This window comes from Cedecea sp. P7760 (assembly GCF_013386425.1).
GTDB classification, from domain to species: Bacteria; Pseudomonadota; Gammaproteobacteria; order Enterobacterales; family Enterobacteriaceae; genus Cedecea; species Cedecea selenatireducens.
In genome coordinates, this window is sequence record NZ_JACARU010000022.1 from 1 (window position 1) to 55,902 (window position 55,902).

Consider the following 55,902-nt stretch of genomic DNA (forward strand, 5'->3'; position numbering starts at 1 on the left):
ATATGAACAATTCATCTATCGCTAAAATATTAAGTATCTCGTTGTTTTTTTCTTGTAATATTGGCTATTCCTCTTCGAATAATATAAATTTGCAAGAGACTGTAAGTGCAGTGTCAACTCAGCAAGATGGAGTTACAAATAACGATGTATTAAAATACTTATCTGACAAATACAGTAATGAAATCTCAAACTTGGGACTTACAGATAAGCGACTCAACTCTAATGTTTATGTTCGCGCAAGCTTGAATGATAACTTTTTATTTTTCTCGAATCTAAAACAGTTTATCTCTGTTTTTTACGACCTTCCAAATCTCCAGTCAGTTAAAGTTGTTAAGTATAATAATTATATAGGTTTCAAAGTAAAACTTGCTGGGCGTCCTGCAACAGGATTTGCACTTTATCAAGAGGATAATGAGTTTTTCTTGAAGGGGGTTATAAATGAAAAAGGACTTATTGCTGCTGAGAATATAGAAGAGGAGGGACTGGTATTTAACTCGTATTATTCAGTCGCTTTTGTTGTATTTAATAAGAATGGTGTGAGATATTAATCTTATATATAGATGCAGATATGAAACTTTTGACGGTTCTACCATTGATGATTTTGTGTTTTTCAGCCAAAGCCAGTGATTTTAAAAAAATAAATGGAATAATCTCTTTGTATCAGAGCAAAAACCAAACCACCTTTAGTATTAATTCTTCACTTGGCACTACATCGGGAGTATGTGAAATAGGAGGTGAATTAACACTCATTGATGCACGTAAAGGGCAACGTAACCGTTGGGTTTATAGTGACCAGTCAAGCATGTGTGTTGTGTTGATAAGTGAATTAGATAATGGTGCCATGCAGGTTATCTCGAAGGATTGTGATAAATACTGCGGTGTAACATCTATAGGTTCTATAAACGGCACATATAATAAATGAAAGATTACTTTAGCCTGAAACTAATCAGGCTAAAGTAAATATTAATAGATTACAATATTACACTATTTCTTTTCTTATTGGTTCTACGTTGTAATTATTACCCTTTTCCAATGTTGTAAGTAGCTCAGCCCATACAGTCAATGCTTGCTTACGTTCTTCAAAGTATTGATAGCGATTATATATACCTTCAACACCTTTGATTTTATGATTTAAGCAGCGTTCTGCTATCACCGGATCGACCCCCAGCGCAGCTAAATGGGAGCGGGCAGTTCGCCGAAAATCATGAATCGTAAAATTTGGCACATCTGACATATTTGATCTTATTTTAGCCAACGCTACGGGCAATGTACTTTCCTGAATATGAGGAATCATGCGGTGTTGCATTTTTCTTGCTGGGAGAACCCATTCACTATTGCCGGACATGATTTTTAATTCTTTAATCCAGCCAACAACGGGTGACGCCAGCGGGATATCAATACCATCGCCGTTTTTAACGCGCTCAGCAGGCAAATGCCAGACGCCTTCATCCAGATCAAATTCTGACCATCTGGCACCACACAATTCCATCTTACGGCAGCATAGGGCTAAAATGAGCTTCATAGTTAGTTCATTTTGACGGGAAAACCCTTTGGTCAAAGGCATTACCTGAAAAAGCTGTACCAGCTCTTCTCGACTTAACCAGCGTTCACGACTTTGTTCTTGTCCTCCGGCATCAGAGATGTCAAATGCACTTGCTGGATTAGCAGCCAGCATGTGCCGCTTGATTCCATAATCAAAGATCCGTCGAGTCCATCTGAGGACGTCATTGGCAACGGTAGGCGCTCCTCGTAGAAGGATCTTTTGCAACATATCATCAATATGATAAGGGCGAACGTCCTCTATTCGCAGGTTGCCTATGTTTGGATTTATATCTTTTTCGATTCGGCGGCGCAGTATGTCGGGGTGCTTCCAGCGTTTAAGTATCTGGCGTTCAAAATATTCGCTGGCTAATTGGGATACCCGAAGTGCATGTTTTTCAGACTCTATTTTTTTGAGGGCGTCAGCTTTCCGTTCTTGCTTCTCTCCCGCAACGTCATAACCCAATGCTACACGTGCTGAGAGTTCTTTGGCTGTCTCCCGCGCTTTTGCTAGTGAGAGTTCAGCATAAGAACCGATACCCATTACCCGCTGTTTTCCAGAGAAACGATAGCGAAAACGCCAGAATGGAGCAGCATATTTCTTTGGAAAACAGAGAGATAAACCATTGCCATCTGACCTTGCTTCGAAGCGTTCGTCAGCTCTGATCCATGCCTTGATTTGTATGTCTGTCATTTTTGCCATATATGACCCTGCTTATGTGCCTTGTGTACATAAGCATGATGCCATAAAAGTCATTATGTACATAGTTAAGTACACGATAAACATGCGCTGTAGTGATACATGATGAGACAAGGTGATAAAGATATAGCCCGTATTAACGGGCTATTAGAGGTAGTTTCAACTTGGGTGAGACAAGGTGAGATCGTCTGAGATATTACTCAATGTTCTGAATCTGCTCGCGCATCTGTTCGATCAGGACTTTCAGCTCGATAGCCGAACTTGTGACATCTGCATTGATTGACTTAGAAGCCAGCGTGTTCGACTCGCGGTTAAACTCCTGCATCATAAAGTCGAGGCGGCGGCCAACGGCTTCTTTCTTTTTCAGGATGTTATAGGTCTCTTTGACGTGTGCTTCGAGGCGGTCCAGTTCTTCAGCGACGTCAATGCGCTGTGCCATCAGCACCAGCTCTTGCTCAAGGCGGTTGTTCTCAAGCTGAACTTCGGCTTCTTCCAGCTTGTTAACCAGGCGCTCGCGCTGCCATTTCACGACTTCTGGCATTTGGGCGCGAACCTTAACCACTTCGCCGCTGACGCCTTCAAGGCGCTGTTCAATCAACGCTTTCAGCGCCTGACCTTCGGTCTCACGGGCAATAACAAAGTCGTCCAGCGCGCCGTCAAGAGCGGAAAGTATTTCGGCGGTGATTGCGTCAAGATCCTGCTCCTGAGCGGCCATTACGCCCGGCCAGCGAAGAATATCTACCGGGTTAATTTCACCTTCATCGCTTTGCATTTTGACCCAGTTAGCGGCCTCAACCAGCTGCTTAGCCAGTTTTTCGTTAAGGATCAGTGACCCCTGCGCACGAGCATCGGGCTCGAACCGCAGGTTGCATTCGACTTTACCGCGCGTAAGGCGGTTGCGGATGCGCTCGCGGGCAACGGGCTCAAGACTGCGGAACTGCTCCGGCATGCGGATATACGTTTCGAGATAGCGCTGGTTTACCGAGCGTAATTCCCAGGAGGCAGAGCCCCATTCACCTTTTACTTCACGCCGGGCGTAGGCGGTCATACTGCGGATCATAGTACGTACCCGTTTTCAGCTAATGTATGGGGGGATTATAGCCATCAGGGGTCTTGCAGGATAGGAATAAGCGCCTGAAGTCCGTATAATGCGCAGCCACATTCGTTTTAGCCGGAGATAAGCCCATGCGTCCATCAGGTCGTAGCGCCGAACAAGTGCGCCCAGTTACCCTGACCCGTCATTACACTAAACACGCTGAAGGTTCCGTGCTTGTCGAGTTCGGTGATACCAAAGTACTGTGCACCGCGACGCTTGAAGAAGGCGTGCCTCGCTTCCTGAAAGGTCAGGGCCAGGGATGGATCACCGCTGAATACGGTATGTTGCCGCGTGCAACCCACAGCCGTAATGCCCGTGAAGCGGCAAAAGGCAAACAGGGTGGCCGTACTCTTGAGATTCAACGTCTTATCGCTCGTTCACTGCGTGCAGCTGTGGATTTAAAAGCGCTGGGTGAATTTACCATTACGCTTGACTGTGACGTTCTGCAGGCCGACGGCGGCACCCGCACTGCTTCTATCACCGGTGCCTGCGTGGCTCTGGCCGATGCACTTAATGGCCTGGTTGCCTCCGGCAAGCTGAAAACTAACCCAATGAAAGGCATGGTTGCGGCGGTTTCCGTTGGCATCGTCAACGGCGAAGCACTCTGCGATCTGGAGTATGTCGAGGACTCAGCGGCCGAAACCGACATGAACGTTGTCATGATGGAAGACGGACGCATGATTGAGGTGCAGGGCACCGCAGAAGGCGAGCCGTTCTCCCATGAAGAGCTACTGGCGCTACTGGCGCTGGCTCGAGGGGGCATTGATTCCATCATCACGTCGCAGAAGGCGGCGTTAGAAAATTAATTTTTTAAAAGCGACTGAGAAGTCGCTTTTTTTATGTCCGTGTAACTTTTATGTCCGTGTAACAATGCTAAGGAGCGAATCCATGAAACCGTATCAGCGCCAGTTTATTGAGTTTGCGCTTAACAAACAGGTACTCAAGTTTGGCGAATTCACGCTGAAATCCGGGCGTACGAGCCCCTATTTCTTCAACGCCGGGCTGTTTAATACCGGGCGCGATCTGGCGTTATTAGGGCGTTTCTATGCAGCCGCACTGATGGATTCCGGTATCGACTTCGATCTGCTCTTCGGCCCGGCCTATAAAGGCATTCCTATTGCTACCACGACGGCGGTTGCGCTGGCGGAGCATCACGAGCGCGATGTGCCTTACTGCTTTAACCGTAAAGAAGCGAAAGACCACGGTGAAGGCGGTAACCTGGTCGGCAGCCCGCTTCAGGGGCGCGTTATGCTGGTGGACGATGTGATCACGGCTGGGACCGCTATTCGTGAGTCGATGGAGATTATTGCCGCGAATGGCGCGAGCCTGGCCGGCGTTCTCATTTCTCTCGACCGACAGGAACGCGGCCGCGCCGATATCTCTGCCATCCAGGAAGTTGAGCGTGATTATCAGTGTAAAGTCATCTCTATCATCACTCTTAAAGATCTGATTACCTATCTGGAAGAGAAGCCTGAGATGGCGGACAAGCTGGCTGCGGTGCGCAAATACCGTGAAGAGTTTGGGGTTTAAGCTTTTTTTGAGAATCAGTAAAAAGGGCCTTAAGGCCCTTTTTTATTAGTAAAGCTGAGCGGCAATCAGCGGCCAACGGGTATCAAAATCATCCGTGGGCAGATAGCGGAAATCACTTCGTACAAAACGCGACAGCATCCCTTCGCAGAAGGCCAGAAGCTGGCTAGCCAGCAGAGCTTCATCGGTGGTAAACCCTTCGCCTTCACGCATCTTTTTTTCACGCATGACCTGGCGCAGCTGAACCTCAATGCGTTCAAAAAGCTGATTAATGCGATCCTGCAGGCGATCCTGTTCAAACATAAGCGCGTGACCGGTGAGAATACGCGTCAGGCCCGGATTCCGTTCACCAAAACCTAAGACCAGCAGCACGATTAACCGCAGGCGGGCTAAGGTGTCTTTTTCATCTTTCAGAATCAGGTTAATGCGGGTAATCAGGCTGTCTTCGATAAACTCAATCAGGCTATCGAACATTTTCATTTTGCTGGGAAAATGTCGATAAAGAGCGGCTTCGGACACGCCAACGGTTGCCGCCAGTTTAGCGGTGGTAATCCGTTGGCTGCCGTCGCTGGATTCAAGCATTTGGGCCAGAGACTGAAGTATTTCCTCGCGACGATTCCTTTTCGCGGTCTGTTTTTCTGCCATGTTCTAAAATACCCCTGAAAAATACCTTGTCAGGTAAACACCGAACCGCGCCCGCAAACGCCTGGTTTGCGGTCTGTTTTAACGTTATCAGCGCGGTAGGGTTACGTTTATAAAACGGTATTACTGGCGGCCAGAATGGCCAAAGCCACCTTCGCCGCGATCGCTGGCGTCAAAATCTTCAACCAGGTTAAATTCGGCCTGGACGACAGGTACAAAGACCATCTGTGCAATGCGCTCACCTGGCTGAATGGTGAAGCTATTTTGGCCGCGGTTCCAGACAGAAACCATCAGTTGACCCTGATAATCGGAGTCAATCAGCCCCACCAGGTTGCCCAGCACTACGCCGTGTTTGTGGCCCAGGCCGGAGCGAGGCAGGATTACTGCGGCCAGAGAGGCATCAGCAATATGGATAGCCAGGCCGGTAGGCAACAGCGTTGTTGCACCAGGGGCAAGTTCTACGGCGTCATCCAGGCAAGCACGCAGGTCAAGACCGGCAGAGCCGGAGGTGGCATAGGTTGGCAATGGGAACTGCTGACCAACACGCGGGTCCAGAATTTTAACGTCGATTTTTTTCATCATAGCGGGTAACGATCTCGTCCAATAAAAGGTGGCCAAGGAGTGCTTTACGCTCAAGCGGTAAGACTTTGTCTCCCTCCTGCCAGAAAAGGTGCAATGCGTTGCTGTCGCTATTAAACCCTTGATTATTCTGAGATACGTCATTGGCGCAGATCAGATCCAGGTTTTTAGCAGTACGCTTTTTCCGGGCGTATTCTTCCACATTATTTGTTTCGGCGGCAAACCCTACAACATAAGGGCGGCCTTCGGAAAGCGCCGCGACCCCGGCAACCACATCCGGGTTTTTAACCATTTTCAGAGTAATTTCATCGCCTTGCTTTTTAATCTTCTCGTCGGCAACAACCGCAGCGCGGTAGTCGGCAACGGCGGCGCAACCAATGAAAATATGCTGCCCTGATACTCTTTGCTGGACCGTATCATTCATTTCCAGCGCCGTTGTGACATCAATTCGGTTTACCCATGCCGGGGTTGGCAGATTGACCGGCCCGGAAATCAGGGTGACGTTAGCGCCGCGAGCCGCCGCAGCTGCGGCGATAGCAAAGCCCATTTTACCTGAGCTGTCGTTGGTGATGTATCTGACGGGGTCCAGACGTTCGCGCGTTGGGCCGGCGGTAATCATGACGTTCAGATGTTGCAGATCTTTGACGACGGAAAAATGTTCCACCGCCATATCAACCAGCGTCAGCGGGTCCAGCATACGTCCTGGCCCGATATCGCCACATGCCTGGCTGCCGCTATCCGGCCCCCAAATCAGCAGGCCACGAGCGGTTAGAACGTCCAGATTATGTTGGGTTGCAGCCGCACGGTACATTTGCTGGTTCATTGCCGGAACGACGGCAACCGGAGCTGGCGTTGCCAGGCAGATTGTACTGACCAGGTCGTTTGCCATTCCCGCTGCTACACGCGCAATCAGGTCTGCCGTTGCAGGCGCCAGTATGACTAAATCTGCCCATTTGCCTAGTTCAATGTGGCCCATTGCGGCTTCGGCAGCGGGGTCAAGCAGACTGTCGGACACCGGATAGCCTGACACGGCCTGTAAGCTTAGTGGCGTGATAAAGGCCTTCGCCGCCTCGGTCATTACCACTCGTACATCCGCTCCGCGATCGCGCAGACGACGAACCAGCTCAGGTGTTTTATAGGCAGCAATGCCGCCGCTGACACCAAGAACAATTTTCTTGCCGGAAAGTCCCATCATGATTTTTATCCGTTGGAAGATACAGTCGAATGGCTATTTTATCACAATCGCTGTCATGCGCCTTTTTGCAGTTTGCGAGGCATCACGCAAGACCAAAACCCGCCCATCGCCCGAGAAGAAAAAAGGCCGCACTATAGGCTGTGTAAGAGAGGGAGGGTCGTCATGAAAAAGGATATTGATCTTGATAAAGCGCATTTACCCCGTGAAAAACTGCTTCAATTTGGCGTCAGTTCACTCACGGATACTGAGCTTCTGGCGCTATTCTTGCGCACCGGCCACCACGGCATGCATGTCCTGGCCTTTGCCAGCATGCTTTTACGCGAATTTGGTTCCCTGCACCGCTTGTTGTCGGCTGACTACTCTCATTTCAAGAAAGTGAAAGGTATCGGCGAAGCAAAATACACTCAGCTGCACGCCATTGCGGAGCTGGCCAGGCGCTACTATTCGTCTCAGGGTGTGAACGAACTCTCCATGCTTACGCCTGACCGGGTACGGGAGTACCTTCAGAGTCAGCTGATGACCGAGCAGCGTGAGATATTTATGGTTCTGTTTCTGAATAACCAGCACCAGGTCATCAAGTGTGAGCGTTTGTTCGCCGGTACGATAAGTCACGTTGAAGTTCATCCGAGAGAAATTGTCCGCGAAGCGATGAAATGCAACGCGGCAGCCATTATACTGGCGCACAACCACCCGTCAGGTAAGGCTGAACCCAGTAAAGCAGACCGGGCTATTACGGAACGTATCGTGAAAGTTTGCCTGTTTATGGAAATTCGAGTGCTTGATCATCTGGTTATTGGTCACGGAGAGTACGTTTCTTTCGCTGAACGAGGGTGGATTTAGTTCATCAGGCGCGATCCATAGGGATCTTTGTCTGTTCGGGACTTGAGCACATGCCTCACACAGCGTATACTACGCCACCTTTGAGAATCTCGGGTTTGGCATTATGCGCCTGGCACTGTGGTTCACATTGAACCGCCAGGGACCAGGCTTGCAGCCTGACGAGGCGCCTAACCCTATACGAAGCTCGAGCTAATTTGATTTTTGGAGAATAGACATGTCCCGAGTCTGCCAAGTTACTGGCAAGCGTCCGGCGACCGGTAATAACCGTTCCCACGCACTGAACGCGACTAAACGCCGTTTCCTGCCGAACCTGCACTCTCACCGTTTCTGGGTTGAGAGCGAGAAGCGTTTTGTCACCCTGCGTGTATCTGCTAAAGGTATGCGTGTAATCGATAAGAAAGGCATCGATACAGTTCTGTCCGAACTGCGTGCCCGTGGCGAAAAGTACTAAGTACTTAGAGGAAATAAATCATGGCTAAAGGTATTCGTGAGAAAATCAAGCTGGTTTCTTCTGCTGGTACTGGTCACTTCTATACCACCACGAAGAACAAACGTACTAAGCCGGAAAAACTGGAGCTGAAAAAGTTCGATCCAGTTGTCCGTCAGCACGTTTTATACAAAGAAGCCAAAATTAAATAATTCTGGTAACTTTGTTGAAGAAACCCGGCTCAGGCCGGGTTTTTTTATGCCTGCTTCCCGGAGGAGAGATGCCTGAATTACCTGAGGTAGAAACCAGCCGACGCGGTATCGAGCCGCATCTGGTGGGTGAAACAATCTTGCATGCGGTTGTACGCAATGGGCGACTGCGTTGGCCGGTTTCTGATGAAATCCATGCCCTGAGCGATAAGCCGGTGATAAGCGTGCAGCGGCGAGCCAAGTATTTGCTGTTGGAATTACCTGATGGCTGGATAATTATTCACCTGGGAATGTCCGGCAGCCTGAGGATCCTTGCGCAAGAGCTTCCGGCGGAGAAGCACGATCATGTTGATCTGATCATGAGCAACGGCAAAGTCCTGCGCTATACCGACCCGCGCCGCTTTGGCGCCTGGCTGTGGGCCAAAGAGCTGGAAGGCAGCAACGTATTGGCGCATCTCGGGCCTGAACCGCTGAGCGATGCATTCAATGCCGGGTACCTGCGTGAGAAATCCGCCAAAAAGAAAACGGCCATTAAGACCTGGCTAATGGATAACAAACTTGTTGTTGGCGTGGGGAATATCTATGCCAGCGAATCTTTGTTTGCAGCAGGCATTCATCCTGACCGCAGCGCGCAGTCGCTGTCCAAAAAAGAGTCTGAAATACTGGTTGCGGCGATCAAAACGGTATTGCAGCGCTCTATCGAACAGGGAGGAACGACGCTAAAAGACTTCCTCCAGTCCGATGGTAAACCAGGCTATTTTGCGCAGGAGCTGCAGGTGTATGGGCGGGAAGGAGAGCCGTGCAGGGTTTGCGGTGCGCCGATTGTTGCCGGTAAGCATGCGCAACGCAGCACTTACTATTGCCGCCGCTGCCAGCGATAGCTATTTAAGCCTTTCGATAAGCGCTTTACAGACGTGCTCAGGCAGGAAGTGAGCGACATCTCCATGATGGCGCGCCACTTCTTTGACCAGGGAAGAAGAGACAAACGACCACTCTTTCGACGGCATCAGGAATACGCTTTCCAGTTCCGGCATGAGATGACGGTTCATGTGAGCCAGCTGCATCTCATATTCAAAATCTGCAGCGGTACGTAAACCGCGAACCAGTACGTTTGCCTGCTGATTGCGGGCAAAGTTTGCCATTAAATCGCTAAAGCCCAGAACCTGAACATTAGGCAAATGTGCAATTGCCTGCTGCGCCAGCGCGACGCGTTCATCAAGGGTAAACAGTGCGTTCTTACTTGGGCTTGCCGCAATGGCAAGGATCACCTGGTCAAACATATTGGCTGCACGGGTAACAATATCAATATGGCCGTTGGTGATGGGATCGAAGGTCCCCGGATAGATTGCACGCTTTTGCATATCTGACCTTAGTGTGTTTTAGGGGGGAGATAAGGTTCCAGCAGCTGCAACAGGCGCTGTAATGCGCCCTGATTCTGGTAGAGCACTTCCACAGCATGGCGACCGTAGAAGTTACGATAATCCTCATCTGTGAGCAACGACGCAATCTCTTTTACTAACGACGGCTCATCGGCCACGGTGATGAGGCCATCAGCCTGCGACAGGCGCGCGCAGATGTCTTTGAAGTTAAAGGTATGCGGCCCCATTAACACCGGAATAGCGTGCGCAGCTGGCTCAAGAGGGTTATGGCCGCCACGTTCGACTAACGAGCCGCCAACAAAGGCTAAATCGGCAATGCCGTATAGCAGCATCAACTCACCCATGGTATCGCCGATGACGACCTGCGTACTGGAAGAAGGAACCTCTCCAGAAGAGCGGGTGGTATAGCTCAACCCCGCATTTCGCACCAGGTTAATGGCATCCGGGAAGCGTTCCGGGTGGCGAGGGACAAGAATCAGCAGCAGATTAGGAAACTGTTTTAAAAGCGACTGATGAGCCTGAATGACAATGCTTTCTTCGCCTTCATGCGTACTGGTGGCTATCCAGACAGGGCGGTGCGGAGCCCACTGTCGACGAAGCGTGACGGCCCGGGCTGCAAGTTGTGGCGTTACGGAGATATCAAATTTAAGGCTACCGGTTACGGTCAGCTGGCTTCGCTTTGCTCCCAACGCAATAAAACGTTCGCCGTCTTCTTCATTCTGAGCCGCGATGAGCGTGATGCGCTGTAGCAGCGTACGGACAAAGTCACCGAGTTTTGCATAGCCTTTAGCTGAGCGTGCAGAAAGCCTGGCATTAGCAATGACCAGCGGAATGTAGCGCTTGTGCAGGGCGGCTATCAGGTTCGGCCAAAGCTCGGTTTCCATGATAAGCACCAGCTTCGGATCGACTTTATCAAGGAAACGGTTAAGCGCGCAGGGTAAATCATAAGGCAGGTAGACGTGCTGGACGTCTTGTCCGAAGGCGGACATTACCCTCTCAGAGCCCGTTGGGGTCATTGTCGTGACGGTAATCGGAAGCTCTGGATAGCGGTGGCGCAGGGCTCGCACCAGGGGAATGGCGGCCAGGGTTTCACCCACGGAAACAGAATGCAGCATAATGCCGCCGGGCTTGAGCGGTTTTTTATAGAAGCCGTAGCGCTCGCCAATGCGTTTACGGTATGCCGGAGCTTTACGACCGCGCACCCACAATCGCAGCCAGATGAGTGGCTGTATGAGGTAAAGCAGTATGGTGTAAAGCAATTGGAGCATAGGACACGGCTGACATTATGAATGTGCTGGGGATTCTATGTATTTAACCTGAGCTTTGCCATTACTTTTGCGGAATTTGCCTGAAATGACCCCTGATTGTTCCTGGTGATATTCGCTTGGGTGTTTTTTTCAATTTCTATTGAATAGATGAGGGTAAATTCTGGGTTTGCAAACCGTGCTGGTAAGGCATTACGACTAGAGATAATAGAGATAATTTTCTTATTTTATAATAGGTTGTGCTTTGCTTTGTGCGATTGATATTCATATCGGATTGCCCCCTGATAAATGCTACACTATGCAACGTTTTGGAAGGCATTCGGGACTCGTCAATGTTGGAAAATTGAGCATTTTATTTCCGACATCATCGACCTGGTTAGAGCGATTTTTCCCTATGGTTTGTCTGACTTCGGTTTAGGCCTCACGGATATGAGTACATGATCATTGCTTTTTGCTTATACAAATACTTTCCCTACGGCGGCCTGCAGCGCGATTTTATGCGTATAGCTCAAACCGTTGCTTCTCGTGGGCATCACGTCAAAGTGTTTACCCAACAGTGGCAAGGGGAGCATCCTGAGCAGTTTGAAATCGTTCTTGTTCCGGTGACGGCTCGTACAAATCATGGCAAAAATGCGCAGTATCATCAATGGGTTGAGAATGAACTGAAGGTGCATCCGGTCGATAGAGTCGTCGGATTCAACAAAATGCCCGGTCTCGATGTTTATTACGCAGCTGACGTCTGCTATGCCGAAAAGGTTGAGCGTGAAAAGGGCTTTTTCTACAAATTGACCGCTCGCTATCGGCACTATGCGCAATTTGAGAAAGCGACATTCCAGCAGGGAAAGAAAACTCAACTGCTGATGCTGACGCCAACGCAAATTGCTGATTTCAAAAAGCACTATCAGACGGAATCGGATCGCTTCCATATTATGCCACCGGGAATTTACCCCGACAGAAAGTACAGCAACCAGATTGCAGACAGCCGGCAGGTTTACCGCCAGAAGAACGGAATCGATCCGCAGCAGTTAATGGTTTTACAAGTGGGCTCGGATTTTAAGCGCAAAGGCGTGTTTCGTTCGCTGGAGGCGATAGCCGTGTTGCCGGAAACCTTGCGCAAAAGAACGCGTTTTCTGGTCGTAGGGCAGGATAAACCCGGCCGTTTCGAAGCCAGGGCGCGGCAGCTTGGAATTGCAGATAACGTGCAGTTCTTTTCAGGCAGAGATGACGTTGCCGAGCTGATGGCTGCAGCCGATATACTGATCCATCCTGCGGTCCAGGAAGCGGCTGGGATTGTTCTGCTGGAAGCTATCGTTTCTGGATTACCGGTTCTGGTGACGGAAGTGTGCGGGTATGCACACTATATTGAGTCTGCTCGCTGTGGTGAGGTGATTCCTGAGCCGTTTAACCAGTCGACGTTGAACCGCTCACTTTTCAATGCATTAGAGAATGATGCGTTGCGTAATCAATGGGCCGAGCATGCGCGGCATTATGCCGACAGTGAGGATCTGTACAGTTTGCCTGAGAAAGTGGCCGATATTATTTTAGGTTGTGAACATGATTGAGCTTAAAGAGCCGTTTGCTACGCAATGGCGCGGAAAAGACCCTTTTGCTGAGGTTATAAAGCTTGAGGGAGAGGTCTTCCGTGCCCTGGAATCTCGTCGGACTATCCGTTTCGAGATGGAGGGTAAAGGCTATTTTCTGAAGTATCATCGTGGCACAACGTTAAAAGAAGTAGTAAAAAACCTGGCTTCATTACGTATGCCGGTGCTGGGTGCAGACAGAGAATGGTTTGCTATTCATCGGCTCAAGGCGCTTGGCGTCGACACGATGAAGGGCGTTGCGTTTGGACAAAAGGGGCTGAATCCTTTAGAACGAACCTCTTTTATTATTACCGAAGACCTGTCCCCAACCGTGAGTCTTGAAGACTATTGTGCAGATTGGGCCGCCAGGCCACCCGAAGTTAGCGTGAAACGCGCAATTATCCAACGCGTGGCCGGGATGGTTAGAGATATGCACCGTGGCGGCGTAAATCATCGGGATTGCTACATATGCCACTTCCTTTTGCATTTACCGTTTGAGTCCCCAAAAAAACCATTCAAGATATCGGTGATTGATTTACACCGGGCTCAAATTCGTCCCGCCGTACCTCGACGTTGGCGAGACAAAGACCTCATCGGCCTTTATTTTTCATCTTTGCACATTGGGTTAACTTCTCGCGACATTTACCGATTTCTGAGCATTTATTTTTCTGTGCCATTACGCGACATCATCAAGAATGAGTCAGCTTTGTTTGCCACTGCAGGCGTTAAAGCACAAAAGATACAGAAAAGAACGGTAAGAAAGTCATTATAATTAATTAAAAGTAAAAGCCCTGTAAGGTATGAGGCAAGAAAGAATGGAACTTGATTTCGATAAAGTGGTGCTTAAGAAGATAACATTCGATCACTCTGAGCATGCAAAAGACAATAAGTTAAATATTGCATACGGTGTTGATCGTAATTTTTTGTTTGGTTCAGGCATCTCAATGACATCCGTATTGATCAATAATCCGGATATCGATATCAGTTTCTACATTGTTACTGATTATGTTGATGATGAGTATCTTTCGCACATAGAGTCTCTTGCTAAAACATACGGCACTTCGGTTACTGTATTTTTATTTAATAACCAGGAGTTTCGTAAGCTCCCAAGTACCAAGGCATGGACTTATGCCATGTACTATCGCTATTTTGCCTTCGAATACTTGAGTGCCGAGTTGGATTCGGTGCTCTATCTTGATGCGGACGTTGTTTGTAAAGGTTCTCTTCTTGAGCTATCTGAGATTAAGTTTAACGGCGAATATGCAGCGGTTATCCATGATATTGATGAAGTTCGCCTTAAGTCGGGTGAACGCTTAGGAATACCGGCCCTGTCAGATGGTTACTTTAATTCCGGCGTTGTGTTTGCCAACCTGATTGTCTGGCGCGAGCAGGGGCTGTTGTCTAAAGCCTTTGCCATTTTATTTGAGAGACAAGCGGGTTTGCTTTATTTTGACCAGGATGTTCTTAATATTCTATTTGTAGGTAATGTCATCTCATTACGTCGAGATTTTAATTGCATTTATGGGGTGGATCAGGAATTAGTTAACAAAAGCATTGATGAATATAAGCATTATATTTCTAAACAGACAATACTTATTCACTATGTTGGTGTGACTAAGCCATGGCATTGTTGGGCTAACTACCCGGCGGCAGATTTCTTTATGCATGCATATAAAAAATCTCCCTGGAACGAAAAACCGTTGTTAAATGCGAATGCGGCAAAGTTGTACAAAAGAAAGTCGCGCCATGAAAAGGTTCAGGGAAAGCATATTAGCTCTGTTCTGAGTCATATTATGTATATAAAATATAAGCTGTGTAATTCGCAGGATTAAACACTGCAAATGAAAATTTTTGACTGGTATTGATATAAATAAGGTGAAAATAATGAATTTCGACTGTCGCCAGGCAATTAAGGAAAAATTGGTTTATTCCTCAACCCCGGAATCTTATCAGGGTCCGGCCCTGAATATTGCCTGGGGTGTTGATAAAAACTTTATGTTCGGTGCCGCTATTTCATTAACATCTGTGCTGATGAACAATCGTGACACCCCCATTCATTTTCATCTTTTTACTGATTCTATTGATGAAGATTATAAAGTGCGTTTACAGCGCCTTGTTCAGCAATATCATACCATAATTACTGTATATGTTATGGATTCCGAAGGGCTAAAGGTCTTACCTTGTGGCAACGCCTGGTCGCATGCAACCTATTTTCGTTTCATAGCATTTGAATATTTAAGTGATGAAATTGACTCACTTCTTTATATTGATGCTGATGTGATATGCAAAGGGTCGTTGCATAAGTTGTGTGATATTGATTTTGGAGATCGTGTTGCTGCGGTAATCCTTGATATTGATTCTAGTCGTGAATATGCCGCTCAGAGATTGAATACGCCACAGTTTGAAAGTGATTACTTCAATGCCGGCGTAATTTATGCCAACCTAAAAGCATGGAAAGCACAGAGTTTCTTAAGTACTGCTTTCAATATGTTAATGGATAAAAATAAAAGTTTTGCTTTCTTCGATCAGGATGTATTAAATATTATGTTCCTGAATAAGGTAATGTTCTTACCACGTATTTATGATGCTATTTATGGTATGAAGCAAGAGTTAAAAAGTAAGGACCTGGAGAAATATAAAGAGTTCATTACTGATGAGACTATCCTTATTCATTATATCGGCGTGACAAAACCATGGCACTCCTGGGCAGTTTATCCATCAGCACAATATTTTGGCGTCGCTTATAAAGCTTCTCCGTGGTCAGATGTGCCGTTACTTGGGGCAATAACACCTAAGCAATTCAAGAAGAAATCACGGCATGAAAGACTTCAAGGAAAAACCCTGAAGTCTATTGTTAGTTATGTTGGTTATCTAATAGCGAAGCTTAAAAGTAAGTAATGCCCTGTTATAATAGATTGTTTTACCGTAATGATAAAAAAGCTCCCAGAGGGAGCTTTTTTAATGGAATTTGCTTTTGATGTATTTCAAATACCAACCAATGGCAATAAAGTAATGACCCTTTTTGGCATTTTGTCGCGCATAGACTCTATAATCTGTTGGCCGCATACGAGGCTTGTAGGAGCGCAAAGGAGAATCACGCCATGGGGTGAAATGATGGTAAAAAACATAAAGCTGTTGTGCTAGCCCAGCGTGCTCTTTATACCATGGTTTCCTGCCCCCAGTGAAATGCATGATTTTAGGTGTCAGGTTTTTATGATAGAAAAACGTTTCTTTTTGCTCGTCGGTAAACCAGTTAAATAAAAAATTCCATTTATTATCTATGAATCTCACGTTGCCATCAATGACAATATTTAAGGCATCCTGATCAGGATAAGGTAGGCTGTTTCCCTTTTCCTGCAGAAATGTATTTGCCTTGTTTTCTATATCATGCTGGATCCAGTTTTTCACATTGATATAAAGGAATCCTGAGTTGAAGTAATGTGTGTTTTTTAAGCCCAGGCGTTGTGCATTTTTGTTTTCATCAATAGTTAAAGCGTCATGACTTACCGCGCAGATAACGTCACTAATATTAACTTCACTTATTGAACTTATACTATCAAAACAAAGCGTATCGGCATCAAGATAAATCAAGTTTTCAACGTTATCACGTAAAAGACGCGGAACTGCAAGTCGCATATAAATAGAGCGATTCAGGTGTTTTATTTTTAGATTATCACTGTATTTTTCTATATCTGATTTTTCAATTTTTTGCACATGAATACATGTATTAATCGATTTTAGCTTTTCGATTTCATCATCGCTGACATCATAAACAAAAACATAAAAGGCCAGTGATTGATGAGTGTTATTCATCAAAACGGATATCATCGAGGTGGCTACATACTCCAGATAATTGGCATCCGTGCACCAGGCGACATTGATTACTGAGTTATTAGCCATTTATTTTTTCTCATTGTCTTGTGTTACCGTATTTTTCAACGTGGTATCGATAGCGTCAATGACGGCCTGAGCTGGGATCCAGGAAAGATACTTCTGCGAACGATCCAAATCTTTTCTTTCGGGCATAGGGTGATAATTTCCCGCCCAAATCAGCGTCGCTTTATCTGACCATGGTCGCCATTGCTGATAGTTAGTTGCACCAAACAGGCATACTTGAGGTTTATTTAATGCAGCAGCCATGTGCATTGGGGCGGAATCAACGCCGATATATAGGATTGCGTGGTCGAGTAGCGCGGCAAGCTGCAGGAATGATGTTTTCCCTGCAAAACGGATGTCTGGAGAAATATCGCACAGGCTGGCAATACGCTTTACCTCTTCCTGTTCACTGGCTGCTGGCCCGCAGGTTAAATAGACCTTCAATCCCTGACTATGCAGGTGATTAATAACCTCAGCGAACTTATCCTCATCCCAGCACTTAAACGACTGCCGTGCTGTGGGCTGAATAACCACATAAGGTTGTAAGGTGAGCTCTGGATCCCGGGAACATAACGCCTGAAAGTCACTTTGCCGATAATTTAGCTGCATCCGTGGCGTAAGGTCAGTATCGTTAAAGTCGATACCCTTCAGCAGAGACAGGTTTTGCTCAACGATGTGAGTTCCTGTCATAGGGACTACCCGGCTAAAGAGCTTATTCCACAGCTGTTTCTCACGTTGAAATGCAATAGAAGGCCGCCCTAATGATGCCACTAGCACGCCAATGGGCCACTGTTCGGTCAGGTTCACAATCAGATCATAGCGATTTTTTTTCAGCTCACGTCGTAGGGTGAGATAGTTTTTAATTGTGTCGAGCAGTCCGAGCTTCTTTTCGACCAGATAAAATTGATTAATTCGGTCATCTGCCGCGAGAATTGCTTTTGTATCTTTATACAGCAATACGTCAATTTTAGCCTGAGGATAGCGAGCCTGTAGACTTGCTATGATTGGAGTAATGAGTAATACATCACCATAGAATTTAAGCTTACAAATTAAGATGCGATCTATATGTTGTTGAGCCATCTTAACGTTCCTTGTTGATCTTTTTCTTGCAAAGCTTCAATACCTGGTTACGAGTAGAAGAGATAAATGTATCTACCCAAGGATGTCGCATTTTATAGATGATTTTTTTGTTCATAACGCTTTCGTCGCAATACTGTAGTGCTGTTTTTATATCGCTTAACATTTGCTCATCATAGGCATAGTAGCCTTTCTTTTTGCGTACAATTTTGCGCCCTTCAAGGAAACAGTTAACAATCATTAGTGTTGCTACCGAGCGTTTTTCTGGATTGCCTTTTATATAGTCACACATTTTTCTCATGGCAAAAAATATGTGCTGAGCGTCACTCTCTCGTAGATTTTCAGTGATGCTTTGGCTGTTTATCCGATAATAATAGAGGTTGGCGTCAAGCTTTAAAATTCGACGGCATTTAAAGTACTGAAATGGGCTAAAGATAATGTCTTCATAGCGGCGATTTGCTTCAAATCGGTCGCTGCCAAGAAGATCCCGATGAAATATTTTGGTGACCAGATGCCATTGTGCAGCGCTGAACGTCGGTATCAACGGTAAATACCGGGCATCCTGCAAAATGAGTTCACTTCGTGCAATTTTCTCGTTGCTGCTATGTTGTGCAGTATGCAGTTTTTCTTCGTCACGAGTTAAACTAAATTCTACGATGTCATAACGTTGTTCACGCAGGATCGGTAGCAAAAGAGTGAAGTAGTCGGGGCTGATAATATCGTCACTATCAACAAATGCGATGTGAATACCTGTGGCAATGTCTAGCCCACGGTTCCTGGCAATGGCAACTCCCTGATTAGCCTGATGGATAATTTTTACGTTATTGCAGGGTCTTAATTGATAAAAGTTGGCTATTTTTTCATCAGTGTTGTCGGTTGAGCCGTCATTGATAATGATAATTTCAACTTCATCTGTGAGCCCCTGTTGCAGTGATGACAGTGTCGAGATGATAAATTCTGCATTATTGTATGTCGGGATAATAATGCTAAGAAGGTAATCGTTTCTATCATTCATGGGACTGCTCTCTCATTGTGCCAGGAAACAAAATGAAGGCAAAGCAAAGGGCCAACATACTGATTAATGATTCCGCTTTCGAGTACAGCACCATATCGCTTAAACCATAAGCAATGATAGCACCAGCTACGACTAGCATCAGTATATTTTTCTGTTTAAGAGAGATATAGACAGCTGATGTATATAAAATGAGCAGCAATATCACTCCTGTAACGCCTTTCAACGAAAAGGTATCCATCACTTCGTTATGGAGATGAATGTTGGAAAAAAACAACGCACCGCTTAATGAGGGATCGCTTTTTTCCAACTCGGTTAAGACCGCACTTCGTTGTTCAAGTGATTCACCCCATAGCTTGAGCTTTCCTGTTTCCAGACCCGCTTTTTGCATCGCGAATCTTGCTCCAATAGACGAGTTACTGTTATCGCTCTGATAAGCAGTAATATCACTTTTAAATTCAATATAGCGTTGTTCCAGGACTGGTTTCAGTGGAATTAGCGCTGCCAGACTCAGGATAATAAAGCCTGCTAAAGACCCAAATAATACTTTGCGGTTGTGGCGGTAATTCAGCAGCAACAAGACAATGCACAGCACCGGATAGACCAAAATGGCCGCTCTTGTTTGTGTTGAAACAATGGCCAAAGTGGATAATGCAAAATGTATGAAATAAAAAGGAATAACCCAAATACCACGCAGGTTAAGAATTGCCTGAGAGGCCAGAAGCGCAATAAAAGTCAGGGCATACGCCGTGCCTGTTGCGAACTCCAGGCCTAGAGTTACTCTATAGGCGAGAGGGTTAGCACCGCTTGTTGCATAAAGCTGATACCCTGCCCAGCAATAGAGTCCTAACCCCGTTGCGATGGTTACGTATCGTGCAATCCGGCTTTTGCCTGAGGAGATTGTCTGTTGCGAGCAAATTGCTGTAATCATCAAGGCGGCAAAAATTAAATTTTTACCGCCATTTTGGTAAGAGCGATAGGCTGCAGTGAAGGGAGAATTATGTTGTTTAAAGATCGCAACCCAAATGACTTGCATCAGCCCAAATGCAATAAGCGCAAGAGGTAAAAGCCATAAGCTTTTATTTTTTAATAGGTTATTATAATTATTGAAAATCAGAGGCAGTGAAAGTACGGCACTGAAAATGAAGACCTTAATTGCCTGATCCGGATTGATTAGCGCCATCACTAATGACAGCAGACATCCCGCAAAAAACAGGCCGTCTACTACGCGGAAGAAGACATCTTTTCTCTTGCTGCAATGTTGAGAAAGAATTGAGCTATCAAGCATGAGTATACTCTTGAAATATTTATAATATATTTAATTGTTGTAGCGATTTTCGCACGTCGCCTGCTGATATTGAAGTCATTGTGTGATCCTCACTCTTTAGGGCTTGCTGGTGTAACCCATACCCTCCAATCAATCCCGGATCCGTCGGCCCATAAAGCGTCAGATTTGGTCGGTCTAATGCTGCGGTAAGATGGCTTAATCCTGTATCAACAGAAATCACAAATTCCGCATTAGCCAATATCCTGGCTACGCTTTCAAGCGTCATCCTGGGCAGCACCTCAACAAAGCTAAACCCTTCGGCCAGGCGCTTGGCTCTTTCTTCTTCGTGTGGAGCACCCCATGGCAGCTTTATCCGCAGGCCGGTCGCCGCCATGAGCTTAATCAGTTCTCGCCAGTTTGCTTCGGGCCAGTGTTTATCATCCCGGGTTGTTGCATGTAAAAATACAGCATACTTTTCCTCACTACCTTTAAGATTAGTAAGAAAATGCCCTGAAATTGCATAATCGCCCTGCCGATTGGGTTTGGCATAACCCAAACTCCTGGCAAAAAGCTCACGGATACGCTCAACGGCGTGCTGCTGTTTAGCCACGCTGTGTTTTACGTTGTAGAACAGGCTGGCCAGTGGCTCACGCGCGCTGTTCCAGTCCATGCCGTGCTTTATGCCATGCGCCTTACGTGTGACCAGCGCTGCGCTCTTTACCAGCCCCTGAGCGTCGATGATGCAGTCATATTCTCTGGTTTTCAGTGCCTGATAGAATGCGTTGCGTTCGGTACGTGTTTTGGAGGCAAACCAGCTTTTACGCCAGCGGCGGATAGCAACCGGAAACACCTTATCCACGGCGGGATGCCAGCCCGGGATCTGGGCAAAGCCTTCTTCAACAACCCAGTCGAATTTGATACCCGGAATCGCCTGCATCGCGTCCGTCAGCGCAGGAAGGGAATGCAGTACATCGCCCATCGAGGACGTTTTAACCAGAAGTACACGCATCAGTCTTCCTTACTACTGGTGAGCAGTTCGGTTAACGTAATCAGCACGCTATCGGGAGTAATATCGATCAGGCTCTGGTGATACCCTTCGGCTGCATCGCCCTTACGTACTTTATGGTAGCCGCTGATCAGGCGAATGACCTTCGCTTTATGAGAGAGCGGCGGCGTGAAATCAGGGCTGCTTGGGCCATAAAGTGCCACCAGAGGACGGTCGAGTGCGGCGGCAACATGCATCAGGCCAGAGTCATTAGTGACCACGCCCTGGCATGCTGAGAGCAGGATAACGGCCTGTTCAAGCTGGGTATCACCCGCAAGGTTACGGCACCACGCCTGTTGCTCGGTGGACAGGGCCGCCAGAATCTCTTTACCCGCTTCCTTATCTTTGGCCGAGCCGAAAAGAATAACCTGATAGCCAGAATCAATGAGCTTCGCTGCGAGCGCGGCGTAGTGATAATGCGGCCAGCGCTTTGCCGGGCCGAATTCGGCTCCCGGGCAGAAACCGATCATCGGGCGCTGCTGCTCAAGGTTAAAAGCGGCGCAGGCCTGGGCTTTTTCACCCTCATTAACCTGTAATTTAGGCCACAGCAGTGGCTGCGGCAGATCTTTGGCCGACTGCATTACGCCTTTGTCGTAGCCCAATGCGACGTAGCGCTCGACCATCAATGGCCAGGCCTGTTTGTCCAGCTTGCGGCTGTCGTTCAGCAGGCCATAGCGCATCTCGCCCAGCCAGCCGGTGCGGTGGGGGATGTTGGCAAAAAAGGGAACCAGTGCGGATTTGAACGAGTTTGGCAGGACGTAAGCGCGATCGTAGCGCTTATCACGCAGGCTGTGGCCAAGACGACGGCGTTCGCCTATTGCCAGTGCGCCGTGACCAAGCGGCATGGCGATAGCTTCGTTCACTTCCGGCATGCGGGATAACAGCGGACGGCACCACGCGGGTGCCATCACATCGATTATCGCCTGGGGATAACGCGCCTTGAGCGTGCGATAGAGACTTTGCGACATCATCATGTCGCCCACCCATGACGGGCCAATCACCAGAATTTTCATGCGTTCCCTGTGCTGCTTATGCGTCGCGGTTTAACCATTTCATGTATTCCGCCACCCCTTCGGCGACGGTTTTGAACGGCTTGTCATAGCCTGCAGCACGCAGATTGGTTAAGTCTGCTTCGGTATAAGCCTGGTAGCGCCCCTTCAGCTTGTCCGGGAAAGGAATGTATTCGATGCTGCCTTTGCTGTGGAACGCCAGCGCGGCATCTGCCACGGCCTGGAAGGATTCCGCCCGGCCGGTACCGCAGTTGAAAATACCGGAAACACCGTTTTGCCAGAACCACAGGTTAACGGCGGCAACATCACCCACGTAGATGAAATCGCGCTTGAAGCCGTCGCTGCCTTCAAACAGCTTAGGATTTTCACCGTTGTTTAACTGAGTGTTGAGGTGGAATGCCACGCTCGCCATGCTGCCTTTGTGGCCTTCACGTGGTCCGTAGACGTTAAAGTAGCGGAACCCGGTCACCTGAGAGTTAGCCTCAGGCAGGATCTGGCGGACATACTCGTCGAACAGGAACTTGGAGTAGCCGTAAACGTTCAGCGGCTGCTCATATTCGCGGGATTCGATAAAGTCTTTATTGCGACCGCCGTAAGTGGCAGCGGAAGAAGCATACAGGAACGGAATTTCATGCTCGAGGCAGTAGTGCAGGACTTCTTTAGAATACTGATAGTTGTTGTCCATCATGTACTTGCCGTCCCACTCTGTGGTGGACGAGCAGGCACCTTCATGGAAGATAGCGTCGATATCGCCAAACTCTTCCCCGGCCATAATCTGGATAAGGAAGTCTTCTTTATCCATGTAGTCAGCGATATCAAGATCAACCAGGTTAGCAAACTTAGTGCCGTCCTTCAGGTTATCCACCACCAGGATGTCCCGGTAGCCTTGCTCATTCAGGGATTTAATAATATTGCTGCCGATCATGCCGGCGCCGCCAGTAACGATAATCATAAGCTTAACCTTTAAAAAGTGGGGCTTTCAGGCCTTGTGCCTGATGCGCTAATGGCTCTTATCATACCATTACAATTAAAGACCCGCCTAATGAGCGGAAGTTTTTCACCCTCGTGATTTATCCTGCAAAAATCAGATTCCCTGAAGCGTAATCTCGTCTCCTGGTATAGGTTTGGGTAATATGTGCCGAAATTTGCCATGCCTGGAGAATCGCGATGCGCGAAGATTTTTACAAGCAGTTGACCTCCCAGCTCGAGACGGCTCGTGCGGAAGGGTTATTTAAAGAAGAGCGTATTATCACCTCCGCCCAGAATGCGGATATCACCGTTGCCGATGGCAGCCACGTTATCAACTTCTGCGCCAACAACTATTTGGGTCTTGCTAACCATCCGCAGCTGATTGAAGCGGCTAAACAGGGGATGGATAAGCACGGCTTTGGTATGGCTTCGGTGCGCTTTATCTGCGGCACTCAGGACAGCCACAAAGTGCTGGAAGGCAAGCTGGCGGAATTCCTCGGTACGGACGATGCGATTCTTTACTCCTCCTGCTTCGACGCCAACGGCGGCTTGTTTGAAACCCTGCTTGGCCCGGAAGACGCCATCATTTCCGATGCGCTGAACCATGCCTCGATTATCGACGGCGTTCGCCTGTGTAAAGCCCAGCGCTACCGTTATGCCAATAATGACATGCAGGAACTGGAAACTCGCCTGAAAGAGGCGCGTGCTGCCGGGGCTCGTCACGTGATGATCGCCACCGACGGCGTGTTCTCAATGGACGGCGTGATTGCCAACCTGCAGGGCGTATGTGACCTGGCGGACGAATATAATGCGCTGGTGATGGTGGATGATTCTCACGCTGTGGGTTTTGTCGGTGCCAACGGGCGCGGCACGCACGAATATTGCGATGTCATGGACCGCGTTGACATCATCACCGGTACGCTGGGCAAAGCGCTGGGCGGTGCTTCCGGTGGCTACACCGCAGGACGCAAAGAAGTTATTGAATGGCTTCGCCAACGTTCACGCCCTTATCTGTTCTCTAACTCGCTCGCTCCGGCCATTGTTTCCGCCTCTATTAAGGTTCTGGAGATGCTGGCGTCAGGCGAAGAACTGCGTGAGCGCCTGTGGTCGAATGCCCGCCTGTTCCGCGAAAAAATGAGCGCAGCCGGTTTTACGCTTGCCGGTGCCGATCACGCGATCATTCCGGTGATGTTGGGCGAAGCGGTTGTGGCGCAGAACTTTGCGCGTGAGCTGCAAAAAGAAGGTATTTACGTCACCGGTTTCTTCTACCCGGTGGTGCCAAAAGGTCAGGCGCGTATTCGTACCCAAATGTCGGCGGCGCATACCCCTGAGCAAATTGAACGTGCGGTTGATGCGTTTACGCGTATCGGTAAGCAATTAGGCGTTATCGCTTAAGGGAGCGGCCATGAAAGCATTAGCAAAACTGAAGGCGGAAGAAGGCATCTGGATGACGGATGCACCCAAGCCGGAAATGGGTCATAACGATCTGCTGATTAAAATTCGTAAAACGGCGATTTGCGGTACCGACGTACATATCTACAACTGGGACGAATGGTCGCAAAAAACCATCCCTGTCCCTATGGTTGTGGGTCACGAATACGTGGGGGAAGTGGTTGGCATAGGCCAGGAAGTGAAAGGCTTCAAGATTGGTGACCGCGTTTCCGGCGAAGGGCACATCACCTGTGGTCACTGCCGTAACTGCCGCGGCGGTCGTACCCACCTGTGCCGCAACACCACCGGCGTTGGCGTCAACCGCCCTGGCTGTTTTGCTGAGTATTTGGTTATCCCGGCCTTTAATGCGTTCAAAATTCCGGACAATATCTCTGACGATCTGGCTTCTATCTTCGATCCATTCGGCAACGCAGTGCATACCGCGCTTTCGTTCGATCTGGTGGGCGAAGATGTGCTGGTGTCCGGCGCGGGTCCTATCGGGATCATGGCCGCTGCGGTAGCGAAGCACGTTGGTGCTCGTAACGTGGTGATTACCGACGTGAACGAATACCGCCTGGAACTGGCGCGTGAAATGGGTATTACTCGCGCGGTTAACGTCAGCAAAGAAAGCCTGCAGGACGTGATGAGCGAGCTGGGGATGACCGAAGGGTTTGACGTTGGCCTGGAGATGTCCGGCGCACCTCCGGCGTTTCGCACCATGCTGGATACCATGAACCATGGCGGCCGTATTGCCATGCTGGGGATCCCGCCGTCTGATATGTCTATCGACTGGACCAAGGTTATCTTTAAAGGACTGTTTATTAAAGGTATCTACGGGCGAGAGATGTTTGAGACCTGGTACAAGATGGCCGCGCTGATCCAGTCTGGCCTGGATCTGTCTCCTATCATCACCCATCGTTTCTCTATCGATGAGTTCCAGAAAGGCTTTGACGCGATGCGCTCCGGGCAGTCCGGTAAAGTTATCCTGAGCTGGGATTAATCATTAATCCAGAGGGCATCGCGCCCTCTGGTTTTTCAGTCACGCCTGTTTGCCCCAACCCTGCCACTGATGCTGGAGATATTTCACCAGCGCGCTCTCGGCAATACTTTCACTGATGACTTTAAAGTAGGTGGTTGCGTCCACCGGCTCGATAGGCTGTTTCGGTTTACACAGCTTCACGCCACGGAATGGGTTACGAGGCGGCTGTTGTTTGCCCGGCTGCGTATTATTTGGCGTTGAAGTGTCTACCTGTGGTTCATTAAGCAGGCTGCTCGGGCGTACCAGAGTAATGTCCGGCGGAAGGTTATAGACCATCTGCTGGAGGACCCGAACGGTTGATGGGTGTGGATGGCCGATGGCGATTGCCGACCCGGTTTTGCGCGCAAGTTGAATCGCGCGGTTGAACTGAAAGCGAATATCCGCTTCGTTCTGGGTATCGTCGAGAAAGACCTTCCGCTTAATCACTTTTACGCGCGTCCCGGCTGCGGCACGCGTTGCCTGGCTGTTGCCAATGGTCATGCTGTCCAGGAAATAGAGATTGTACTGCTCCAGCGACTGCATCACCTTTTGCATCCCGAACAGGCTGGAGGTCATCGCGCTGCCCATATGGTTATTCATGCCAACGGCATAAGGGACTTTGTTTACCGCGTCGCGAATAATTCTCTCGATCTCGCTGCTGCTCATGTCCGGGCGTAGAGTATCTTTCTCAAGCGGCTGCTTGCTAAGCGGTGCCATCGGCAGGTGGATCAGGACTTCGTGCCCGGCGTTATGCGCTTTGGTGGCCATTTCACGAGCGTGAGGCGCATTGGGCAGCACGGCAACGGAGACGTTAGTCGGCAGTGTCAGCACCTGGTTTTCCTGCTGAGGACGATAGCCAAAGTCATCAATCACTATCGAGAGCTTACCGGCCCATGCGGAGGTTGCCAGCATTAGCCCGCTGGCGGCGGCGAAAAAAACAGTGCGGAACTGAGGCAAAACTTATCTTCCCAACCACGGTTGTGGATTCACTGCCTGGCCCTGGCGACGAATTTCGAAATAGAGTGACGGACGGCCCTGGCCGCCACTGCTACCGACCAGTGCGATAGGCTGCCCGGCGCGCACCTGGGTGCCGACGCTGACCAACGCGCTCTGGTTGTAGCCGTAGAGACTCATATCGCCTTTACCGTGTTCAATAACGACGACAAGGCCATAGCCCTGCAGCCAGTCGGCAAGGATCACGCGTCCGTCGGCAATGGCTTTAACTTCCGTGCCCTCCGGCGCCGCAATAACGATACCTTTCCAACGTAGTTCACCTTGCAGCTGTTCGCCATAACGATGCAGTAACGAACCGCGAGCCGGCCAGTATGCCTGCCCGCGCGGTGACCCGAGGCCGCCGGTTCTCGACATCAGCGAGCGTTCGCTTTCGGTTGGCTTGTAGGTCGTGCCTTTGTTAGAGGCTTCCTGCTGCTTGCTGCGAACCTGCTCGGCTTCGCGCGCCTCACGCTCTGCCCTGGCTTTTGCTGCGGCGGCTGCTCGGGCGATTTGATTCTGCAAGCGCGACTGGTTCTGACGCATTTCGCTCAGCTTCTGCTGATCCTGCTGAATCGAGGATTCGAGGCCTGCGAGGGTTTTTTTGCGTTCGTTACGGGCGCTTTCCAGCTTGGCCTGCTGTGCCTGCTGCTCGTAGAGCAGCGTTTGCTGTTCACTCTGCTTACTTTCCAGCTCGGATTTCTGCTGTGCGGCTTCAGCTTTGGTCTGCTTTAGCTCTTCGATTGTCTGCTGGCGAGCAGCGTTAAGATAGCCAAAATAAGCCTGCAGGCGCTGGCCTCGCTGGCTTTCTTCTCCGCTGAGAATTAACTGAATACCGGTATGCTGACCCTGGCGAAACGCCGCATCCAGCTGAGCGGCCAGATTACGTTCCTGGGTTGCCTGCTGTTTTTGCAGTTTGGCGAGAGAGTTATTCAGGGTTGCGATTTGATTGTTTAAATCTGCGAGGGTGTTCTGGGTTTCACGCAGCTTACGGCTGGCCGCAGAAATAGCTTCTTCCTGCGCTTTTAGCTGAGCGAGTAAAACGGATCGCTGCTGCTGCTGCTGGCGCACGGCTCGCTCTTTGGCGGCGATATCCTGCTGGATAGACTGCAGCTGCTGTTTGTCATCGGCGTGGCTGGAAAAAGAGCATAACAAGACGCCAGCGCTTAACACGCTGGCGTAAATAACGGGCTTCACAGCCCATGTCTTTGAAAAAATCGCCTTTCCCCTCATGGGGAGGGATTATTCCACGATGAACAGCGGCTTGCCAGTCATCTCTTGCGGGATTTCCATGCCCATCAGGCTCAGCATGGTTGGCGCGATGTCGGACAGCTTGCCGCCTTCGACCGCTTTCAGATTTTTCTTGCCGATATAAATCAGAGGAACCGGCAGGCTGGTGTGCGCGGTATGTGCCTGGCCGGTAGCCGGGTCGCGCATTTGTTCTGCGTTGCCGTGATCTGCGGTAATCAGCAGTTGACCGTCAACGGCCTCAACGGCTTTAACCACCTGAGCCACGCAATTATCCAGCGCTTCAACGGCAGAAATAGCGGCATCATAAATGCCGGTATGACCGACCATGTCGCCGTTCGGGTAGTTACAGATGATGGTGTCGTATTTACCGCTGTTGATGGCGCTGAGAAGCTTGTCGGTCAGCTCTGCGGAGCTCATTTCTGGCTGCAGATCGTAAGTGGCTACTTTTGGCGAATTCACCAGCACGCGGTCTTCACCAGCGAAAGGCTCTTCAACCCCGCCGTTGTAGAAGAAGGTAACGTGAGCGTATTTTTCTGTTTCGGAGATGCGTAGCTGGGTTTTGTTGTGTTTCGCCATCCACTCGCCGAAGGTATTCGTCAGTGAAGCTGGTGGGTACGCGCAGGCTGTTTTAATGTCTGCGGCATATTCGGTCAGCATCACGAAGTCGCCAAACTTCACCACTTTTTTACGGCTGAAACCGTCGAAATCGGTATTAACAAAGGCGCGGGTGATCTGGCGGGCACGGTCGGCACGGAAGTTCATGAAGATCAGCGCATCGCCGTCGTTCATAGTGGACTCGGCTTCACCTGTAGCGCGGATCACCGTAGGTTTAACAAACTCATCGTTTTCATCGCGGGCGTAAGCGGCTGCCAGACCGGCAGCGGCATTGTCTGCCTGGAATTCACCTTTGGCCTGAGTCATCAGGTCGTAGGCGAGCTCAACGCGATCCCAGCGGTTGTCACGGTCCATCGCGTAGTAACGGCCAATCAGGGTGGCTACGCGGCCTTTGCCCAGCTCAGCGAACTTGTCGGAGAATTTCTTCAGGGAGGATTCGGCGCTGCGCGGCGGCGTGTCGCGGCCGTCAAGGAAAGCGTGCAGATAGATGGCTTCAGCACCGCGTTCAGCGGCCAGTTCGATCATCGCCAGAATATGTTCTTCATGGCTGTGAACGCCGCCAGGAGAAACCAGGCCCATGATATGTACTGCTTTCCCGGCGGCAACCGCTTTGTCTACCGCGCCGGTCAGCACCGGGTTAGCAAAGAAAGTACGTTCTTTAATTTCAACGTCCAGGCGAGTCAAGTCCTGGTAGACGATGCGGCCGGCGCCAAGGTTGACGTGGCCCACTTCAGAGTTACCCATTTGACCGTCCGGCAGGCCAACTTCCAGGCCAGATGCGTTGATCAGGGTATGTGGACGCTGGGCCCACAGGTTATCCATTACCGGAGTTTTCGCGTTAAGGATGGCGTTATCCTGCTGCTCTTCGCGGTGGCCGTAGCCATCCAGAATCACCAGCACCATAGGTTTTTTAGTAACCGACATTGCAACAACCTCTGAGTCTAAGACAAAATTTGCGTAATTTTACTACAGGCACTCCCGGTGAATAGCCGCAGAAGATCAAAGAAAGGGGCTGGAGGGCGATCGGATTACATCAGTCTGGTTCTTTTTTTTCGTAACAGCCCGCAGAATCCACATAACATTATTCAGACTGGCTGTAATTGCCACAACGCGAAGGTATACTCCCCACCTGGTTTTCTCATCATTACTTAGTCGGGAGTTATTACCCCCCATGCAAGAAATTATGCAATTCGTTGGTCGTCATCCCATACTTAGTCTGGCGTGGGTTGGTCTGCTGGCAGCGGTACTTTTCATGACCTTTAAAGGCCTGGCCTCCAAAGTCAAAGTGGTAACCCGCGGTGAAGCCACTCGCTTAATTAACAAAGAAGACGCGGTGGTTGTCGATGTGCGCCAGCGTGACGATTTCCGTAAAGGCCACATTGCGAATTCACTGAACGTGCTGCCAACCGAAATCAAAAGCGGCAATTTTGGTGAGCTTGAAAAACACAAAGCGAAGCCCATTATTGTGGTATGCGCTAACGGTGTTTCTTCACAAGAATCAGCGGCTTTGTTGCACAAAGCTGGCTTCGAGCAAGTCTCGCTGTTAAAAGAAGGTATTGCTGGCTGGAGCGGGGAAAACCTGCCACTGGTTCGCGGTAAATAATCTGGAAAAGACTGAGGTAAACCATGGCGAACATTGAGATCTATACCAAAGCGACCTGCCCTTTTTGCCACCGTGCAAAAGCCCTGCTGAATGAAAAAGGCGTGGCGTTCCAGGAGTTGCCTATTGATGGCGACGCCGCTAAGCGGGAAGAGATGATCAAACGCAGTGGCCGCACCACGGTACCGCAGATTTTTATTGACGCACAGCACATTGGCGGTTGCGATGACTTGTACGCACTGGACGCGCGTGGTGGACTCGATCCCCTGCTGAGCTAGTGTGGTTTGTCTGCCGTGTATCGCAGAGTAAGGACGTTTAAATTTAAGGGTTAACAATGTCAGAACAAAACAATACAGAAATGGGTTTCCAGATTCAGCGTGTTTACACCAAGGATGTCTCTTTCGAAGCACCTAACGCGCCGCACGTTTTCCAGAAAGACTGGCAGCCAGAAGTTAAACTGGATCTGGATACTGCATCCAGCCAGCTGGCTGACAATATCTACGAAGTTGTACTGCGCGTAACCGTCACCGCCAGCCTGGGCGAAGACACTGCTTTCCTGTGTGAAGTTCAGCAGGCGGGTATCTTCTCCGTGGACGGTATCGAAGGCTCGCAGCTGGCACATTGCCTGGGTGCATACTGCCCGAACATTCTGTTCCCGTATGCGCGTGAATGTATCACTAGCCTGGTTTCTCGCGGCACTTTCCCGCAGCTGAACCTTGCACCGGTTAACTTCGATGCGTTGTTCATGAACTATCTGCAGCAGCAAGCTGGCGAAGGTGCTGAAAACCATCAGGATGCCTGATGAACAGCCTTAATGCTTCAATGACTGTTATCGGTGCCGGCTCTTACGGCACCGCTCTCGCTATCACCCTTGCGAGAAATGGCCACCACGTTGTGCTGTGGGGCCATGATGCCAAACATATCGCTACGCTGCAGGCCGATCGCTGCAACGTGGCTTTCCTGCCCGACGTTCCTTTTCCCGACACGCTGCATCTCGAGAGTGATTTAGCCGTCGCACTTGCCGCCAGCCGCAATATTCTGGTGGTCGTGCCGAGCCATGTGTTCGGGCAAGTGTTACGTCAAATCAAGCCGCTGATGCGCCCGGATGCACGTATTGTGTGGGCGACAAAAGGGTTGGAAGCTGAAACGGGTCGATTGCTGCAGGACGTTGCCCGCGAAGCGCTGGGTGATGATGTTCCCCTGGCGGTTATTTCCGGCCCGACCTTTGCGAAAGAGCTGGCTGCCGGTTTACCAACCGCAATTGCGCTTGCGGCGACCGACGACCAGTTTGCAGAGGATCTCCAGCACCTGCTGCACTGCGGCAAAAGCTTCCGCGTCTACAGCAATCCCGATTTCATCGGCGTTCAGCTTGGCGGAGCGGTTAAAAACGTCATCGCTATTGGGGCCGGGATGTCGGATGGCATCGGGTTTGGCGCCAATGCACGTACCGCGCTTATCACCCGTGGTCTTGCAGAGATGACGCGTCTGGGCAGTGCGCTCGGTGCTTCGCCTGAAACCTTTATGGGGATGGCTGGCCTGGGCGATCTGGTGCTGACCTGTACCGACAACCAATCCCGTAACCGTCGCTTCGGCATGATGCTTGGCCAGGGAATGGATGTGGATGGCGCACAGCAGAAGATTGGCCAGGTGGTTGAAGGCTATCGCAATACCAAAGAAGTTCGCGAGCTGGCGGCTCGAGTAGGCGTCGAAATGCCAATAACCGAGGAAATTTATCAGGTATTGTATTGCGGAAAAAATGCGCGCGAGGCAGCATTAACGTTGCTTGGTCGTACTCGTAAGGATGAACGAAGCGGCAATTGAGGGATCGCTTAATACACCGCAATAACTGAAACGTCCCGACCCTGGTGTCGGGCGTTGTTTTTCTGTCTGGAGAGAACAATGTCGTCTGAAGAACTGGATTTGGTGTGGAGCAATATTAAAGCCGAAGCGCGAGCGCTTGCGGATTGTGAACCCATGTTGGCCAGTTTTTATCATGCGACGCTCCTCAAGCACGATAACCTTGGTAACGCGCTCAGCTACATGCTGGCCAATAAGTTAGCTTCGCCGATTATGCCGGCTATCGCGATTCGCGAGGTTGTCGAAGAAGCCTACGCAGCCGATCCGCAGATGATTGCTTCCGCGGCTTGTGACATTCAGGCTGTTCGCACCCGTGACCCGGCGGTAGACAAGTATTCAACGCCGCTGCTTTATCTCAAAGGTTTTCACGCGCTCCAGGCATATCGAATTGGCCACTGGCTCTGGCTGCAAGGGCGACAGGCGCTGGCTATCTTCCTGCAGAATCAGGTCTCAGTTTCTTTCCAGGTAGACATTCACCCGGCGGCGAAAATCGGCTGCGGGATCATGCTGGATCACGCCACGGGGATTGTGATCGGTGAGACTGCGGTCGTCGAAAACGATGTTTCTATTCTGCAGTCGGTCACGCTGGGCGGTACCGGTAAAACCAGTGGCGATCGCCATCCGAAGATCCGCGAAGGCGTGATGATTGGCGCTGGCGCAAAAATCCTTGGCAATATAGAGGTCGGAACCGGCGCAAAAATTGGCGCAGGCTCAGTTGTGCTACAGCCTGTTCCGCCGCATACCACTGCTGCTGGCGTACCGGCTCGCATTGTGGGCACGCCAGGTAGCGACAAACCGGCGATGGATATGGATCAGCACTTCAACGGCGCGGGCTTTGAGTACGGCGACGGCATTTAGCTTCTGAGCACGGCGCCCTGATACCCCAACTGGCGCCAGGCCTCATACACCACCACGGACACCGAGTTAGAGAGGTTCATGCTGCGGCTGTCCGGCATCATTGGGATGCGAATCTTCTGTTCCGCCGGCATCGCATTCAGGATCTCAGGGGGCAACCCACGCGTTTCCGGCCCGAACATCAAATAATCCCCTGCCTGATAGCTCACCGCGCTGTGGGCCGGCGTTCCCTTGGTCGTTAAGGCAAACAGGCGTTGAGGCTTTTCGGCCTCTAAAAATGCATTGTAGTCACGATGGCGCAGCACGGTCGTAAACTCGTGGTAGTCCAGCCCGGCGCGTCGCAGGCGCTTATCGTCCCAGGGAAAGCCCATCGGCTCAATGATGTGCAACCGGAAACCGGTATTGGCGCACAGGCGGATAATGTTCCCGGTATTGGGCGGAATTTCTGGCTCAAACAAAACGATATTTAACATACAACCCCCATCGACTAGGGGGCGAAGAATAGCAAAATTGCGGCTAAGCAGAAATGAAAACAGGCTCCGTAGAGCCTGCTTGTTAGCGGTGATAAAGCGGTAGCCAGAGCGTCAGGCGCAGACCACCCAGCGGGCTGTCGTCAGCTTTTACCCAGCCACGATGCTGCTGTACGGCGGTTTCCACGATAGCCAGACCGAGACCTGTACCTCCCGACTCGCGATCGCGAGCTTCATCTGTACGATAGAACGGGCGGAAAATCTGCTCTCTGTCTTCCGGACTGACACCCGGGCCGTCATCGTCAACGGTGACGGTAATGCCTTGATTATCGACTGAGAAATTCACAGCTATCTTGGTGTGGGAATAACGCAGGGCGTTACGAACAATGTTCTCCAGCGCGCTTTCCAGCGCATTCGGGTTACCGTACATCAGCCACGGTCCCGGCGGGTAGGTGATCTCCAGCGACTTGCCCACCTGCTCGGCTTCGAAGGCGGCGTTATCCAGCATCTCAGTCCAGATTTGATTAGCCTTCATGGTCTCGCTAACCAGCGCATTTTTTTGCTGGTTACGCGACATGACAAGCAGGTCATTAATCATCCCGTCCAGGCGCTGGGCTTCCGTTTCAATGCGTGCCAGCTCTTTGCTCTCACCGCTTCGGCGGCGCAGCAGCGCGGTACCAAGCTGCAGGCGGGTCAGCGGAGTGCGGAGTTCATGAGAGATATCAGACAGCAATCTTTGCTGCGCCGTCATCATTCTTTCCAGCGCCGTCACCATTTGGTTAAAGCTTGCGCCCGCGGCCTGGAATTCCTGTGGCCCAGCCTCGAGTTCCGGATGTTGACGCAGGTTGCCCTGGGCTACTTCATCTGCTGCGTTTTTCAGCTTACGAGCCGGTTTGGCGAGGCTCCATGCAAGCCAGAGCAACAGCGGGGAACTCACCAGCATGGTGACAATCAGTAGCAGCAAAGGGCGGTCGAACAGCAGGTTAATGAAGTCAGATTGCGAGCTGCTGGCCGGGCGAATCAGGTAAAGTTGGTAGTTATCTTCGCCATCTCGCACCGAAAAAGGCCCAACTAGCTCAACCCGGCCATATTTCTTTTTCTGAGGATGATCGGCATTATCGGACTGGCCGATAAAGTTGCGGATGATCTGCATTTCGTTGCGTTGGGCGCCAATGACGCGCCCTTCGCTGGTGACCAGCAGCAGACGCTGGCCAGGAGGTGCCCATTTGTCGATGGCGCGGAACAGGCGCCGCCACCACATCAAATCATTCGGTGGATCGGTTGCCAGCTCCGCTTCGACGTGTTGCTCAATCATGTAGCCCTGACGTTGCTCATTTTCCATCAGCTCGGTCATCTGGCGTGAATCCAGCTTCGGCAGCATTAAAACTAACATCAGTACCAGAGCTAGCGTCAGCCAGAAGATGGCAAAAATTCGCGCGGTAAGGCTACTTATCATGAAGCGGAAACCATCAGATAGCCGCGGCCACGCAAGGTTTTAAACCACGGATGGCCGTCTTTACGATCCGGCAATTTACGACGCAGATTGGAAATATGCATGTCGATTGCACGATCGAACGGCGTTAAGCGTTTACCCAAAACTTCCTGGCTCAGATGTTCACGTGAAACCACCTGACCCAGATGCTGGGCAAGGAGATAAAGCAGCGTGAATTCGGTGCCGGTTAAGTCCAGGGCCTGCCCGTCAAAGCTGGCTTCCTGGCGGCCCGGATTGAGGCTCAGCCCGTCGACTTCTACCGTCGGCGAACTGCTGTCGCTGTTCTGTTGCTGCTCGCTCCAGTGTGAACGACGCAGGATGGCGCGAATACGGGCGACAAGCTCGCGGTCGTTGAAGGGTTTTGGCAAATAGTCATCGGCACCCAGCTCAAGGCCGAGCACGCGATCGAGTTCGCTACCGCGAGCGGTAAGCATAATGACAGGTGTCTGGTGTGTCTGGCGAAGCTCTTTCAAAGTATCAATGCCGTTTTTCTTTGGCATCATTACGTCGAGCAATAACAGGTCGATGCTGTCGTCCAGAAGCGTCAACGCTTGCTCACCATCGTGAGCAACAATCACGTCAAAACCTTCCATGTCGAGCAATTCCTTTAGCAGGGAAGTCAGCTCTCGGTCATCATCAACTAACAGGATTTTATTCATTGTGAAATTACCTCCGAGGCAGAAATTACGTCATCAAGGCGCGCTAATCCATGACTTTACGTTGTTTTACACCCCCTGACGCTAGTTTGCAGCGGGAATCGTAGACTGGCTCTCGTTGAATCGCAGCACACACAGATTTTGGGAGCAAGTGATGCGCAATGTTACCGCTGTCGTCATGGCCTCAACGCTGGCGTTTACCTCGTTAGCCAGCCAGGCCACTGATTTGCCGACCGGCGTTAACTGGCCACAAAGCGACAATCTGGCAAAACGAAACAACGGTCAGAATCATATGTTTGACGGCATAAGTTTGACTGAGCAACAACGCCAACAGATGCGAGATCTTATGCACCGGGCAAGGCATGATAGCCCACCCGTTAATGTTAGCGAAATGGAGATCATGCATCGCCTGGTCACCGCAGATAAATTTGATGAAGTGGCAGTGAAAGCTCAGGCTGAAAAAATGGCACAAGAACAGGTTGCCCGCCAGGTTGAAATGGCAAAAGTACGCAACCAAATGTACCACTTACTCAGTCCGGAGCAGCAAGCCGCTTTGAATGAGAAACACCAGCAGCGCATGGATAATCTCCGTGAACTGTCTGAACTGCAGCAGGGCGTTTCGCTGCAGGCCATGAGTAGTAGCAGTACCCGTAGTAACCAGTAACAAACCCTGTTTTCCTTGCCATAGACACCATCCCTGTCTTCCCCGCCTACCAAGGCGGGTTTTTTTTGCCCGACGCTCAGGGCGGATCCGCTATACTAGCGGCATTCACCTGCGGGAGCCCCCATGAATCAACAATATGGGCAGCTGGTTAGTCGGGCTGCAATTGCAGCGACCGTCATGGCGTCGCTGTTGCTGTTAATTAAAATTTTCGCCTGGTGGTATACCGGTTCGGTCAGTATCCTGGCCGCGCTGGTGGATTCACTGGTTGATATTGCCGCTTCATTAACGAATCTGCTGGTGGTGCGTTATTCGCTTCAGCCCGCGGATGAAGAGCATACGTTCGGTCACGGTAAGGCTGAGTCGCTGGCCGCCCTCGCACAAAGCATGTTTATCTCAGGTTCTGCACTGTTCCTGTTTTTGACCGGCATTCAGCACCTGGCCGAACCCACGCCGATGAAAGATCCTGGTATTGGCGTTGCGGTCACGATTGTGGCACTGATAAGCACCTTAATTCTGGTGACTTTCCAGCGCTGGGTGGTGCGAAAAACTCAAAGCCAGGCCGTCCGGGCCGATATGCTTCATTATCAGTCTGATGTTATGATGAATGGTGCAATTCTTATTGCGTTGGCCTTATCCTGGTACGGCTGGCATCGTGCGGATTCGCTGTTTGCTTTGGGTATTGGCGTGTACATTTTGTATAGCGCGCTGCAAATGGGTTATGAAGCCGTGCAATCGCTGCTTGATCGGGCGTTACCAGACGAGGAACGTCAGGCTATTATTGATATCGTGAATGCGTGGCCCGGCGTCAGAGGGGCCCACGATCTTCGAACGCGGCAGTCAGGGCCGACCCGCTTTATACAGCTTCATATTGAGATGGAAGATAATTTGCCGCTGGTTCAGGCGCACGTTGTGGCTGAACAGGTGGAACAGGCAATCTTGCATCGTTTTCCCGGATCGGATGTGATTATCCACCAGGATCCTTGCTCTGTGGTTCCAGCGGGACGACAGGGGCATTTCGAGCTTTAGTTTTACGTTGGAAAGTTGGCGCTGATTGGCAGTTTTTGCATAATGTACCGCCATTTGGCCTGACCTGAATCAATTCAGCTGGAAGCCGTTGTTATACTATTTGGGCAGCGTCGAAGCTTCGGATTGCCCGCAGCGTTTTCCGGCAACAGGATTAATTTTGCTTTCAAAGTTCAGAGGTAGTCATGATCAAAAAAATTGGTGTGTTGACGAGTGGCGGTGATGCGCCGGGCATGAACGCGGCGATCCGCGGTGTGGTGCGCGCAGCGCTGTCAGAAGGTCTGGAAGTCATGGGTGTCTATGATGGCTACCTGGGTCTGTACGAAGATCGCATGGTGCAGCTGGACCGCTATAGCGTGTCCGACATGATTAACCGTGGCGGTACATTCCTGGGTTCCGCTCGCTTCCCTGAGTTCCGCGATGAAAATGTTCGCGCCGTGGCTATCGAAAACCTGAAAAAACGCGGCATTGACGCGCTGGTGGTTATCGGCGGCGACGGTTCTTACATGGGGGCAATGCGCCTGACCGAAATGGGCTTCCCTTGCATCGGTCTGCCGGGCACCATCGATAACGATATCAAAGGCACCGACTACACCATCGGTTACTTCACCGCGCTGGAAACCGTGGTTGAAGCGATTGACCGCCTGCGTGATACCTCCTCTTCACACCAGCGTATCTCCATCGTTGAAGTGATGGGGCGTTACTGCGGTGACCTGACCCTGGCTGCGGCTATCGCCGGCGGCTGTGAGTTTGTGGTTCTGCCGGAAGTTGAATTCAGCCGCGAAGATCTGGTGGCAGAAATTAAAGCCGGGATCGCCAAAGGTAAAAAACACGCCATTGTTGCCATTACCGAGCACATTTGCGATGTCGACGAACTGGCTAAATATATTGAAACCGAAACCAAGCGCGAAACCCGTGCTACCGTTCTGGGCCATATCCAGCGCGGCGGTTCTCCGGTAGCGTATGACCGTATCCTGGCGTCCCGCATGGGCTCTTATTCCATCGAACTGCTGCTGCAGGGCTTTGGTGGCCGCTGCGTCGGCATCCAGAACGAAAAACTGGTTCACCATGACATCATCGACGCGATTGAGAACATGAAGCGTCCGTTTAAAGGTGACTGGCTGGATTGCGCTAAAAAGCTCTATTAAGTCGAGCTGCTATCAGCGAAAACCGGGCATTGCCCGGTTTTTTATTGCCTGTTATATCGCCAAAAGTTATAGCCAATCTTTTTTTATTCTTTAATCCTTGAAATAGTTTCTGGCACGCTGGCTGCATCAAACTTCATAGAGAGAGCGAGCGATGAACAAGTGGGGCGTGGGTTTAACATTACTTTTGGCTTCTGGTGGCGTACTGGCGAAGGATATTCAGTTACTCAACGTGTCTTACGATCCGACTCGTGAACTGTATGAAGAGTACAACAAAGCGTTCAGCGCTCACTGGCAGCAGCAGACCGGTGATACGGTCACCGTACGCCAGTCTCACGGTGGGTCCGGGAAACAGGCAACCTCGGTCATCAACGGTATTGAAGCCGATGTCGTGACCCTGGCTCTGGCCTATGACGTTGATGCCATTGCCGAACGCGGACGCATTGATAAAAACTGGATCAAGCGCCTGCCGGATAACTCCGCGCCATACACTTCCACCATCGTGTTCCTGGTGCGTAAAGGCAACCCTAAACAGATTCATGACTGGAACGACCTGATTAAACCCGGCGTTTCCGTCATCACGCCAAACCCGAAAAGCTCCGGCGGTGCGCGCTGGAACTACTTAGCCGCATGGGGCTATGCGCTGCACCACAACAATAACGATCAGGCGAAAGCGCAGGACTTCGTTAAAGCATTATTCAAGAACGTAGAGGTGCTGGACTCCGGTGCCCGCGGCTCGACTAACACCTTCGTTGAACGCGGCATTGGCGATGTGCTGATTGCGTGGGAAAACGAGGCCTTACTGGCTACCAACGAGCTGGGCAAAAACAAATTCGAGATTGTGACCCCGAGCGAATCTATTCTTGCAGAACCGACCGTGTCGGTCGTGGATAAAGTTGTTGAGAAGAAAGGGACTCAGGCGGTGGCAGAAGCTTACCTGAAGTATCTCTACTCGCCAGAAGGCCAGGAGATTGCGGCGAAGAACTACTATCGCCCGCGTAACCCTGACGTTGCTAAAAAGTATGAAAAAGAGTTCCCGAAACTGAAGCTCTACACCATTGATGAAGAGTTTGGCGGCTGGGCGAAGGCGCAGAAGGACCACTTCTCTAACGGCGGTAGCTTCGACCAAATCAGCAAGCGTTAATCTTAAGTGGCCCCGAGGGGCCATTTAAGTCCGAAGTGGCCCCTTGGGGCCATTTTTGTTTCCGCTGTCTGACATTTACTCGCTGAATATCTTCCCGTAGAGTGCTGAAAAACTCTACAGGAGACAGGTATGTCGCTCTGGTTTTCAGATCCCCTCATCCTGCCCGGCATTATTATTCTCATCACCATTATTCTTTGGGCCACTTCTGCGCTGCCGGAATACCTGACCGCGCTGTTATTTTTTGCCGCAGCGATGGTGGCGAAGATAGCCCCGGCCGAGGTGATTTTTAGCGGCTTTGCCTCGTCGGCCTTCTGGCTGGTGTTCAGCGGTTTTGTTCTGGGCATCGCTATTCGCAAAACGGGTCTGGCCGATCGTGTGGCTCGAGCGCTTTCCGCAAGGCTGACGAATTCCTGGCTGCATATGGTCGGCAGCGTCGTGTTACTAAGTTATGCCCTGGCTTTTGTTATGCCTTCGAACATGGGGCGCATTGCGCTGCTGATGCCGATTGTTGCGGCGATGGCGCAAAGAGCGTCCATCGGCGAAGGCACTCGAGCCTGGTACGGTTTGGCGCTGGCCGTGGGATTTGGCACTTTCCAGCTCTCGGCCACGATTTTACCCGCCAACGTACCGAATCTGGTGATGAGCGGGGCGGCTGAAGGGTCTTATGGCCTGCATCTTAACTATCTGCCTTATCTGATGCTGCACACCCCGGTGCTCGGCATTCTGAAAGGGATTGTGCTGATAGGCCTGATTTCCTGGCTATTTCCCGGCAAGCCTTTGCCGCCTGAGCAAATGGCCAGCTCAGCGCCGATGAGCGCCGAAGAAAAGCGGCTGGCGTGGCTGCTGGTTGCCGTGCTGGGACTGTGGGTGACTGAAAGCTGGCACGGGATTGGTCCTGCGTGGATAGGCCTTATCGCCGCCTGCATAACGCTGTTGCCGCGCGTTGGATTTATCACCGGGGAGGAGTTTGCCAGCGGCGTGAATGTACGTACCTGTTTTTACGTGGCGGGGATTCTGGCTCTGGCAACGACCGTGACTCATATTGGGCTGGGCGCTATGGTGGGCGAGAAGCTAATGGCTATTATGCCGCTGGACGCCAGCAGGCCCTTTACCAGCTTTGCCGCGCTGACCGGCATCACCAGCCTGCTCAACTTTATCGTCACCGCGAATGGCGTGCCCGCGCTTTATACCACCTTTGCGGAGAGCTTCTCGCAGGCGACGGGATTCCCACTTTTGTCAGTGATTATGATTCAGGTGCTCGGTTATTCAACGCCGCTGCTGCCGTATATGGCTTCACCGATTGTGGTGGCGATGGGGCTGGGGAAAGTTCCCGCCAAAGAGGGATTGAAGCTTTGCCTGGCGCTGGCCTTGGTGACGTTCTTGATTCTGCTGCCGCTGGATTATGGCTGGTTCCAGTTGCTGCACAAACTCTAAAAAAAACGGCTCCGCTTGCCGGAGCCGTTCATCAATATTATTCGCGTAATTACGCTTTTTTCGCTTCAGCTGCTGCTTTAACGATAACCGCGAAAGCGTCCGCTTTCAGGGATGCACCGCCAACCAGCGCGCCGTCGATGTCCGGCTGAGCAAACAGCTCTGCTGCGTTTTTATCGTTAACGGAACCGCCGTACTGGATGATCACTTGCTCAGCCACTTTCGCGTCTGCTTTAGCAATGTGGTCACGGATAAATTTGTGTACTGCCTGAGCCTGAGCTGGGGTTGCAGATTTACCGGTACCGATAGCCCAAATTGGTTCGTAAGCGATAACCGCGCCTTCGAAAGCTGCTGCGCCCTGAGTTTTCAGCACGGCGTCAATCTGGCGGGCGCAAACTTCTTCGGTTTTGCCCGCTTCGTTTTCCGCTTCGCTTTCACCGATGCACAGTACTGGCACCAGGCCTGCAGCTTTCAGCACGGCGAATTTTTTGGCGATGAACTCGTCGGACTCAGCGTGATAGGTACGACGCTCAGAGTGGCCAATGATGATGTATTTAGCACCGATATCTTTCAGCATGTCTGCAGAAACTTCACCGGTGAACGCGCCGGACAGGTTAACGTCTACGTTCTGCGCGCCAAGAATGATGTGGCTACCGGAAGCAGCGTGTTTGGCCAGGTCCAGGTACATGGTTGGTGGGGCGATGGCAACGCCGCAGCCGTCCACGCCAGACAGCTCTTTACGCAGGTTAGCGATAAGCTCGTTAACCATATGTTTGCTGCCGTTCAGTTTCCAGTTACCCATCACTAAAGGATGTCGCATTTTAATTCTCCACGCGGTAAGCAATAAAAAGAATCACTGCCCGTTGGGCAGCTTGGTCTGTGAAACAGTATAGAGAGTCAGCGGGTGAAAGGCTTTGCTTTTTGTCATTTATTCGCCGCTGTTTAACGTCTCGGATAGCGTTAGCTTAATCGGTTCAACGGCGAAAGTTAGCCCTTTTTCGCCGTTATCTGCCACCACATAGCGAATGGCACCGTCGTTCTGGGCGAAATAGCGTTTATTTTTTCCATCGCTGAGTAATTTGGTCAGCTTCTGCTGGCTTTGCGCTTTTGAAAGCGTTGGCGTGAAGCTGCGGATAATCGCGGCCATATACTCCAGCGCCTTGCCGCGGGCGGCTTTTTGCTCCGGTCCTTGAATGGGCAGCCAGGTTATCTGCATCGACTTAATTTTTAAGGTACCGAGTTCCAGCGCCGTAGAAGCGTAAAGATTTTCGTTGATCTTGGTGGCGGCGCGGGTCAGGTTAGCTTTGTCGCGGCTTTTCTCCACTGCGCGGAATTCATTCAGAGGCAGCGACGGATTATCGATATCAAACCTTCCGCGAAACTGGGTAATGGTCAGATCGAAAGTCGGTGCACCTGGCAGCAGGTAAGGGGCGGCAGGAAGCTGAGAAGCTGTATCTGACGTAGGGTCTGCCCGACTCACCGCCAGAGGCAGCGCCAGCAGCACAAGGGCAGGCAGCAGGTATTTCATCGACACACTTCTCCTGATTTGTTCATCATCCCGATTAAATCGGCAATCCGTTGGCTTGTCAAAACGGGCGGTGACCAGGGTACACTACGCCGCGAGAAAATAATAAGGACCTTACCCATGACCATACAGCAATGGTTGTTCTCTTTTAAAGGGCGTATTGGACGCCGTGACTTTTGGATCTGGATCGGCGCGTGGATAGTCGGGCTGATTATTCTGTTTACCCTGGCCGGGGCAGAAATCCTGCCTTACTCCACGGCGGGCTTCTTCCTCACCGGCTCGTTGATTCCCACCGCCGCAGTGATTGTGAAGCGCCTGCACGACAGGGATAAAAAAGGCTGGTGGGCGTTGCTGTTCATTCCGGCATGGCTGCTGGTGGCGGGGAACTGGGAAACTTTTGGCACGCTGTGGCAGTGGGGATTAGGGCGTTTTATCCCGACGCTTATCTTCGTCATGGTGTTGATGGACCTGGGTGCGTTTGTTGGCACCCAGGGAGAAAACCGCTTCGGGAAAGAGACCAGCGAAGTTAAATTTCGCTAACTTACCAGTAATGCTCGGCGGTCATATGGCCAGGTCTGCGGCGCAGATGTTTGGCCATCTGCCGGGTATCTTTCAGCAATTGCTGGGTATCACGCACCATTTGCGGGTTCCCGCATAGCATCACATGGCTGGTTTCAATATCCATCGCTAAGCCTACAGCCGCCTCAAGCTCGCCGCTTTCAATTAACGCCGGAACGCGCCCGGTAAGCGAACCTGGAACGGTTTCACGACTGACCACGGTTTGAATACGCAGTTTCCCCTGATAGCGTTCCTGTAACTCAAGCATGAGCGGGAGATAGCTTAAGTCGCTGGCGTAGCGCACCGCGTGAAGCAGAACGATATTGTCAAAGCGCTCAAGATCTTTGCCTTCCTGCAGGATAGACAGATAAGGCCCCAACGCGGTACCGGTCGCCAGCATCCAGAGCGTCTTGCATTCGGGGATTTCTTCCAGCACGAAGAACCCGGCCGCCTCGCTGACCAGCTGCACTTCATCACCAGGCTGAAGGGCATGCAGGCGAGGGCTGAGTTTGCCTTCGGGAACGGTAACCAGATAGAACTCAAGATCGGGATTACTCGGGGCGTTAACGTAGGAGTAGGCGCGCTGAACGCGTTCGCCGTCTATCTCAAGCCCAAGCTTGGTAAATTGCCCGGCGGTAAACGCATTTACCGGCGCGTGAACCGTCAGGCTGAAGAGAGAATCGGTCCAGTTTTGAACCCTGGTGACTTTACCTGTAACCCACTCCGCCATGTTGCACTCCCGTCGTTACTTTTTTTCTATCTTCTCCAGAATGTGGTGGCATTTCCAGCCCAAACGAGCCGGAAAGCTCTAACCAACAAACGAGAAACGTTACAGAATATGCTTCTGCACTTCGGTATCTTTACGATCCAGATAGTGAATGGACTGGATGCGGCGAATGGTCCGGGATTTGCCGCGAATCAGCAGCGTTTCCGTGGTGGCCATGTTGCCCTTACGGGTGATGCCTTCCAGCAAATCGCCTTTGGTGATGCCTGTGGCGGAGAAAATAACGTTGTCGTTACGCGCCATTTCATCAAGCTTTAACACCAGCCCGGCCTCGATGCCCATTGCTTTGCAGCGCGCCAGTTCCTGCTCGCCAATGCGACGATTCTCTTCGCTGTCGCCTTTTACGTGGTGACGAGCCAGCAGCCGACCCTGCATATCGCCGTCCAGCGCGCGAATAACTGCCGCAGAAACTACGCCTTCCGGAGCGCCGCCGATCCCATAGAGGACGTCAACTTCGCTGTCCGGCATGCAGGTCAGGATCGAGGCGGCAACATCGCCGTCAGGAATGGCGAACACGCGCACGCCAAGCTGCTGCATCTCTTTAATCGTTTCGTCGTGGCGTGGTTTTGCCAGGATGGTTACCGTCAGCTCGCCAAGCGGCTTTTCCAGCGCAGACGCGATGTTGCGGAGATTATCTTCAAGGCCGAGATTAAGGTCGATTGCGCCTTTGGCTCCCGGCCCAACGATCAGTTTCTCCATATACATATCGGGTGCATTCAGAAACGTGCCTTTATCGCCCACTGCGAGAACCGCCAGGGCGTTGGCCTGACCCATCGCCGTCATACGCGTGCCTTCAATCGGATCAACGGCAATATCCACCGCATCGCCTTTGCCGGTACCGACCTTTTCGCCAATGTAGAGCATCGGCGCTTCGTCGATTTCGCCCTCGCCGATGACGATTTCGCCGTCGATGTTGATTTGGTTAAGGACGATACGCATGGCATTTACGGCCGCGCCGTCGGCCACATTTTTATCCCCACGGCCAAGCCATTTGTAGCCAGCAAGCGCGGCGGCTTCGGTCACGCGGGAAAATTCGATGGCAAGTTCTCGTTTCATAGCAGACTCATTTAGCAAACAGAATTGCCGGGGAGTTTAGCACAGGCGGGGAAGAGGGCGGGCAAGGCAGAAACTGAAAGGCCCCTTTTCAGGGGCCTTATGGAGATTACTTCTCTTCGTGATCTTCCCAGGCAAGGGCGCGTTTAACCGCCTTTTGCCAGCCGGCGTAGCGGTAATTACGCTCGGTAGTTTCGATACCCGGACGGAACTCTTTCTCGATAACGGATTTCTCCTGCAGTTCGTCCAGGTTCTGCCAGAAGCCCACGGCCAGACCTGCCAGGTAAGCCGCACCCAGAGCGGTAACTTCACGAACTTCAGGGCGTTCAACGCGGGTGCCCAGAATATCGGACTGGAACTGCATCAGGAAGTTGTTGGCAACCGCACCACCGTCCACGCGCAGGGCATGCAGGCGAATACCGGAGTCAGCCTGCATTGCTTCCAGCACGTCACGAGTCTGGTAGGCGATGGATTCCAGCGTAGCGCGAATAATATGGTTCGAGTTCACGCCGCGAGTCAGGCCGAAGATAGCCCCACGTGCATACGGGTCCCAGTAAGGCGCGCCCAGGCCGGTAAACGCAGGCACAACGTATACGCCGTTGGTATCCTTCACCTTGTTGGCAAAGTACTCGGAGTCGAACGCATCGCCAATCATCTTCATTTCGTCACGCAGCCACTGAATGGATGCGCCAGCCATAAACACCGCGCCTTCCAGCGCGTAGTTAACTTCGCCTTTCGGACCGCAGGCGATGGTAGTCAGCAGGCCGTTGGTTGATGCAACTGCCTTTTCGCCGGTATTCATCAGCATAAAGCAGCCGGTGCCGTAGGTATTCTTCGCCATGCCTTCTTTTACGCACAGCTGGCCAAACAGCGCGGCCTGCTGGTCGCCGGCGATACCTGCGATAGGAATACGCGTGCCGCCTTTACCGCCGATGTTGGTCTGGCCATACACTTCGGAAGATTTGCGAACTTCCGGCAGCATCGCCCGAGGGATATCCAGCGCTTCCAGCATACGGTCGTCCCAGTCCAGCTCGTGGATGTTGAACAGCATGGTACGGGAGGCGTTGGTGTAGTCGGTAACGTGCACACGTCCCTGGGTCATCTTCCAGATAATCCAGGTATCCACGGTACCGAACAGCAGTTCGCCGCGGCGAGCACGCTCGCGTGAGCCCTCAACGTGGTCGAGGATCCATTTTACTTTGGTACCGGAGAAGTACGGGTCAACCACCAGGCCGGTGTTGTGACGCACGTATTCTTCCATGCCGTTGCGCTTCAGCTCTTCGCAGATATCAGCGGTACGGCGGCACTGCCAGACGATCGCATTGTAAATTGGCTTACCGGTTTCGCGCTCCCATACCACGGTGGTTTCACGCTGGTTGGTGATGCCGATGGCCGCGATTTCGTCGGAATTGATGTCCGCTTTTGCCAGCACTTCTACCAGCGTGGAGCTTTGGGTGGCCCAGATTTCCATCGGGTCGTGCTCTACCCAGCCTGGCTTAGGATAGATTTGCTCGAATTCACGCTGCGCGACGCTGATGATGTTGGCGTCATGATCCAGGACAACGGCACGCGAGCTGGTTGTTCCCTGGTCGAGAGCGACGATGTATTTTTTTTCTGTAGTCATAATCATGTCCTGAAGTCAGTATTACAGTGCTTTTTGCTGAGAGGTCACCTTGGTGTCCGGCTTGTCTTCTTCGACAACGCAGACATCGCATGGCAGGTGGCGACCAATCAATTTACGGTAGCCGAATGCGCCGAGGCACGCGCCGACAATAGGCGCAAACAGCGGCACCAGGAAGTAAGGCATGTCTTTCCCACCGGTGAAGGCTACGTCGCCCCAGCCTGCCAGCCACGCGAAGGTCTTCGGCCCAAGGTCACGAGCAGGGTTCATCGCAAACCCGGTCAGCGGGCCCATTGACGCGCCGATAACCGCGATCAGCAAGCCAATCAGCAGCGGAGCCAGTGGGCCACGCGGCACGCCGTTACCGTCATCGGTCAGCGCCAGAATCACGCCCATCAGAATGGCGGTAATCACCATTTCTACGGCAAAGGCCTGCACAAAGTTAATGTGTGGATTCGGGTAGGTGGAGAAGATACCTGCTAAATCCAGGCTTTCTACGCTGCCGCGCACCATATGATGCGTTTGTTCGTAGTCGAGGAACAGATTGTAATATAAGCCATAAACCAACGCGGCGGCGCTGAACGCGCCAAGGAACTGTGAAATAATAAACGGCACGACTTTGCGGCCGTCAAAACAAGCGAACAGCCAGAGTGCGATCGTCACGGCCGGGTTAAGATGTGCACCAGAAACCCCTGCGGTCATATAGATAGCCATCGCCACCCCTAAGCCCCAGATGATACTGATTTCCCACTGCCCGAAGGTGGCACCGGCCACTTTCAATGCAGCAACACATCCCACACCGAAGAAGATCAACAACGCGGTACCCATGAATTCGGCGATGCACTGGCCTTTTAAGGTTGTTGTAGCTGTCTGACTCATAGTGGGGTCCTGAAGGCAAAATTGATGATTATTGTTGTAGAGCGTCCTAGCCACCTTTATGCCGTGTAGGCACGGTGTTAATTTATCGTTAACGAGCACAAACGAGAAATATCGAACTTTAAATGTGCGTGGTGCGTCAAGAAAATGAGCGTTTTCGCGCTAAAAAATGAGCGGCACCGCATGATAAAACGGGGGAAGTTACGCGTTTTGTTAACGTATTATTTAACAAATTTTGGCCGTGAGGGCGGATGGCTTTCGGCATAGGCTGAAAAACGTCATGTTACGCAAAGAGCGCGGTAAGCCGCTGGACACGTGCATCCGCGCTCCTTACAATCGAGTTACGCCACGTGTTGCGCATACGTTCATAAAGGCGTCGCCGAAGAATCGGGACGAGGATAGCCATCCATCAACGCCTTGCCATTCAGGAGAGTTCGAAATGTCATTTGAAGTGTTTGAGAAACTGGAAGCAAAAGTTCAGCAGGCGGTTGACACGATTACGTTGTTACAGATGGAAATCGAAGAGCTGAAAGAGAAAAATAACGGTCTGGCTCAGGAAGTGCAGCAGGCGCAGAGCAATCACGAAGAGCTGGTGCGTGAAAACAGCAGCCTGAAAGAACAACAGCACGTCTGGCAGGAGCGTTTGCATGCGCTGCTGGGCAAAATGGAAGAAGTGTAATTCCCGCTTCCGACAAATAAGAACGGGCGCCTCAGGCGCCCGTTTTGCTATGTATCAGCTGGATTACTCAATATCCAGCGGATCTTCGGAGAGGATGATTCCGGTGTTGTCGGCATACAGATGGTCGCCGGAGAAGAAGGTGACGCCACCGAAGTTGACGCGCACATCGCTTTCGCCGATGCCTTCACCCGCAGAGCCTGCCGGAATTGCCGCAATGGCCTGAATGCCAATGTCCAGCTCTTCCAGATCGTCCACCTGGCGTACCGCGCCGTAAACCACAATGCCTTCCCACTCGTTTTGCAGCGCAAGACGAGCCAGTTCCGCATCAATCAGTGCACGACGTACCGAACCGCCGCCGTCGACCAACAACACGCGTCCACGGCCATTCTCTTCGAGCAGATCGTACAGCAACCCGTTGTCCTCGAAACATTTCACCGTGATGATTTGCCCACCAAATGACGAGCGGCCACCAAAGTTGGAGAACAACGGCTCGACGACGTTGACCTCTTCCTGGTAGATGTCACAAAGCTCAGAAGTATCGTATTTCATAGGATTAAGGTTCATTTGCTGCAGGAGTTGTCAGTATATCGCGTTCTGTTAACTGTTGGCAAAATCATCAATTGTTAATTGATATTTGTCAGTCATCAGGAAACGGTACTGAGCACGACGCCCATGGCAAACAGCAGATTCGTTAGCAACGCTGCTTTTACGGTGCGTTCCAGCATTGGGCGCATCGCAACAGGAGACTGCTCGCGTACCACATAGGCTGCTTGTTTGAGTAAAAGCGGCGCAGCCAGAACAAACAGCCATCCCCACAGACTCTTGAGCCAGATAAGGTTAAACAGGGCGAGGCAGACCAAAGAACCGATGAGCAGGCCGGCATGATAGCGGCGGGCAATGACCGGGCCGAGGCGCACGGCGAGCGTACTTTTACCGTTTTCACGGTCGCTGTCGATATCACGTAGGTTATTGATATTTAGCACGGCCGTTGCGAGCAGGCCGCAGGCGGTGGCGGGCAGAATGACCAGCGGCGCCAGTGAATGAGCCTGCAGATACCAGGTCCCCGCGACGCTAATCCAGCCGAAGAACACCAGCACTGAAATATCCCCCAGCCCCATATACCCGTAAGGGCGGGTGCCGACGGTGTAGGTAATGGCGGCGACGATAGACAGTACGCCGAGCAGCAAGAAACCCATAAAGTCCGCAAAGGTGTGACAGGCGAGGGCGACCAGCGACAGGCCCGAGAGGCAAATCAGCACGACCGTGATGACCAGCGCACGTTTCATCTGTGCCTGAGTAATCATCCCTTTTTGCATCCCACGCAGCGGCCCGATGCGATCTTCTTTGTCGCTGCCTTTAACCGCATCGCCGTAGTCATTGGCGAGATTTGACAAGATTTGCAGCAGCCCGGCGGTCAGCAGCGCCAGCAGCGCCACGGCAGGGTCAAATACGCCTTGCCAGTAGGCCAGGGCCGAGCCGCAGACGATGGAAGCAAACGCCAGAGGCAGCGTGCGTGGGCGAAGACTTTCCAGCCAGGCCTGGGTGACACTTGTAGGTTGCGAATCGCTCATTATTTGGTTGCCAACTTAGATAAAAAAATGGAGGGCATAAGCCCTCCACTTCAAATGAAGAAAATGCGTTAGCCGGATTATAGGATAAAACGGCTCAGGTCTTCATCTGCAACCAACTCATCCAGATGTTTGCCCACGTATTCGGCGTCGATCAGGATGGACTGACCATCTAGCTCGCTGGCGTCATAGGAGATATCTTCCATCAGACGTTCAAGCACGGTGTGCAGACGACGAGCACCGATGTTTTCGGTTGATTCGTTCACCTGCCAGGCCGCCTGAGCAATACGACGGATACCGTCCTCGGTAAAGTCGATGTTCACGCCTTCGGTCGCCATCAGCGCTTTGTACTGCACGGTCACTGAGGCGTTCGGCTCGGTCAGGATGCGCTCAAAATCGTCAACAGTCAGAGCCTGCAGCTCAACGCGAATCGGCAGACGGCCCTGCAGCTCAGGAATAAGATCTGACGGGCTGGCAACCTGGAACGCGCCGGAAGCGATAAACAGAATGTGGTCCGTTTTCACCATCCCGTGCTTGGTAGACACGGTACACCCTTCTACCAGAGGCAACAGGTCGCGCTGTACGCCTTCGCGGGAAACGTCCGGGCCGGAACTGTTGCCGCCGCGCTTACAAATTTTGTCGATTTCATCGATAAACACGATGCCGTGCTGCTCAACCGCGTCGATGGCGTCCTGCTTCAGCTCTTCCGGGTTCACCAGTTTTGCCGCTTCTTCTTCCACCAGCAGCTTCATCGCATCTTTGATTTTCAGCTTGCGCGGTTTCTGCTTCTGGCCGCCCAGGTTCTGGAACATGGACTGCAGCTGGCTGGTCATCTCTTCCATGCCCGGAGGTGCCATGATTTCTACACCCATAGGTGCAGCGGCGAGATCGATTTCAATCTCTTTGTCATCCAACTGGCCTTCACGCAGTTTCTTGCGGAACGACTGGCGAGCCGCAGAAGGTTCCTGCTGAGCTTCAGACTGGCCCCAGTTATTCTTCGCCGGTGGGATCAGCACGTCGAGAATGCGCTCTTCGGCCATCTCTTCGGCGCGATAACGGTTTTTCTCAATAGACTGCATGCGAACCATTTTTACTGCAGCATCAGTCAGATCGCGGATGATGGAATCCACTTCTTTACCGACATAGCCGACTTCGGTGAATTTGGTCGCTTCAACCTTAATGAACGGCGCGTTGGCCAGTTTTGCCAGGCGGCGGGCAATTTCGGTTTTACCCACGCCGGTCGGGCCGATCATCAGAATGTTTTTAGGGGTAACTTCATGGCGCAGCTCTTCGTCAAGCTGCATACGGCGCCAGCGGTTACGTAAGGCGATAGCGACGGAGCGCTTAGCGTTGTCCTGGCCGATAATGTGTTTGTTCAGCTCGCTGACAATTTCGCGTGGGGTCATTTCAGACATGGGAAATCCTTACGCTTTAGACGGTAATTCTTCGATGGTATGGAAGTGGTTGGTATACACGCAGATATCACCTGCAATATCCAACGCTTTCACAGCGATGTCGCGCGCACCCATTTCGGTGTTTTCAAGCAGGGCACGGGCGGCGGCCTGGGCGTACGGGCCGCCAGAGCCGATGGCAATCAGATCGTTTTCAGGCTGGATGACGTCGCCGTTACCGGTGATGATCAGAGAGGAATTCTCGTCAGCCACGGCCAGCAGTGCTTCCAGCTTGCGCAGCATGCGGTCGGTACGCCAGTCCTTCGCCAGCTCAACGGCGGCTTTCACCAGGTGGCCCTGATGCATTTCCAGCTTGCGCTCAAAAAGTTCGAACAGCGTGAAGGCATCCGCAGTACCGCCAGCAAAACCGGCGATCACTTTATCGTTGTACAGGCGACGCACTTTTTTGACGTTGCCTTTCATGACGGTATTTCCCAGCGTGGCCTGGCCATCGCCGGCAATGACCACATGGCCGTTACGACGTACACTTACTATTGTTGTCACGATCGGACCCCTTTTGCATCAGCTAAACAGGAGCCCTGCGTGGTACGCAGGGCCTAATGCCATTATAAATGGGGGGCAATTTTGGGGTTTCAACCCCCGGTGGCAAGACGAATACAGCTGGTATGTCCAGCCATCTTGAGGCGATTGATTGTGCCGTCGACGTTGTCTTTGCCTTTGATAGGGCCAATAACGACGCGGTTCCAGCCGTTATTGGTCGTAATACGAGAGTCAAAACCTTCAAACGCCAGCTGAGCGCGAACGGTTTCCGCCTGCTCGCTGCCTTTAAACGAGCCACACTGTACCATCCAGCGTTTTTCGTCCTTCTTCTCCTGGCTGGCCGGGGCCTGCTTAGCGACTTCCTGCTCGCGCGTAATGGGTGCTGGCTGAGCTTCACGCTGAACCGGTTTGGTTTGCTGAGGCGCTTTTTGCTGACTGTGCGGCGGCGTCTGCAGCAGATCCTGGTAAGGCTGCTGATTGTTGGCCGTCGAGGTCTTTGGCTGTTGCTGTTGAACGGTTTTTGGCTGCTGGTAAGGCTGCGTGGTTTGCTGCGTGTTACGCGGCTGCTGGTATGGCTGCTCCGCTACGCGCTGCTGAACGCGAGGCTGCTGCGTTTGCGTATTCCACTGCTGCTGCTGTTGTGCTGGCTGCGTTTGCTGAACAATCTGCTTCTGACGCTGCAAAGTTTGCTGGCGCTGGGCAGGTGTTTGCTCATTCCACGGCACTTCATTTAGCTGAGTTGGCTGCTGGCGCATATCCGCCTGCATTTGTTCAAGCAGCTGTCGCTGTTCGTTGGTGAGCTGGTTTTGGTTCATGACTTCGCCACCGGCGGTCGGCTCGGTAGGCGCACGAACGCCAGGCTGGCGGTTTTCCAGCTCTTTAATATAGCGCCAGCGCTCTTCTGGTTTTGGCGGCAGGCCATTCCCGGTCACTTTGTGGCCCGGGAGAACGTCTATCTCTTCTTTCTTATGGTGAGTAATAAAGTAAAGAGCACCGACAAAGGCCACCACGATCGCGGCCGCAATGGCTACCATCGTCGGAGAGACGGAGGGCAGACTACGTTGCTTTTTGCGGGGTGTACTTTTTTTGCGCCGCGTCCCTGCCGATTGCCCGCGGCTTACATAATCTCGTTGTGCCACTATCGTTTCGCTGTCTTTATTCGTTTATCAGTCCGCCATGTTACTTAAGGGGCGGGGCTTTGACCAGTTTATGCAGTCTTAAAAGCGGCTCATTTTCTGCTGCCGGGCGCGGCGGTGCTGCCTCGCTCAATAAGATCGCAGTCCAGCAGGCGAGAGCCGCTGCTAACGTTTTGGCCGTTAATGTTGTCCAGCAATAGCAGCATAGCCTCTCTGCCAATATCGAAACGGGGTTGTGCGACAGTGGTGAGGGGCGGGTCACAGAACTGCGACAGGGCGATGTCGTCGAAGCCCATGATAGATAAATCTTCCGGGACTTTCAGCCCGCTACGCTTCGCCTGTGACAGAGCGCCTAGCGCCATGACATCGCTGTGGCAGAAAATAGCGGTTGGCGGTTCGGGCAGGGCGATAAGCTGTGCCAGAGCGGCTGCACCAGCTTCATAAGTAAAGTCACCGCGTGCAATGTAGTGAGGATCGACGACGATGCCGTTGCGGCGCAGCGCCTGGACGTAACCCTGCAGGCGGTAATGGCAAAGCGGCATCTCTTCTGGCCCGGCGATACAGGCAATGCGCTGATGCCCAAGCTCCTGCAGATAATAAACGGCGTTAAAGGCGGCAGTCAGGTTGTCGATATGCACCGTTGGCAGTTCCAGCTCCGGCGCAAATTCGTTCGCCATCACCATCGGCGGCAGGTTGCGTTGCTCTTCTTTGCTGGCGTCAAACGGCAGACGTGAGCCCAGCAGCAGCATGCCGTCAATCTGTTTGGTGATGATAAGGTCGATGAAGGTTTTTTCCTGCTGGTTTTGATGGGCGCAGTCGCCAATCAGCACCAGATAGCCCTGTGCAGCAGCGGTCACTTCAATGCCACGGATAATTTCGCTGAAAAACGGATCGCAGATATCGGGCACGATGACCAGGATAGTTCGTGATTCGCTGCGCTTGATGTTACGGCCCAGGGAGTGAGGCAGATAGCCCACTTCAATCGCCGCCTGCTCCACGCGATTACGGGTGCTTTGTGAAACTTTATCTGGATTCATTAGAGCGCGGGATACCGTTGCAGTAGACACGTTTGCCTGCACGGCGACATCTTTCATGGTGGCATTAACCACCGGTTTCTTCGGCTTCACTTCTTCTCCTCACATGCACGCCGCTATCGTCAACACTCCTGTGTGTCTGACAGTCATCACATTCTTAGCAGAAGTTGGCTGTAAGCGGTTACAAATTTTTCACAAGAAATGTGATGAGTATTAGATTTTTCGATCCGCTTCTCATAACCAGCCACATTGTGCTACCCGTCGATAGGGTCAACGTCCAGCATCCACTTCACTTTACGGGCTTCGGGCAGCGTGTTGACCAGCGTGAGCGAATGGCTGACCAGCTTTTGCAGGCGTGCCCTGGACGGATGCTGCAGCAAGATTTGCCAGCGGAAGCGGCCGCCGCGTTTTGGCTGCAGCGACGGGACAGGCCCCATGATCCAGAGCTGCTCATCGCGCAGCGGGCTGGCTTCCAGCAGATTACGCAACTGCTGTAAAAACAGCGGCGCCTGATGGTTGTTCTGATCCTCGGCGCGAATCAGTACATGGCTGGTGTACGGCGGTAAAAAGACCGTTTTACGCTCGCTTAGCGCCTGGCTGGAAAACGCGTCATAGCCTTTGGCCAGCAGCGTTTGCAGTAAAGGATGTTCCGGATGGTGCGTTTGCAGCAGGACTTCACCCTGCTTACCGGCTCGCCCGGCACGGCCAGAAACCTGAACGTAGAGCTGAGCAAAACGCTCGGCGGCCCGGAAATCGGCAGAAAATAGCGCGCCGTCTACGTCCAGCAGTGCGACCAGCGTGACGTCCGGGAAGTGGTGGCCTTTAGCCAGCATCTGGGTGCCGATAAGAATACGTGCGCCGCCGCGGTGAACTTCGGCCAACTGCTGTTCCAGGGCCCCTTTACGGCTGGTGGTGTCGCGATCGATACGGGAAATCGGCACGTCAGGGAATAGCGGCTCAAGACTATGCTCAAGCTGTTCGGTGCCCATGCCAACCGGGACCAGATGCGTGGAGCCGCACTGCGGGCACTGCTGTGGGATTGCACGCTGGCTGTCGCAGTGGTGGCAACGCAGGTGGCGCTGGCCCTGGTGCAGCGTGTAATAGTGATCGCAGCGGGCGCATTCTGCAATCCAGCCGCATTCGTGGCAGAGCAGGGCAGGCGCAAAGCCACGGCGGTTGAGGAACAGAATCACCTGGTTATCTGCGGCGAGATGCTCGCCTATCTTTTTGATCAGCGCTGGCGCCAGGCCTGCTTTAAGCTGCTGCCCTTTGAGATCTACGACCTGCTGGTGGGCAGGGCGCGCATTTCCTGCACGTTTGGTCAGGCGAAGCTGGCGGTATTTCCCCACCTCAACATTGTGCAGCGTTTCCAGCGCTGGCGTGGCCGACCCGAGAATAATCGGAATGTTTTCTGCATGTGCCCGGTAAACGGCCAGGTCACGAGCGTGATAGCGCCAGCCTTCCTGCTGCTTATAGGAGCTGTCATGCTCTTCATCGATAACAATGACCCCGAGACGACAGAAAGGCGTAAACAGAGAAGAGCGCGTGCCAATGACGATGGCAGCCTCACCGCTACGCGCTTTTAGCCAGACGCTAAGTCTTTCGCTGTCGTTCAGTCCGGAATGCAGGACTTCAACCGGCGCGTTAAAGCGCTCACGGAAACGAGCGATGGTTTGCGGCGTCAGGCCAATTTCTGGCACTAACACTAAAGCCTGTTTCCCCTGCGCCAGGACGTTTTCCAGCACGCTGAGGTAAACCTCGGTTTTCCCGGAGCCGGTAATACCGGCGAGCAGCCAGGCGGCGAAGTGGTCAGATTCGCTGTGGATGGCCCCCACGGCGGTGGCCTGCTCGGTATTCAGCCTTAGTCGTTCACCGGCAACGGAATAGCCTGGCCGCCAGTCTTGTTCCGCGGGTGCTGCGCTTTTCAGGTCGCACAGGCCCTTGGTTCTCAGCGCCTGCAGCCCCGGTTCGCTGATCTCCAGCTCGCTAATTTGATGCCGCCAGATAATATTGTGGCGTAACGCGGCCAGCGCCTGTTGCTGCTTAGGCGCTCGTTTAATGCTGTTCAGATCGATGGCTTTGCCTTCTTCAGTGGCAAACCAATACCAAAGCGGGGCATGGTGCGCGGGTTTTCCCTGGCGCAGAAGAATCGGCAGAGCGTGAAAGAGTACTTCACCAATCGGATGGTGATAATACTCTGCCGCCCACAGCAGAACGCGCCACAGTGACGGCGTGAAGAG

The 55,902-nt window shown here is 51.7% G+C and carries 59 protein-coding genes (1 of these 59 only partly in view); 26 read left to right on the forward strand and 33 right to left on the reverse strand.

The features are described from left to right. Together HX778_RS08805 and HX778_RS08810 are read left to right on the forward strand one after the other, a co-directional pair. Positions 1–548, forward strand: a 548-nt coding sequence (locus HX778_RS08805) for a hypothetical protein (protein WP_176981802.1), incomplete at its 5' end; no start/stop codon positions are given. Between the two features lie 20 nt (positions 549–568). Continuing rightward, positions 569–922: an acyl-CoA dehydrogenase gene (locus HX778_RS08810; RefSeq protein WP_176981803.1), complete on the forward strand. Its 354-nt coding sequence runs from the start codon at positions 569–571 to the stop codon at positions 920–922. 57 nt (positions 923–979) lie between these two features. Here the strand turns inward: HX778_RS08810 and HX778_RS08815 are convergent, their stop codons facing one another. Both HX778_RS08815 and HX778_RS08820 read right to left on the reverse strand, forming a co-directional pair. Beyond that, the gene (locus HX778_RS08815; protein ID WP_176981804.1) at positions 980–2,242 is read right to left on the reverse strand and encodes a site-specific integrase; all 1,263 of its coding nucleotides are present in this window, start codon (positions 2,240–2,242) and stop codon (positions 980–982) included. 193 nt (positions 2,243–2,435) lie between these two features. After that, on the reverse strand, positions 2,436–3,299 hold the full coding sequence (locus tag HX778_RS08820; protein WP_038477188.1) for a YicC/YloC family endoribonuclease: 864 nt from the start codon (positions 3,297–3,299) through the stop codon (positions 2,436–2,438). A gap of 125 nt (positions 3,300–3,424) precedes the next feature. Between HX778_RS08820 and rph the strand changes: the two genes are divergently transcribed. Beyond that, on the forward strand, positions 3,425–4,141 hold the full coding sequence (gene rph, locus HX778_RS08825; RefSeq protein WP_038477184.1) for a ribonuclease PH: 717 nt from the start codon (positions 3,425–3,427) through the stop codon (positions 4,139–4,141). Positions 4,142–4,223: 82 nt separating this feature from the next. Next, entirely contained in the window at positions 4,224–4,865 is a 642-nt protein-coding gene (gene pyrE, locus HX778_RS08830) for an orotate phosphoribosyltransferase (RefSeq protein ID WP_038477181.1), read from the forward strand. A gap of 45 nt (positions 4,866–4,910) precedes the next feature. Here the strand turns inward: pyrE and slmA are convergent, their stop codons facing one another. The 3 genes from slmA to coaBC form a co-directional block, all read right to left on the reverse strand. After that, positions 4,911–5,507: a nucleoid occlusion factor SlmA gene (slmA, locus tag HX778_RS08835; protein ID WP_016538879.1), complete on the reverse strand. Its 597-nt coding sequence runs from the start codon at positions 5,505–5,507 to the stop codon at positions 4,911–4,913. A gap of 120 nt (positions 5,508–5,627) precedes the next feature. Further along, positions 5,628–6,086: a dUTP diphosphatase gene (gene dut, locus HX778_RS08840; RefSeq protein WP_016538880.1), complete on the reverse strand. Its 459-nt coding sequence runs from the start codon at positions 6,084–6,086 to the stop codon at positions 5,628–5,630. Then, positions 6,064–7,275: a bifunctional phosphopantothenoylcysteine decarboxylase/phosphopantothenate--cysteine ligase CoaBC gene (coaBC, locus tag HX778_RS08845; protein WP_144244099.1), complete on the reverse strand. Its 1,212-nt coding sequence runs from the start codon at positions 7,273–7,275 to the stop codon at positions 6,064–6,066. Before coaBC ends, dut begins: the two co-directional genes overlap by 23 nt. Positions 7,276–7,440: 165 nt before the next feature. Here coaBC and radC point away from each other — a divergent pair, with 165 nt between their 5' ends. The 4 genes from radC to mutM all read left to right on the forward strand — a co-directional run bounded on the left by radC (position 7,441) and on the right by mutM (position 9,635). Beyond that, complete coding sequence (gene radC / locus HX778_RS08850) at positions 7,441–8,118, forward strand: DNA repair protein RadC (protein WP_144244042.1); 678 nt, start codon at positions 7,441–7,443, stop codon at positions 8,116–8,118. A gap of 214 nt (positions 8,119–8,332) precedes the next feature. Next, positions 8,333–8,569 carry a 50S ribosomal protein L28 gene (rpmB, locus tag HX778_RS08855; protein WP_008457442.1) on the forward strand — a complete coding sequence of 79 codons (237 nt, stop codon included), beginning with the start codon at positions 8,333–8,335 and terminating at the stop codon, positions 8,567–8,569. A 20-nt stretch (positions 8,570–8,589) separates the two neighbouring features. Further along, complete coding sequence (rpmG, locus tag HX778_RS08860) at positions 8,590–8,757, forward strand: 50S ribosomal protein L33 (protein ID WP_003024094.1); 168 nt, start codon at positions 8,590–8,592, stop codon at positions 8,755–8,757. Positions 8,758–8,825: 68 nt separating this feature from the next. Further along, positions 8,826–9,635 carry a bifunctional DNA-formamidopyrimidine glycosylase/DNA-(apurinic or apyrimidinic site) lyase gene (gene mutM, locus HX778_RS08865; protein WP_176981805.1) on the forward strand — a complete coding sequence of 270 codons (810 nt, stop codon included), beginning with the start codon at positions 8,826–8,828 and terminating at the stop codon, positions 9,633–9,635. Here mutM and coaD read toward each other — a convergent pair whose 3' ends face one another. Together coaD and waaA are read right to left on the reverse strand one after the other, a co-directional pair. Next, complete coding sequence (coaD, locus tag HX778_RS08870; RefSeq protein ID WP_038477164.1) at positions 9,636–10,115, reverse strand: pantetheine-phosphate adenylyltransferase; 480 nt, start codon at positions 10,113–10,115, stop codon at positions 9,636–9,638. It lies immediately after the preceding gene. 8 nt (positions 10,116–10,123) lie between these two features. Continuing rightward, complete coding sequence (waaA, locus tag HX778_RS08875) at positions 10,124–11,401, reverse strand: lipid IV(A) 3-deoxy-D-manno-octulosonic acid transferase (protein WP_038477160.1); 1,278 nt, start codon at positions 11,399–11,401, stop codon at positions 10,124–10,126. 434 nt (positions 11,402–11,835) lie between these two features. Between waaA and HX778_RS08880 the strand changes: the two genes are divergently transcribed. Genes HX778_RS08880 through HX778_RS08895 form a run of 4 tightly spaced genes read left to right on the forward strand, consistent with a single transcriptional unit; the run spans position 11,836 to position 15,876 of the window. Beyond that, positions 11,836–12,960, forward strand: coding sequence for a glycosyltransferase family 4 protein (locus HX778_RS08880; protein WP_038477157.1), 1,125 nt, complete (start codon positions 11,836–11,838; stop codon positions 12,958–12,960). Beyond that, entirely contained in the window at positions 12,953–13,750 is a 798-nt protein-coding gene (rfaP, locus tag HX778_RS08885) for a lipopolysaccharide core heptose(I) kinase RfaP (protein ID WP_038477153.1), read from the forward strand. Before HX778_RS08880 ends, rfaP begins: the two co-directional genes overlap by 8 nt. 43 nt (positions 13,751–13,793) lie before the next feature. Beyond that, entirely contained in the window at positions 13,794–14,810 is a 1,017-nt protein-coding gene (locus HX778_RS08890; protein WP_038477151.1) for a glycosyltransferase, read from the forward strand. 52 nt (positions 14,811–14,862) lie between these two features. Further along, a complete protein-coding gene (locus tag HX778_RS08895; RefSeq protein WP_038477148.1) occupies positions 14,863–15,876 on the forward strand; it encodes a glycosyltransferase in 1,014 nt (337 codons plus the stop codon). Between the two features lie 60 nt (positions 15,877–15,936). On the opposite strand, the gene HX778_RS08900 is transcribed toward HX778_RS08895, so the two are convergent. Genes HX778_RS08900 through rfaD form a run of 7 tightly spaced genes read right to left on the reverse strand, consistent with a single transcriptional unit; the run spans position 15,937 to position 23,217 of the window. Continuing rightward, positions 15,937–16,878: a glycosyltransferase family 8 protein gene (locus HX778_RS08900; protein WP_176981806.1), complete on the reverse strand. Its 942-nt coding sequence runs from the start codon at positions 16,876–16,878 to the stop codon at positions 15,937–15,939. Continuing rightward, positions 16,879–17,934, reverse strand: coding sequence for a lipopolysaccharide core heptosyltransferase RfaQ (rfaQ, locus tag HX778_RS08905; protein WP_038477142.1), 1,056 nt, complete (start codon positions 17,932–17,934; stop codon positions 16,879–16,881). 1 nt (position 17,935) lies between these two features. Next, positions 17,936–18,946 carry a glycosyltransferase gene (locus HX778_RS08910; RefSeq protein ID WP_038477139.1) on the reverse strand — a complete coding sequence of 337 codons (1,011 nt, stop codon included), beginning with the start codon at positions 18,944–18,946 and terminating at the stop codon, positions 17,936–17,938. Continuing rightward, positions 18,939–20,231 (reverse strand): O-antigen ligase, encoded by a 1,293-nt coding sequence (locus HX778_RS08915; protein ID WP_235212872.1) that lies wholly within the window; start codon positions 20,229–20,231, stop codon positions 18,939–18,941. The genes HX778_RS08910 and HX778_RS08915 overlap by 8 nt, the downstream gene beginning before the upstream one ends. A gap of 19 nt (positions 20,232–20,250) precedes the next feature. Next, positions 20,251–21,219 carry a lipopolysaccharide heptosyltransferase RfaC gene (rfaC, locus tag HX778_RS08920; protein ID WP_038477136.1) on the reverse strand — a complete coding sequence of 323 codons (969 nt, stop codon included), beginning with the start codon at positions 21,217–21,219 and terminating at the stop codon, positions 20,251–20,253. Beyond that, positions 21,219–22,268: an ADP-heptose--LPS heptosyltransferase RfaF gene (gene rfaF / locus HX778_RS08925; protein WP_038477133.1), complete on the reverse strand. Its 1,050-nt coding sequence runs from the start codon at positions 22,266–22,268 to the stop codon at positions 21,219–21,221. Before rfaF ends, rfaC begins: the two co-directional genes overlap by 1 nt. Positions 22,269–22,284: 16 nt before the next feature. Beyond that, positions 22,285–23,217 carry an ADP-glyceromanno-heptose 6-epimerase gene (rfaD, locus tag HX778_RS08930; RefSeq protein WP_038477130.1) on the reverse strand — a complete coding sequence of 311 codons (933 nt, stop codon included), beginning with the start codon at positions 23,215–23,217 and terminating at the stop codon, positions 22,285–22,287. Positions 23,218–23,432: 215 nt separating this feature from the next. Here rfaD and kbl point away from each other — a divergent pair, with 215 nt between their 5' ends. Together kbl and tdh are read left to right on the forward strand one after the other, a co-directional pair. Beyond that, entirely contained in the window at positions 23,433–24,629 is a 1,197-nt protein-coding gene (kbl, locus tag HX778_RS08935) for a glycine C-acetyltransferase (protein ID WP_176981807.1), read from the forward strand. A gap of 10 nt (positions 24,630–24,639) precedes the next feature. Further along, the gene (gene tdh, locus HX778_RS08940) at positions 24,640–25,665 is read left to right on the forward strand and encodes an L-threonine 3-dehydrogenase (protein WP_008457475.1); all 1,026 of its coding nucleotides are present in this window, start codon (positions 24,640–24,642) and stop codon (positions 25,663–25,665) included. 39 nt (positions 25,666–25,704) lie between these two features. On the opposite strand, the gene HX778_RS08945 is transcribed toward tdh, so the two are convergent. From HX778_RS08945 to gpmM, 3 genes are read right to left on the reverse strand one after another with little or no spacing between them, the layout of a single operon-like run. Further along, positions 25,705–26,640: a divergent polysaccharide deacetylase family protein gene (locus HX778_RS08945; RefSeq protein WP_038477122.1), complete on the reverse strand. Its 936-nt coding sequence runs from the start codon at positions 26,638–26,640 to the stop codon at positions 25,705–25,707. Between the two features lie 3 nt (positions 26,641–26,643). Next, complete coding sequence (gene envC, locus HX778_RS08950; protein WP_176981808.1) at positions 26,644–27,906, reverse strand: murein hydrolase activator EnvC; 1,263 nt, start codon at positions 27,904–27,906, stop codon at positions 26,644–26,646. A gap of 9 nt (positions 27,907–27,915) precedes the next feature. After that, positions 27,916–29,463, reverse strand: coding sequence for a 2,3-bisphosphoglycerate-independent phosphoglycerate mutase (gene gpmM / locus HX778_RS08955; RefSeq protein WP_038477117.1), 1,548 nt, complete (start codon positions 29,461–29,463; stop codon positions 27,916–27,918). A gap of 247 nt (positions 29,464–29,710) precedes the next feature. Between gpmM and HX778_RS08960 the strand changes: the two genes are divergently transcribed. The 5 genes from HX778_RS08960 (at position 29,711) to cysE (ending at position 32,854) form a co-directional block, all read left to right on the forward strand. Next, positions 29,711–30,142: a rhodanese-like domain-containing protein gene (locus HX778_RS08960; RefSeq protein ID WP_038477108.1), complete on the forward strand. Its 432-nt coding sequence runs from the start codon at positions 29,711–29,713 to the stop codon at positions 30,140–30,142. Positions 30,143–30,165: 23 nt separating this feature from the next. Continuing rightward, a complete protein-coding gene (grxC, locus tag HX778_RS08965; protein WP_008457480.1) occupies positions 30,166–30,417 on the forward strand; it encodes a glutaredoxin 3 in 252 nt (83 codons plus the stop codon). A 56-nt stretch (positions 30,418–30,473) separates the two neighbouring features. Continuing rightward, a complete protein-coding gene (gene secB, locus HX778_RS08970; RefSeq protein ID WP_038477105.1) occupies positions 30,474–30,941 on the forward strand; it encodes a protein-export chaperone SecB in 468 nt (155 codons plus the stop codon). After that, positions 30,941–31,960, forward strand: coding sequence for an NAD(P)H-dependent glycerol-3-phosphate dehydrogenase (gene gpsA, locus HX778_RS08975; protein ID WP_038477101.1), 1,020 nt, complete (start codon positions 30,941–30,943; stop codon positions 31,958–31,960). The genes secB and gpsA overlap by 1 nt, the downstream gene beginning before the upstream one ends. A 78-nt stretch (positions 31,961–32,038) precedes the next feature. Continuing rightward, on the forward strand, positions 32,039–32,854 hold the full coding sequence (gene cysE, locus HX778_RS08980) for a serine O-acetyltransferase (RefSeq protein WP_038477098.1): 816 nt from the start codon (positions 32,039–32,041) through the stop codon (positions 32,852–32,854). Here cysE and trmL read toward each other — a convergent pair. From trmL to cpxR, 3 genes are all read right to left on the reverse strand, one after another. Further along, complete coding sequence (trmL, locus tag HX778_RS08985) at positions 32,851–33,324, reverse strand: tRNA (uridine(34)/cytosine(34)/5-carboxymethylaminomethyluridine(34)-2'-O)-methyltransferase TrmL (protein ID WP_038477095.1); 474 nt, start codon at positions 33,322–33,324, stop codon at positions 32,851–32,853. The genes cysE and trmL overlap by 4 nt on opposite strands. Before the next feature lie 82 nt (positions 33,325–33,406). Next, the gene (gene cpxA, locus HX778_RS08990; RefSeq protein ID WP_038477092.1) at positions 33,407–34,777 is read right to left on the reverse strand and encodes an envelope stress sensor histidine kinase CpxA; all 1,371 of its coding nucleotides are present in this window, start codon (positions 34,775–34,777) and stop codon (positions 33,407–33,409) included. Next, entirely contained in the window at positions 34,774–35,472 is a 699-nt protein-coding gene (gene cpxR / locus HX778_RS08995) for an envelope stress response regulator transcription factor CpxR (protein ID WP_008457487.1), read from the reverse strand. Before cpxR ends, cpxA begins: the two co-directional genes overlap by 4 nt. A 151-nt stretch (positions 35,473–35,623) precedes the next feature. On the opposite strand from cpxR, the gene cpxP reads away from it, so the two are divergent. The 5 genes from cpxP to HX778_RS09020 all read left to right on the forward strand — a co-directional run bounded on the left by cpxP (position 35,624) and on the right by HX778_RS09020 (position 40,879). After that, complete coding sequence (gene cpxP / locus HX778_RS09000) at positions 35,624–36,133, forward strand: cell-envelope stress modulator CpxP (RefSeq protein WP_176981809.1); 510 nt, start codon at positions 35,624–35,626, stop codon at positions 36,131–36,133. Between the two features lie 123 nt (positions 36,134–36,256). After that, positions 36,257–37,159: a CDF family cation-efflux transporter FieF gene (fieF, locus tag HX778_RS09005; RefSeq protein WP_038477086.1), complete on the forward strand. Its 903-nt coding sequence runs from the start codon at positions 36,257–36,259 to the stop codon at positions 37,157–37,159. Positions 37,160–37,341: 182 nt separating this feature from the next. Beyond that, positions 37,342–38,304 (forward strand): 6-phosphofructokinase, encoded by a 963-nt coding sequence (pfkA, locus tag HX778_RS09010; RefSeq protein WP_038477083.1) that lies wholly within the window; start codon positions 37,342–37,344, stop codon positions 38,302–38,304. Between the two features lie 151 nt (positions 38,305–38,455). Then, positions 38,456–39,445 (forward strand): sulfate ABC transporter substrate-binding protein, encoded by a 990-nt coding sequence (locus HX778_RS09015; RefSeq protein WP_176981810.1) that lies wholly within the window; start codon positions 38,456–38,458, stop codon positions 39,443–39,445. 129 nt (positions 39,446–39,574) lie between these two features. Continuing rightward, complete coding sequence (locus tag HX778_RS09020) at positions 39,575–40,879, forward strand: SLC13 family permease (RefSeq protein ID WP_176981811.1); 1,305 nt, start codon at positions 39,575–39,577, stop codon at positions 40,877–40,879. Positions 40,880–40,928: 49 nt separating this feature from the next. Here the strand turns inward: HX778_RS09020 and tpiA are convergent, their stop codons facing one another. Further along, positions 40,929–41,696, reverse strand: a complete 768-nt coding sequence (gene tpiA / locus HX778_RS09025) for a triose-phosphate isomerase (RefSeq protein WP_038477074.1) — start codon at positions 41,694–41,696, stop codon at positions 40,929–40,931. 108 nt (positions 41,697–41,804) lie between these two features. Further along, positions 41,805–42,404: a DUF1454 family protein gene (locus HX778_RS09030; protein ID WP_038477072.1), complete on the reverse strand. Its 600-nt coding sequence runs from the start codon at positions 42,402–42,404 to the stop codon at positions 41,805–41,807. Between the two features lie 117 nt (positions 42,405–42,521). On the opposite strand from HX778_RS09030, the gene HX778_RS09035 reads away from it, so the two are divergent. Then, on the forward strand, positions 42,522–42,941 hold the full coding sequence (locus HX778_RS09035; RefSeq protein ID WP_038477069.1) for a DUF805 domain-containing protein: 420 nt from the start codon (positions 42,522–42,524) through the stop codon (positions 42,939–42,941). Between the two features lies 1 nt (position 42,942). Here the strand turns inward: HX778_RS09035 and fpr are convergent, their stop codons facing one another. The 4 genes from fpr to HX778_RS09055 form a co-directional block, all read right to left on the reverse strand. Then, entirely contained in the window at positions 42,943–43,689 is a 747-nt protein-coding gene (gene fpr / locus HX778_RS09040) for a ferredoxin--NADP(+) reductase (RefSeq protein ID WP_038477066.1), read from the reverse strand. A 99-nt stretch (positions 43,690–43,788) separates the two neighbouring features. After that, positions 43,789–44,799 (reverse strand): class II fructose-bisphosphatase, encoded by a 1,011-nt coding sequence (glpX, locus tag HX778_RS09045; protein ID WP_038477063.1) that lies wholly within the window; start codon positions 44,797–44,799, stop codon positions 43,789–43,791. Positions 44,800–44,905: 106 nt separating this feature from the next. Next, positions 44,906–46,420, reverse strand: a complete 1,515-nt coding sequence (glpK, locus tag HX778_RS09050) for a glycerol kinase GlpK (protein WP_038477060.1) — start codon at positions 46,418–46,420, stop codon at positions 44,906–44,908. Between the two features lie 21 nt (positions 46,421–46,441). Continuing rightward, on the reverse strand, positions 46,442–47,296 hold the full coding sequence (locus HX778_RS09055; RefSeq protein ID WP_038477057.1) for an MIP/aquaporin family protein: 855 nt from the start codon (positions 47,294–47,296) through the stop codon (positions 46,442–46,444). Positions 47,297–47,732: 436 nt separating this feature from the next. On the opposite strand from HX778_RS09055, the gene zapB reads away from it, so the two are divergent. After that, on the forward strand, positions 47,733–47,972 hold the full coding sequence (gene zapB, locus HX778_RS09060; protein ID WP_008457532.1) for a septal ring assembly protein ZapB: 240 nt from the start codon (positions 47,733–47,735) through the stop codon (positions 47,970–47,972). Between the two features lie 63 nt (positions 47,973–48,035). Here zapB and rraA read toward each other — a convergent pair whose 3' ends face one another. From rraA to priA, 7 genes are all read right to left on the reverse strand, one after another. Continuing rightward, positions 48,036–48,521, reverse strand: coding sequence for a ribonuclease E activity regulator RraA (gene rraA, locus HX778_RS09065; protein ID WP_008457535.1), 486 nt, complete (start codon positions 48,519–48,521; stop codon positions 48,036–48,038). Between the two features lie 95 nt (positions 48,522–48,616). Beyond that, on the reverse strand, positions 48,617–49,543 hold the full coding sequence (gene menA / locus HX778_RS09070; protein ID WP_176981812.1) for a 1,4-dihydroxy-2-naphthoate polyprenyltransferase: 927 nt from the start codon (positions 49,541–49,543) through the stop codon (positions 48,617–48,619). 77 nt (positions 49,544–49,620) lie between these two features. Then, entirely contained in the window at positions 49,621–50,955 is a 1,335-nt protein-coding gene (gene hslU, locus HX778_RS09075) for an HslU--HslV peptidase ATPase subunit (protein ID WP_038477050.1), read from the reverse strand. 9 nt (positions 50,956–50,964) lie between these two features. Further along, positions 50,965–51,495 (reverse strand): ATP-dependent protease subunit HslV, encoded by a 531-nt coding sequence (gene hslV, locus HX778_RS09080; protein WP_038477047.1) that lies wholly within the window; start codon positions 51,493–51,495, stop codon positions 50,965–50,967. A gap of 89 nt (positions 51,496–51,584) precedes the next feature. After that, on the reverse strand, positions 51,585–52,631 hold the full coding sequence (gene ftsN, locus HX778_RS09085) for a cell division protein FtsN (protein WP_176981813.1): 1,047 nt from the start codon (positions 52,629–52,631) through the stop codon (positions 51,585–51,587). Between the two features lie 89 nt (positions 52,632–52,720). Continuing rightward, positions 52,721–53,755, reverse strand: coding sequence for a DNA-binding transcriptional regulator CytR (gene cytR / locus HX778_RS09090; RefSeq protein ID WP_038477041.1), 1,035 nt, complete (start codon positions 53,753–53,755; stop codon positions 52,721–52,723). A gap of 161 nt (positions 53,756–53,916) precedes the next feature. Next, on the reverse strand, positions 53,917–55,902 hold the 3' portion of the coding sequence (gene priA, locus HX778_RS09095) for a primosomal protein N' (protein WP_176981814.1). It continues 213 nt past the right edge of the window; only the last 1,986 of its 2,199 coding nucleotides appear in the window; its start codon lies off the right edge, out of view; its stop codon occupies positions 53,917–53,919.

Coding starts and splice junctions, on each gene's coding strand:
- cpxA (WP_038477092.1), bottom strand. CDS start 34,777: ATGATAAGTAGCCTTACCGCGCGAATTTTTGCCATCTTCTGGCTGACG.
- cpxP (WP_176981809.1), top strand. CDS start 35,624: ATGCGCAATGTTACCGCTGTCGTCATGGCCTCAACGCTGGCGTTTACC.
- HX778_RS09015 (WP_176981810.1), top strand. CDS start 38,456: ATGAACAAGTGGGGCGTGGGTTTAACATTACTTTTGGCTTCTGGTGGC.
- HX778_RS09020 (WP_176981811.1), top strand. CDS start 39,575: ATGTCGCTCTGGTTTTCAGATCCCCTCATCCTGCCCGGCATTATTATT.
- glpX (WP_038477063.1), bottom strand. CDS start 44,799: ATGAAACGAGAACTTGCCATCGAATTTTCCCGCGTGACCGAAGCCGCC.
- HX778_RS08915 (WP_235212872.1), bottom strand. CDS start 20,231: ATGCTTGATAGCTCAATTCTTTCTCAACATTGCAGCAAGAGAAAAGAT.
- HX778_RS08815 (WP_176981804.1), bottom strand. CDS start 2,242: ATGGCAAAAATGACAGACATACAAATCAAGGCATGGATCAGAGCTGAC.
- HX778_RS09030 (WP_038477072.1), bottom strand. CDS start 42,404: ATGAAATACCTGCTGCCTGCCCTTGTGCTGCTGGCGCTGCCTCTGGCG.
- gpsA (WP_038477101.1), top strand. CDS start 30,941: ATGAACAGCCTTAATGCTTCAATGACTGTTATCGGTGCCGGCTCTTAC.
- coaBC (WP_144244099.1), bottom strand. CDS start 7,275: ATGGGACTTTCCGGCAAGAAAATTGTTCTTGGTGTCAGCGGCGGCATT.
- rph (WP_038477184.1), top strand. CDS start 3,425: ATGCGTCCATCAGGTCGTAGCGCCGAACAAGTGCGCCCAGTTACCCTG.
- cpxR (WP_008457487.1), bottom strand. CDS start 35,472: ATGAATAAAATCCTGTTAGTTGATGATGACCGAGAGCTGACTTCCCTG.
- glpK (WP_038477060.1), bottom strand. CDS start 46,420: ATGACTACAGAAAAAAAATACATCGTCGCTCTCGACCAGGGAACAACC.
- HX778_RS08890 (WP_038477151.1), top strand. CDS start 13,794: ATGGAACTTGATTTCGATAAAGTGGTGCTTAAGAAGATAACATTCGAT.
- radC (WP_144244042.1), top strand. CDS start 7,441: ATGAAAAAGGATATTGATCTTGATAAAGCGCATTTACCCCGTGAAAAA.
- pfkA (WP_038477083.1), top strand. CDS start 37,342: ATGATCAAAAAAATTGGTGTGTTGACGAGTGGCGGTGATGCGCCGGGC.
- dut (WP_016538880.1), bottom strand. CDS start 6,086: ATGATGAAAAAAATCGACGTTAAAATTCTGGACCCGCGTGTTGGTCAG.
- rfaC (WP_038477136.1), bottom strand. CDS start 21,219: ATGCGTGTACTTCTGGTTAAAACGTCCTCGATGGGCGATGTACTGCAT.
- mutM (WP_176981805.1), top strand. CDS start 8,826: ATGCCTGAATTACCTGAGGTAGAAACCAGCCGACGCGGTATCGAGCCG.
- menA (WP_176981812.1), bottom strand. CDS start 49,543: ATGAGCGATTCGCAACCTACAAGTGTCACCCAGGCCTGGCTGGAAAGT.
- slmA (WP_016538879.1), bottom strand. CDS start 5,507: ATGGCAGAAAAACAGACCGCGAAAAGGAATCGTCGCGAGGAAATACTT.
- secB (WP_038477105.1), top strand. CDS start 30,474: ATGTCAGAACAAAACAATACAGAAATGGGTTTCCAGATTCAGCGTGTT.
- zapB (WP_008457532.1), top strand. CDS start 47,733: ATGTCATTTGAAGTGTTTGAGAAACTGGAAGCAAAAGTTCAGCAGGCG.
- HX778_RS08810 (WP_176981803.1), top strand. CDS start 569: ATGAAACTTTTGACGGTTCTACCATTGATGATTTTGTGTTTTTCAGCC.
- cysE (WP_038477098.1), top strand. CDS start 32,039: ATGTCGTCTGAAGAACTGGATTTGGTGTGGAGCAATATTAAAGCCGAA.
- HX778_RS08820 (WP_038477188.1), bottom strand. CDS start 3,299: ATGATCCGCAGTATGACCGCCTACGCCCGGCGTGAAGTAAAAGGTGAA.
- rfaP (WP_038477153.1), top strand. CDS start 12,953: ATGATTGAGCTTAAAGAGCCGTTTGCTACGCAATGGCGCGGAAAAGAC.
- HX778_RS08910 (WP_038477139.1), bottom strand. CDS start 18,946: ATGAATGATAGAAACGATTACCTTCTTAGCATTATTATCCCGACATAC.
- rfaD (WP_038477130.1), bottom strand. CDS start 23,217: ATGATTATCGTTACTGGCGGCGCCGGCATGATCGGCAGCAATATTATT.
- fieF (WP_038477086.1), top strand. CDS start 36,257: ATGAATCAACAATATGGGCAGCTGGTTAGTCGGGCTGCAATTGCAGCG.
- HX778_RS08895 (WP_038477148.1), top strand. CDS start 14,863: ATGAATTTCGACTGTCGCCAGGCAATTAAGGAAAAATTGGTTTATTCC.
- grxC (WP_008457480.1), top strand. CDS start 30,166: ATGGCGAACATTGAGATCTATACCAAAGCGACCTGCCCTTTTTGCCAC.
- HX778_RS08880 (WP_038477157.1), top strand. CDS start 11,836: ATGATCATTGCTTTTTGCTTATACAAATACTTTCCCTACGGCGGCCTG.
- gpmM (WP_038477117.1), bottom strand. CDS start 29,463: ATGTCGGTTACTAAAAAACCTATGGTGCTGGTGATTCTGGATGGCTAC.
- tpiA (WP_038477074.1), bottom strand. CDS start 41,696: ATGCGACATCCTTTAGTGATGGGTAACTGGAAACTGAACGGCAGCAAA.
- tdh (WP_008457475.1), top strand. CDS start 24,640: ATGAAAGCATTAGCAAAACTGAAGGCGGAAGAAGGCATCTGGATGACG.
- pyrE (WP_038477181.1), top strand. CDS start 4,224: ATGAAACCGTATCAGCGCCAGTTTATTGAGTTTGCGCTTAACAAACAG.
- rpmG (WP_003024094.1), top strand. CDS start 8,590: ATGGCTAAAGGTATTCGTGAGAAAATCAAGCTGGTTTCTTCTGCTGGT.
- kbl (WP_176981807.1), top strand. CDS start 23,433: ATGCGCGAAGATTTTTACAAGCAGTTGACCTCCCAGCTCGAGACGGCT.
- waaA (WP_038477160.1), bottom strand. CDS start 11,401: ATGCTCCAATTGCTTTACACCATACTGCTTTACCTCATACAGCCACTC.
- rpmB (WP_008457442.1), top strand. CDS start 8,333: ATGTCCCGAGTCTGCCAAGTTACTGGCAAGCGTCCGGCGACCGGTAAT.
- trmL (WP_038477095.1), bottom strand. CDS start 33,324: ATGTTAAATATCGTTTTGTTTGAGCCAGAAATTCCGCCCAATACCGGG.
- envC (WP_176981808.1), bottom strand. CDS start 27,906: ATGAGGGGAAAGGCGATTTTTTCAAAGACATGGGCTGTGAAGCCCGTT.
- rfaQ (WP_038477142.1), bottom strand. CDS start 17,934: ATGGCTCAACAACATATAGATCGCATCTTAATTTGTAAGCTTAAATTC.
- coaD (WP_038477164.1), bottom strand. CDS start 10,115: ATGCAAAAGCGTGCAATCTATCCGGGGACCTTCGATCCCATCACCAAC.
- HX778_RS08960 (WP_038477108.1), top strand. CDS start 29,711: ATGCAAGAAATTATGCAATTCGTTGGTCGTCATCCCATACTTAGTCTG.
- fpr (WP_038477066.1), bottom strand. CDS start 43,689: ATGGCGGAGTGGGTTACAGGTAAAGTCACCAGGGTTCAAAACTGGACC.
- rfaF (WP_038477133.1), bottom strand. CDS start 22,268: ATGAAAATTCTGGTGATTGGCCCGTCATGGGTGGGCGACATGATGATG.
- HX778_RS09055 (WP_038477057.1), bottom strand. CDS start 47,296: ATGAGTCAGACAGCTACAACAACCTTAAAAGGCCAGTGCATCGCCGAA.
- HX778_RS08900 (WP_176981806.1), bottom strand. CDS start 16,878: ATGGCTAATAACTCAGTAATCAATGTCGCCTGGTGCACGGATGCCAAT.
- rraA (WP_008457535.1), bottom strand. CDS start 48,521: ATGAAATACGATACTTCTGAGCTTTGTGACATCTACCAGGAAGAGGTC.
- HX778_RS09035 (WP_038477069.1), top strand. CDS start 42,522: ATGACCATACAGCAATGGTTGTTCTCTTTTAAAGGGCGTATTGGACGC.
- hslU (WP_038477050.1), bottom strand. CDS start 50,955: ATGTCTGAAATGACCCCACGCGAAATTGTCAGCGAGCTGAACAAACAC.